The organism is Streptomyces sp. NPDC045021, assembly GCF_056432645.1.
On sequence record NZ_JBWKIQ010000011.1, the window covers coordinates 1 to 57671 of the forward strand.

The 57671-nt window shown below is 70.5% G+C and carries 51 protein-coding genes, 2 pseudogenes and 1 riboswitch (1 of these 54 running past the window's edge); of the genes and pseudogenes, 14 read left to right on the forward strand and 39 right to left on the reverse strand.

Annotation, left to right across the window (positions count from 1 at the left end; translation table 11 throughout):
- Positions 1-89: 89 nt before the first annotated feature.
- The 6 genes from AC07DC_RS28960 to AC07DC_RS28985 all read right to left on the reverse strand — a co-directional run bounded on the left by AC07DC_RS28960 (position 90) and on the right by AC07DC_RS28985 (position 7264).
- On the reverse strand, positions 90-1484 hold the full coding sequence (locus AC07DC_RS28960) for an NAD(P)/FAD-dependent oxidoreductase (RefSeq protein WP_478917447.1): 1395 nt from the start codon (positions 1482-1484) through the stop codon (positions 90-92).
- A gap of 63 nt (positions 1485-1547) precedes the next feature.
- A complete protein-coding gene (locus AC07DC_RS28965; RefSeq protein ID WP_478917448.1) occupies positions 1548-2336 on the reverse strand; it encodes an ABC transporter permease in 789 nt (262 codons plus the stop codon).
- Positions 2336-3277, reverse strand: a complete 942-nt coding sequence (locus AC07DC_RS28970; RefSeq protein ID WP_478917449.1) for an ABC transporter permease — start codon at positions 3275-3277, stop codon at positions 2336-2338. Before AC07DC_RS28970 ends, AC07DC_RS28965 begins: the two co-directional genes overlap by 1 nt.
- Positions 3274-4422 carry an ABC transporter ATP-binding protein gene (locus tag AC07DC_RS28975; protein WP_478917450.1) on the reverse strand — a complete coding sequence of 383 codons (1149 nt, stop codon included), beginning with the start codon at positions 4420-4422 and terminating at the stop codon, positions 3274-3276. Before AC07DC_RS28975 ends, AC07DC_RS28970 begins: the two co-directional genes overlap by 4 nt.
- A 38-nt stretch (positions 4423-4460) precedes the next feature.
- On the reverse strand, positions 4461-5702 hold the full coding sequence (locus AC07DC_RS28980) for a polyamine ABC transporter substrate-binding protein (protein ID WP_478917452.1): 1242 nt from the start codon (positions 5700-5702) through the stop codon (positions 4461-4463).
- Between the two features lie 47 nt (positions 5703-5749).
- On the reverse strand, positions 5750-7264 hold the full coding sequence (locus AC07DC_RS28985) for a gamma-aminobutyraldehyde dehydrogenase (RefSeq protein WP_478917453.1): 1515 nt from the start codon (positions 7262-7264) through the stop codon (positions 5750-5752).
- Positions 7265-7557: 293 nt separating this feature from the next.
- Here AC07DC_RS28985 and AC07DC_RS28990 point away from each other — a divergent pair, with 293 nt between their 5' ends.
- Positions 7558-9240 carry a PucR family transcriptional regulator gene (locus AC07DC_RS28990; RefSeq protein WP_478917455.1) on the forward strand — a complete coding sequence of 561 codons (1683 nt, stop codon included), beginning with the start codon at positions 7558-7560 and terminating at the stop codon, positions 9238-9240.
- Between the two features lie 12 nt (positions 9241-9252).
- On the opposite strand, the gene AC07DC_RS28995 is transcribed toward AC07DC_RS28990, so the two are convergent.
- Entirely contained in the window at positions 9253-10245 is a 993-nt protein-coding gene (locus AC07DC_RS28995; RefSeq protein WP_478917456.1) for a DUF4190 domain-containing protein, read from the reverse strand.
- A gap of 121 nt (positions 10246-10366) precedes the next feature.
- Between AC07DC_RS28995 and AC07DC_RS29000 the strand changes: the two genes are divergently transcribed.
- A complete protein-coding gene (locus AC07DC_RS29000) occupies positions 10367-11410 on the forward strand; it encodes an adenosine deaminase (RefSeq protein ID WP_478917457.1) in 1044 nt (347 codons plus the stop codon).
- Positions 11401-12129, forward strand: coding sequence for a glycerophosphodiester phosphodiesterase (locus tag AC07DC_RS29005; protein ID WP_478917458.1), 729 nt, complete (start codon positions 11401-11403; stop codon positions 12127-12129). Before AC07DC_RS29000 ends, AC07DC_RS29005 begins: the two co-directional genes overlap by 10 nt.
- On the opposite strand, the gene AC07DC_RS29010 is transcribed toward AC07DC_RS29005, so the two are convergent.
- Together AC07DC_RS29010 and AC07DC_RS29015 are read right to left on the reverse strand one after the other, a co-directional pair.
- The gene (locus AC07DC_RS29010; RefSeq protein WP_478917459.1) at positions 12071-13243 is read right to left on the reverse strand and encodes a polyamine ABC transporter substrate-binding protein; all 1173 of its coding nucleotides are present in this window, start codon (positions 13241-13243) and stop codon (positions 12071-12073) included. The two genes, AC07DC_RS29005 and AC07DC_RS29010, sit on opposite strands and share 59 nt — an antisense overlap.
- 188 nt (positions 13244-13431) lie before the next feature.
- Positions 13432-14868: a gamma-aminobutyraldehyde dehydrogenase gene (locus tag AC07DC_RS29015; protein ID WP_478917460.1), complete on the reverse strand. Its 1437-nt coding sequence runs from the start codon at positions 14866-14868 to the stop codon at positions 13432-13434.
- 189 nt (positions 14869-15057) lie between these two features.
- Here AC07DC_RS29015 and AC07DC_RS29020 point away from each other — a divergent pair, with 189 nt between their 5' ends.
- From AC07DC_RS29020 to AC07DC_RS29040, 5 genes are all read left to right on the forward strand, one after another.
- The gene (locus AC07DC_RS29020) at positions 15058-15546 is read left to right on the forward strand and encodes an Lrp/AsnC family transcriptional regulator (protein WP_478917462.1); all 489 of its coding nucleotides are present in this window, start codon (positions 15058-15060) and stop codon (positions 15544-15546) included.
- Between the two features lie 2 nt (positions 15547-15548).
- On the forward strand, positions 15549-16910 hold the full coding sequence (locus AC07DC_RS29025) for an aspartate aminotransferase family protein (RefSeq protein ID WP_478917463.1): 1362 nt from the start codon (positions 15549-15551) through the stop codon (positions 16908-16910).
- 253 nt (positions 16911-17163) lie between these two features.
- Entirely contained in the window at positions 17164-17892 is a 729-nt protein-coding gene (locus AC07DC_RS29030; protein ID WP_478917464.1) for an ABC transporter ATP-binding protein, read from the forward strand.
- Positions 17874-19034, forward strand: coding sequence for a hypothetical protein (locus tag AC07DC_RS29035; protein WP_478917465.1), 1161 nt, complete (start codon positions 17874-17876; stop codon positions 19032-19034). Before AC07DC_RS29030 ends, AC07DC_RS29035 begins: the two co-directional genes overlap by 19 nt.
- 194 nt (positions 19035-19228) lie before the next feature.
- Positions 19229-20359: an LOG family protein gene (locus AC07DC_RS29040; RefSeq protein WP_478917466.1), complete on the forward strand. Its 1131-nt coding sequence runs from the start codon at positions 19229-19231 to the stop codon at positions 20357-20359.
- Between the two features lie 9 nt (positions 20360-20368).
- On the opposite strand, the gene AC07DC_RS29045 is transcribed toward AC07DC_RS29040, so the two are convergent.
- From AC07DC_RS29045 to rlmN, 4 genes are all read right to left on the reverse strand, one after another.
- Positions 20369-21436, reverse strand: coding sequence for an ABC transporter ATP-binding protein (locus tag AC07DC_RS29045; protein WP_478917467.1), 1068 nt, complete (start codon positions 21434-21436; stop codon positions 20369-20371).
- Entirely contained in the window at positions 21437-23050 is a 1614-nt protein-coding gene (locus tag AC07DC_RS29050; protein ID WP_478917714.1) for an ABC transporter permease, read from the reverse strand.
- A gap of 95 nt (positions 23051-23145) precedes the next feature.
- Positions 23146-24240 carry a thiamine ABC transporter substrate-binding protein gene (locus tag AC07DC_RS29055; protein WP_478917468.1) on the reverse strand — a complete coding sequence of 365 codons (1095 nt, stop codon included), beginning with the start codon at positions 24238-24240 and terminating at the stop codon, positions 23146-23148.
- Positions 24235-24354, reverse strand: a riboswitch (TPP riboswitch). (Overlaps the previous gene by 6 nt.)
- 62 nt (positions 24355-24416) lie before the next feature.
- The gene (gene rlmN, locus AC07DC_RS29060; RefSeq protein ID WP_478917469.1) at positions 24417-25523 is read right to left on the reverse strand and encodes a dual-specificity RNA methyltransferase RlmN; all 1107 of its coding nucleotides are present in this window, start codon (positions 25521-25523) and stop codon (positions 24417-24419) included.
- A 290-nt stretch (positions 25524-25813) separates the two neighbouring features.
- Between rlmN and AC07DC_RS29065 the strand changes: the two genes are divergently transcribed.
- Positions 25814-26323 carry a hypothetical protein gene (locus AC07DC_RS29065; protein ID WP_478917470.1) on the forward strand — a complete coding sequence of 170 codons (510 nt, stop codon included), beginning with the start codon at positions 25814-25816 and terminating at the stop codon, positions 26321-26323.
- 552 nt (positions 26324-26875) lie between these two features.
- Here the strand turns inward: AC07DC_RS29065 and AC07DC_RS29070 are convergent.
- From AC07DC_RS29070 to rpsB, 5 genes are all read right to left on the reverse strand, one after another.
- Positions 26876-27862 carry a phosphatidate cytidylyltransferase gene (locus AC07DC_RS29070; RefSeq protein WP_478917471.1) on the reverse strand — a complete coding sequence of 329 codons (987 nt, stop codon included), beginning with the start codon at positions 27860-27862 and terminating at the stop codon, positions 26876-26878.
- Positions 27863-27980: 118 nt separating this feature from the next.
- Positions 27981-28538, reverse strand: coding sequence for a ribosome recycling factor (gene frr / locus AC07DC_RS29075; protein WP_478917715.1), 558 nt, complete (start codon positions 28536-28538; stop codon positions 27981-27983).
- A 102-nt stretch (positions 28539-28640) separates the two neighbouring features.
- Positions 28641-29438, reverse strand: a complete 798-nt coding sequence (gene pyrH / locus AC07DC_RS29080; protein ID WP_478917472.1) for a UMP kinase — start codon at positions 29436-29438, stop codon at positions 28641-28643.
- Between the two features lie 154 nt (positions 29439-29592).
- The gene (gene tsf, locus AC07DC_RS29085; RefSeq protein ID WP_358789572.1) at positions 29593-30429 is read right to left on the reverse strand and encodes a translation elongation factor Ts; all 837 of its coding nucleotides are present in this window, start codon (positions 30427-30429) and stop codon (positions 29593-29595) included.
- A gap of 98 nt (positions 30430-30527) precedes the next feature.
- The gene (gene rpsB / locus AC07DC_RS29090) at positions 30528-31457 is read right to left on the reverse strand and encodes a 30S ribosomal protein S2 (RefSeq protein WP_478917473.1); all 930 of its coding nucleotides are present in this window, start codon (positions 31455-31457) and stop codon (positions 30528-30530) included.
- A 274-nt stretch (positions 31458-31731) separates the two neighbouring features.
- Between rpsB and AC07DC_RS29095 the strand changes: the two are divergent.
- Positions 31732-32343: pseudogene (locus tag AC07DC_RS29095) on the forward strand (murein hydrolase activator EnvC family protein); the annotation flags it as partial.
- Between the two features lie 99 nt (positions 32344-32442).
- On the opposite strand, the pseudogene AC07DC_RS29100 reads toward AC07DC_RS29095, so the two are convergent.
- The 18 genes and pseudogenes from AC07DC_RS29100 to proS all read right to left on the reverse strand — a co-directional run.
- Positions 32443-32997: pseudogene (locus AC07DC_RS29100) on the reverse strand (TetR/AcrR family transcriptional regulator); the annotation flags it as partial.
- Between the two features lie 50 nt (positions 32998-33047).
- On the reverse strand, positions 33048-33884 hold the full coding sequence (gene whiG / locus AC07DC_RS29105) for an RNA polymerase sigma factor WhiG (protein WP_478917474.1): 837 nt from the start codon (positions 33882-33884) through the stop codon (positions 33048-33050).
- Positions 33885-34151: 267 nt separating this feature from the next.
- A complete protein-coding gene (dprA, locus tag AC07DC_RS29110) occupies positions 34152-35297 on the reverse strand; it encodes a DNA-processing protein DprA (protein ID WP_478917475.1) in 1146 nt (381 codons plus the stop codon).
- Positions 35297-36907 (reverse strand): YifB family Mg chelatase-like AAA ATPase, encoded by a 1611-nt coding sequence (locus AC07DC_RS29115; RefSeq protein ID WP_478917476.1) that lies wholly within the window; start codon positions 36905-36907, stop codon positions 35297-35299. Before AC07DC_RS29115 ends, dprA begins: the two co-directional genes overlap by 1 nt.
- Positions 36907-37266 (reverse strand): YraN family protein, encoded by a 360-nt coding sequence (locus tag AC07DC_RS29120; protein ID WP_478917477.1) that lies wholly within the window; start codon positions 37264-37266, stop codon positions 36907-36909. Before AC07DC_RS29120 ends, AC07DC_RS29115 begins: the two co-directional genes overlap by 1 nt.
- A 117-nt stretch (positions 37267-37383) precedes the next feature.
- On the reverse strand, positions 37384-37710 hold the full coding sequence (locus tag AC07DC_RS29125) for a DUF2469 domain-containing protein (protein ID WP_250977965.1): 327 nt from the start codon (positions 37708-37710) through the stop codon (positions 37384-37386).
- A 39-nt stretch (positions 37711-37749) separates the two neighbouring features.
- Positions 37750-38229: an NUDIX hydrolase gene (locus AC07DC_RS29130; protein ID WP_478917716.1), complete on the reverse strand. Its 480-nt coding sequence runs from the start codon at positions 38227-38229 to the stop codon at positions 37750-37752.
- Positions 38229-38960 carry a signal peptidase I gene (gene lepB / locus AC07DC_RS29135; protein WP_478917478.1) on the reverse strand — a complete coding sequence of 244 codons (732 nt, stop codon included), beginning with the start codon at positions 38958-38960 and terminating at the stop codon, positions 38229-38231. The genes AC07DC_RS29130 and lepB (AC07DC_RS29135) overlap by 1 nt, the downstream gene beginning before the upstream one ends.
- 144 nt (positions 38961-39104) lie before the next feature.
- Positions 39105-39839, reverse strand: coding sequence for a signal peptidase I (gene lepB / locus AC07DC_RS29140; RefSeq protein ID WP_478917717.1), 735 nt, complete (start codon positions 39837-39839; stop codon positions 39105-39107).
- Positions 39840-39909: 70 nt separating this feature from the next.
- Complete coding sequence (lepB, locus tag AC07DC_RS29145; RefSeq protein WP_478917718.1) at positions 39910-41004, reverse strand: signal peptidase I; 1095 nt, start codon at positions 41002-41004, stop codon at positions 39910-39912.
- A gap of 298 nt (positions 41005-41302) precedes the next feature.
- Positions 41303-42013 carry a signal peptidase I gene (gene lepB / locus AC07DC_RS29150; RefSeq protein ID WP_478917479.1) on the reverse strand — a complete coding sequence of 237 codons (711 nt, stop codon included), beginning with the start codon at positions 42011-42013 and terminating at the stop codon, positions 41303-41305.
- 33 nt (positions 42014-42046) lie between these two features.
- Positions 42047-42394, reverse strand: a complete 348-nt coding sequence (rplS, locus tag AC07DC_RS29155) for a 50S ribosomal protein L19 (RefSeq protein WP_138356441.1) — start codon at positions 42392-42394, stop codon at positions 42047-42049.
- A 134-nt stretch (positions 42395-42528) separates the two neighbouring features.
- Positions 42529-43458, reverse strand: coding sequence for a tRNA (guanosine(37)-N1)-methyltransferase TrmD (trmD, locus tag AC07DC_RS29160; RefSeq protein WP_478917480.1), 930 nt, complete (start codon positions 43456-43458; stop codon positions 42529-42531).
- Positions 43458-44030, reverse strand: coding sequence for a ribosome maturation factor RimM (gene rimM / locus AC07DC_RS29165; protein ID WP_478917481.1), 573 nt, complete (start codon positions 44028-44030; stop codon positions 43458-43460). The genes trmD and rimM overlap by 1 nt, the downstream gene beginning before the upstream one ends.
- A 90-nt stretch (positions 44031-44120) precedes the next feature.
- Positions 44121-44360 (reverse strand): RNA-binding protein, encoded by a 240-nt coding sequence (locus AC07DC_RS29170; protein ID WP_138356444.1) that lies wholly within the window; start codon positions 44358-44360, stop codon positions 44121-44123.
- Between the two features lie 2 nt (positions 44361-44362).
- Positions 44363-44821 (reverse strand): 30S ribosomal protein S16, encoded by a 459-nt coding sequence (gene rpsP, locus AC07DC_RS29175; protein ID WP_478917482.1) that lies wholly within the window; start codon positions 44819-44821, stop codon positions 44363-44365.
- A 195-nt stretch (positions 44822-45016) separates the two neighbouring features.
- On the reverse strand, positions 45017-45613 hold the full coding sequence (locus AC07DC_RS29180) for a hypothetical protein (protein ID WP_478917483.1): 597 nt from the start codon (positions 45611-45613) through the stop codon (positions 45017-45019).
- 267 nt (positions 45614-45880) lie between these two features.
- Positions 45881-47293, reverse strand: coding sequence for a proline--tRNA ligase (gene proS, locus AC07DC_RS29185; protein ID WP_478917484.1), 1413 nt, complete (start codon positions 47291-47293; stop codon positions 45881-45883).
- 152 nt (positions 47294-47445) lie between these two features.
- Between proS and AC07DC_RS29190 the strand changes: the two genes are divergently transcribed.
- From AC07DC_RS29190 to AC07DC_RS29205, 4 genes are all read left to right on the forward strand, one after another.
- The gene (locus AC07DC_RS29190) at positions 47446-48270 is read left to right on the forward strand and encodes a methyltransferase domain-containing protein (RefSeq protein WP_478917485.1); all 825 of its coding nucleotides are present in this window, start codon (positions 47446-47448) and stop codon (positions 48268-48270) included.
- A 287-nt stretch (positions 48271-48557) separates the two neighbouring features.
- Positions 48558-51035, forward strand: coding sequence for an excinuclease ABC subunit UvrA (locus AC07DC_RS29195; protein WP_478917486.1), 2478 nt, complete (start codon positions 48558-48560; stop codon positions 51033-51035).
- Between the two features lie 123 nt (positions 51036-51158).
- Positions 51159-53213, forward strand: a complete 2055-nt coding sequence (locus AC07DC_RS29200; RefSeq protein WP_478917487.1) for a family 20 glycosylhydrolase — start codon at positions 51159-51161, stop codon at positions 53211-53213.
- A 95-nt stretch (positions 53214-53308) separates the two neighbouring features.
- Entirely contained in the window at positions 53309-54160 is an 852-nt protein-coding gene (locus AC07DC_RS29205) for an NAD(P)H-binding protein (RefSeq protein WP_478917488.1), read from the forward strand.
- A gap of 67 nt (positions 54161-54227) precedes the next feature.
- On the opposite strand, the gene AC07DC_RS29210 is transcribed toward AC07DC_RS29205, so the two are convergent.
- The 3 genes from AC07DC_RS29210 to AC07DC_RS29220 form a co-directional block, all read right to left on the reverse strand.
- Entirely contained in the window at positions 54228-54743 is a 516-nt protein-coding gene (locus AC07DC_RS29210) for a GNAT family N-acetyltransferase (protein WP_478917489.1), read from the reverse strand.
- Between the two features lie 71 nt (positions 54744-54814).
- The gene (gene ffh, locus AC07DC_RS29215; RefSeq protein ID WP_478917490.1) at positions 54815-56356 is read right to left on the reverse strand and encodes a signal recognition particle protein; all 1542 of its coding nucleotides are present in this window, start codon (positions 56354-56356) and stop codon (positions 54815-54817) included.
- A gap of 121 nt (positions 56357-56477) precedes the next feature.
- Positions 56478-57671: the end of a [protein-PII] uridylyltransferase gene (locus AC07DC_RS29220; RefSeq protein ID WP_478917491.1), read on the reverse strand. Its footprint extends 1287 nt past the window's final position; the window shows 1194 of its 2481 coding nt (coding positions 1288-2481); its start codon lies beyond the right edge, outside the window — the gene reads right to left on this strand; the stop codon is at positions 56478-56480.

The window sequence follows — 57671 nt, forward strand, 5'->3', positions numbered from 1 at the left end:
GCGCCGACTCACGGACTCACGCAGCAGACCGCCAAGATCTGAAACGAAAGGCGACACACGAGGCGAGCCACCACCTCAAAACCACCTCACTAGCTGTCGAAGCCCAGTCCCGCCTTGTCCATCGCCTTCAGCCACAGGTTGCGCCGGCCGCCGTTGCGGTCGGCGCGGTCCAGTGACCACTTGGTGAGGCCGATCCCGACCGAGGTGAACGGCTCGGGCGGGAACGGCATCGGCTTGCTGCGGACCATCCCCAGCTCGGTGCGCTCGGTGCGCTCCCCGGACAGCAGGTCGAGCATGACGTCCGCGCCGAACCGGGTGGCACCGACGCCGAGGCCGGTGTATCCCGCCGCATAAGACACCCTTCCGCCGTGGGCGGTTCCGAAGAACGCCGAGAAACGGGAGCAGGTGTCGATCGCGCCGCCCCAGGTGTGGGTGAAGCGCACGCCCTCCAGCTGCGGGAAGCAGCGGAAGAAGTGCCCGGCGAGCTTGAGGTTGGTCTCCGGGCGCTGGTCGCGTTCGGCGGAGAGCCGGCCGCCGTAGGGGTAGATGGCGTCGTAGCCGCCCCACAGGATCCGGTTGTCGGCCGTGAGCCGGAAGTAGTGGAACTGGTTGGCGCTGTCGCCCAGTCCCTGGCGGTTCTTCCAGCCGATGGAGGCGAGCTGCTCCTCGCTGAGCGGCTCGGTCATCAGCGCGTAGTCGTACACCGGGACGATGTACGGCCGCACCCGCTTGACCAGCGACGGGAACACGTTCGTGCCGAGGGCGACCTGCCGGGCGAAGACCCGTCCGTACGGGGTGCGTACGGCCATGCCGGCGCCGTTCGCGGTCAGCGCGGTGGCACGGGTGTGCTCGTAGACCCGGACACCCAGCCCGAGGCAGACGCGCTTGAGGCCCCAGGCGAGCTTGGCCGGATGCACCATCGCGACGCCGGTGCGGTCCCACAGGCCGCCGAGGAACGTCGGTGAGTCGACCTCGGCGCGGACCTGGTCCTGGTCGAGCAGCTCCAGCGCGACGCCGTGCTCCATCGCCTGCTCGGCGGCCTCGTGCAACTCCTCGACCTGGTGCGGCTCGGTGGCCACGTCGAGCTCACCGGTGCGCTCGAACTCGCACTCCAGGGAGTAGCGGGCGACCGCCGCCTCGATCTCGTCGAGGTTGCGGTTCCCGAGCTCCTCCAGTCGCGCGAATTCGCCGGGCCAGCGGGTGATCCCGTTGGACAGGCCGTGGGTGAGGCTGGCGGCGCAGAAGCCGCCGTTCCGCCCGGAGGCGGCCCAGCCGATCTCGTTGCCCTCGATCAGCACCACATCGCGCGACGGGTCGCGCTCCTTGGCGAGCAGGGCGGTCCACAGCCCGGAGTAGCCGCCGCCGACCACCAGCAGGTCGCAGTGCTCGTCACCGGTGAGCGCGCCGAGCGGCTGCGGCTTGCCGGGATCCTCCAGCCAGAAGGGTGTCGGCCGCGCGTCTGCGAGCGAACGGGCTGGGTCCATCTGTTCTCACACCTTTTGGTGATCGGTTCGGTTCTGGTCGATCGGGTACGGACGTGCCGGTTCTTACGCGCGGGCCTTGCGCCGATTGCCGAGCAGCTGCCCGGCGACGACGACGAGGACCGCGATCACGAACATCGCGGTGCCGATCACATTGATCTGCACCGGGGTGCCGCGTTGCGCCGAGCCCCAGACGAACATCGGGAACGTCACCGTCGATCCGGCGTTGAAGTTCGTGATGATGAAGTCGTCGAAGGACAGGGCGAAGGAGAGCAGGGCGCCCGAGGCGATACCGGGTGCCACGAGCGGGAGGGTAACCCGCAGGAAGGTCTGGAGCGGGGAGGCGTACAGGTCCTGCGCGGCCTGCTCCAACCGCGGGTCCATGCTCATCACGCGGGCCTTGACCGCCGTGACGACGAAGCTCAGGCAGAACATGATGTGCGCGATGAGGATGGTCCAGAAGCCGAACGGGACGCGCATGTTGAGGAAGAGCGTCCCCAGCGAGGCGGCCATCACGACCTCGGGCATCGCCATCGGCAGGAAGATCAGCATGTTGGTCGTACCGCGCGCCTTGAAGCGGTAGCGGGCCAGCGCGAAGGCGATCATCGTGCCCAGCACGGTGGCGCCGATCGTGGCCCACAGCGCGATCTGCAGGCTGAGGCCGAGCGAACCGCACATGTCGGCGACGTCGCAGGGGTGCTCCCAGGCGTCGGTGGAGAAGCGTGTCCACTCGTAGTTGAAGCGCCCGTTCGGCTTGTTGAACGAGAACACCATGACGACGAGGTTGGGCAGGATCAGGTACGCGAGGCAGAGCACGCCCGCGAAGACCACCAGGTTCTTCCGTATCCAGCGCATCAGACCAGCTCCTCCGTTCCGGCCTTGCGGATGTAGAACATGACCATCGCGAGGATCACCGCCATCAGGATGAAGGACAGGGCGGCGGCCGTCGGGTAGTCGAGCACGCGCAGGAACTGGGACTGGATGACGTTGCCGATCATCTTCTGGTTGGTGGTGCCCAGCAGTTCGGCGTTGATGTAGTCGCCGGTCGCCGGGATGAAGGTGAGCAGGGTGCCCGCGACAACGCCCGGCATGGAGAGCGGGAACGTCACCTTGCGGAAGACGGTGAAGGGCTTGGCGTACAGGTCGCCGGCGGCTTCGTGCAGCTTGCCGTCGATGCGCTCCAGCGAGGTGTAGAGCGGCAGGATCATGAAGGGCAGGAAGTTGTACGTCAGACCGCAGATCACCGCGAGCGGTGTGGCCAGTACGCGGTCGCCCGAGGTGATGCCGAGCGACGACGTCAGATCCAGGATGTGCAGGCTGTTGAGGGTCTGCACCACGAATCCGCCGTCGGCCAGGATCGTCTCCCAGGCGAGGGTGCGGATCAGGAAGCTGGTGAAGAACGGCGCGATGACCAGGATGAGGATGACGTTGCGCCAGCGGCCGGCCCGGAAGGCGATGGTGTAGGCGAGCGGGTAGCCGATCGCCAGGCACAGCACGGTCGCAATGGCGGAGTACTCGAACGAGCGCAGGAACTGCGGGTAGTACTCGGTCAGCGCGTCCCAGTACGTCGCGAAGTGCCAGGTGACCTTGAAGCCCGCTTCCAACGAGCCGGTCTGCACGGACGTGGACGCCTGGTAGATCATCGGCGCCACGAAGAACACCAGCAGCCAGGCGATGCCCGGCAGCAGCAGCCAGTACGGCACCCGGCGCTTGCGTCCGGCGGCCCGGCTCATCGCGGCCGGGACCGGGGCCGGAGCCTCCGGCGCGGCGGGCGGCCGGTCGGTGACGGTGCTCATGCGGCTTCCACCTCCTGCACACCGGCGTCGATGTCCTGGGCGGCGTCGAGGCCGAAGGTGTGCGCGGGGTTCCAGTGCAGGACGACGGGGGCGCCGGGCACCAGCCGCGAGTCGCGGTCGACGTTCTGCACGAAGACCTCCAGCTCCTGGCAGACCGGGCTGTCGATCACGAACTGGGTGGAGACGCCGATGAAGCTGGAGTCGACGATGCGGCCGGGTATCCGGTTGCGGCCGTCGGCTATCGCGTCCTCGTCGTCGCGGTGCGCGACGGAGATCTTCTCGGGGCGCACCCCGGCCAGCACGCGGCCGCCGACGGCAGTCTTCGCCGAACAGCGCGCGGTGGGCAGCGCGAGCTTCTGGCCGCCCGCGACGAGCAGCAGGTCCTCGCCGGAGGCGCCGGTGACCTCGGCCTCGATGAGGTTGGAGGTGCCGAGGAAGTTCGCGACGAACGTCGATCCCGGGTTCTCGTACAGGTCGGCGGGGGCGCCGAGCTGCTCCACGCGCCCCCCGTTCATCACCGCGACGGTGTCGGCCATGGTCATGGCCTCCTCCTGGTCGTGGGTGACGTGCACGAAGGTGATGCCGACCTCGGTCTGGATGCGCTTGAGTTCCAGCTGCATCTGGCGGCGCAGCTTGAGGTCCAGGGCGCCGAGCGGCTCGTCGAGCAGCAGCACCTTGGGGTGGTTGATGAGCGCGCGGGCGACCGCGACGCGCTGCTGCTGGCCGCCGGAGAGCTGGTGCGGCTTACGGCGGGCCATGGTGCCCAGCTCGACGAGTTCCAGCATCTCGTCGACCTGCTTCTTCACCGACTTGATGCCGCGCCGGCGCAGGCCGAAGGCGACGTTCTCGTAGATGTCCAGATGCGGGAAGAGCGCGTAGTTCTGGAAGACGGTGTTGACCGGGCGCTTGTACGGCGGGAGGGCGGTGACGTCCTCGCCGGCCAGTGAGACGGTGCCGGAGGAGGGGTCCTCCAGGCCCGCGATCATGCGCAGGGTCGTGGTCTTGCCGCAGCCGGAGGCGCCGAGCAGGGCGAAGAAGGAGCCCTGCGGAATGGTGAGGTCGAGCGGGTGGACAGCGGTGAACGCGCCGTACCGCTTGCTGATCCCGGAGAGGATGACCTCGCCGCCGGAGGAGTCGTGTGTCATGGGGTCGCTTCCCGTAAGTCGTCAGTCGTCAGGTGCGGTCAGGCGCCGATGAGTTTGGAGAACTTCTGCTCGTACGCGGTCTCCTCGGCGGCTGACAGCAGGCGGAAGGAGTGCGTCTTGGCGGCCATCGCGGCGTCCGGGAGGATCAGTGTGTTCGCGGCCAGCGCCGGGTCGATCTTCGCCAGCTCTTCGCGTACGCCGGCCACCGGGCAGACGTAGTTGATGTAGGCGGCGAGCTGGGCCGCGACCGGCGGCTCGTAGTAGTAGTCGATGAGTCGCTCGGCGTTCTTCTTGTGCCGGGCCTTGTTGGGGACCACCAGGTTGTCGGTCGACGAGAGGTAGCCCGCGTCGGGGAAGACGTACTCGATGTCCGGGTTGTCGATCTTCAGCTGGACAAGGTCACCGGCCCACGCGAGACACGCGGCCATGTCGCCCTTGGAGAGGTCGGCGGTGTAGTCGTTGCCGGTGAAGCGGCGGATCTGCTTGGCGTCGACGGCCTTCTGCACCCGGGCTATCGCCGCGTCGAAGTCGTCGTTGGTGAAGGAGGCGGGATTCTTGCCCATGTCCATCAGCGTCATGCCGACGGTGTCCCGCATCTCGGTGAGCATCCCGACCCGGCCTTTGAGCTCGGGATCGTCGAGAAGCTGGGAGACGGAGGTGACCTTGCGGCCCTTGGTCGCCTTCTTGTTGTAGGCGATGACGGTGGCGATACCGGTCCACGGGTACGAGTACGCGCGGCCCGGGTCCCAGTCGGGGCTGCGGAACCGCTGCTCCAGGTTGGCGTACGCGTGCGGCAGGTTGGACGGGTCGAGCTTCTGCACCCAGCCGAGCCGGATCATCCGGCCGGCCAGCCAGTCGGTGAGCACCATCAGGTCGCGGCCGGTGTCCTGGCCGGCGGCGAGCTGCGGCTTCACCTTGCCGAAGAACTCGACGTTGTCGTTGATGTCCTCGGTGTACTTGACGCCGATGCCGGTGCGCTTGGTGAAGGCGTCCAGCGTCGGACGGTGCTTTCCGTCGTCGGTGACGTCGATGTACTCGGTCCAGTTGGAGAAGTTGACCATCTTCTCCGAGCCGGAGTGGTCCGTCGTGACGGCGGCGTCCTGCTGGCCGCCCGCGGCCGGGATTCCGCAGCCGGTGAGTCCGGTCAGCCCGGCGGTCGCCACGGCGCCCAGACCGGCGGCGCGCAGCAGCGACCGGCGGGCGAGGGCACCACGCCCGTTGGTCATGCTGCGCTGTATCGCCGCGAGCTGGGGCGGCGAGAGTGTCTCGTACTGCTCCATGCGCTGTGCCCTTCCGAGGGTGTTCAGCCGGGGGGGTCTGACCGGGGTTATCGGTCTCCGAAGATCGTGCGGTGCCAGTCCTTGCGGACGATCGCGGTGTTGTCGTACATCACGTGCTTGACCTGCGTGTACTCCTCGAAGGAGTACGCCGACATGTCCTTGCCGAAGCCGGACGCCTTGTAGCCGCCGTGCGGCATCTCGCTGAGGATCGGGATGTGGTCGTTGATCCAGACGCAGCCCGCCTTCATCTCGCGGGTGGCGCGGCTGGCGCGGAAGACGTCCCGGGTCCAGGCGGACGCGGCCAGGCCGTACGGGGTGTCGTTGGCCAGTGCCAGCCCTTCGTCGTCGCTGTCGAAGGGCAGGACGACGAGTACCGGACCGAAGATCTCGGACTGGACGATCTCGCTGTCCTGCGCGGCGCCCGTGATGAGGGTGGGGCGGTAGTACGCGCCCGCCGCGAGCTTGTCGCCGGGTGCCTCGCCGCCGGTGACGACGGTGGCGTAGGCCCGGGAGCGGTCGACGATCGCCGCGACGCGGTCCCGCTGGAGGTGCGAGATGAGCGGGCCGAGGTCGGTCGAGGGGTCGAAGGGGTCACCGAGCCTGATGCCGGCGAAGAGGTCGGCCACGCCGGCGACGAACACGTCGTAGAGCGGCCGCTGGACGTAGGCGCGGGTGGCGGCGGTGCAGTCCTGGCCGGTGTTGATCAGGGAGCCGGCGACGGCTCCGTGCACGGCGGCTTCGAGGTCGGCGTCGTCGAAGACCACGAAGGGCGCCTTGCCGCCGAGTTCGAGGTGCAGCCGCTTGACGGTGCGGATGGCGATCTCGGCGACGCGCTTGCCGACGCCGGTCGAGCCGGTGAAGGAGGTCATGGCGACGTCGGGGTGGCCGACGAGGTGCTCGCCGGCTTCCTTGCCCGCGCCGCTGACGATGTTGACCACGCCGTCCGGGATACCGGCCTCGGTGGCCGCACGGGCGAACATCAGCGAGGTCAGCGGGGTCAGCTCGGCGGGCTTGAGCACGATGGTGTTGCCCGCGGCGATGGCCGGCAGGACCTTCCAGGCCGCCATCTGCAGCGGGTAGTTCCAGGGCGCGATCGAGCCGACGACGCCGACCGGCTCACGGCGTACGTAGGAGGTGTGGTCGGCCGAGTACTCCCCGGCGGCCTTGCCCTCCAGGTGGCGGGCGGCGCCGGCGAAGAACGCGGTGTTGTCGACGGTGCCCGGTACGTCGAACCCGGCACTCAGCCGCAGCGGCTTGCCGCACTGCAGCGACTCCGCGAAGGCCAGCTCGTCCGCCTGCTCGGCCAGCACCTCGGAGAAGCGGTGCATCGCGGTGGAACGCTCTCCGGGGGTGGCACCGGACCAGCCGGGGAGGGCCGCCTTCGCGGCGGCGACGGCGGCATCCACGTCCGCGGCCCCGGCGAGCTCATACGTGTACACAGCGTCACCGGTGGCCGGGTCGACCACGGAGTGGGCCTGGCCCGAGGTACCCGGCCGCGACGCTCCGGCAATGTACTGGGCCCCGTCCGCGAACCGGTCCTTCACGTCGAAACGGTGGTCCATGGTGTCTCCTCGCATCCGCTTGGCACCGTGGCCGAAGACTGGATTGGTGGCTGATCCTGGCAGAGTAGCCTTGGGCCAACAAGGGATTCCGTTGTTGCCTTTTGGTTACGCGACGAAATCTGTCTTCCGTGATCTGCCACACAATGGCTTTCCCCGGCGTCCCGAGGCACGATGCCGGAGGGCTGCGCGCGGCGTAACCGTCACACCGCAACCGGTGGCGCGGAGAGCTTTACACTCTGCCCCCGGCATGGCTTCAGGCCACGCCGGACGCCGTCCCGACCGGAGGTCACACCGTGTTTCCCACCGTCGCCCAGGTCCTGGAACTCGACGCGCTGCGCCGCGGCGCGCCGCGGGTCGTCGCGGGCGCGGCCGGGCTGCACCGGCCGGTGCGCTGGGTGCACATCAGCGAGCTGGCCGACATCGCGGGGATGCTGCAGGGCGGCGAGCTGGTGCTGACGACCGGCGTCATGCTCCCCGAGGACAAGGAGTCGCTGGCCCAGTACATCGACGCTCTCGCGGACGTCGGCGCGGCGGGGCTGGTGGTGGAACTGGGCCGGCGGTACGCGGACGTGCTGCCGCGGCCCCTGGTCAGGGCCGCCGAGCGGCGCGGGCTGCCGCTGGTCGCGCTGCGCACCGAGGTGCGCTTCGTCAGCGTCACCCAGGCGGTGCACGCCCATGTGGTGGACGCGCAGCTGACCGAGTTGCGGGCCTCGGAGGCAGTCCACCAGACCTTCAACGAACTGTCCGTGGAGGGCGCCGAGGCCGACGAGGTCGTCCGGGAGGTGGCCCGCATGGCCGGCGCTCCGGTCGTTCTGGAGAACCTCTCGCACCAGGTGCTCGCCTTCGACCCGGCCGGCCACGACCCCGAGGCGCTGCTGGACGGCTGGGAACGGCGCTCGCGCGGTGTGTCCCCGGCCGGCAGGACCGGATACGACCGGCGGGCCGGCTGGCTCGTCACCTCGGTCGGCGCCCGCGGCCGCGACTGGGGCCGGCTCGTGCTGGTGGGCGAGCCCGGCCCGCCGCCGCGCACCTCGGGCGAGGGGCGCCCGGTCACGACGACCGGACCGCACCGGCACGCAGTCCTTCTCGAACGCGGCGCCGCCACCCTCGCCCTCAACCGGCTGCTGGAACGCGACCGCGAATCGCTCGAACGCCAGACCCACCGCACGCTGCTCTCCGGAATCCTCACCCACGCGCTGACCGTCTCCGACGTCGCGCTGCGCGCACGGGCGCTGGGCGTGCCGCTCGAAGGACGCCGGCTGGTCGGCGTCATGCTGCGGCTGCGCGGCGGTCCCGCGTCGGCGGCGCTGGAGGCGCAGTCCCGGCTGCGGGACTTCACCGAGAACGTGGCGCTCGCGGTGCGCGAGCGCGGGCTGACCGCGCTGACCGGGGCGCTCGACGACGGCGCGGTGGGCGTCCTGGTGTCGCTGGGCCCGCACGACGAGGAGCACCAGGCGCTGGAGGGGTTCGCCGCCGCTCTCGACCGGATCGTCGATCCGGCGTCCGAGGCGCCCGCGTTCGTGATGGCGGCCGGCTCCTCGGTCGGCTCGCTGCGCGACGCACGGCGCACCCTGCTGGAGGCGGCGCAGGTCGCCGACGCCGCGCTGCACGGCTCACCGGGCGGCGGGGAGCGGCGCCGGGCCGGGACGTACTACCGGCTGCCGGACGTGCGGCTGCGCGGACTGCTGCACCTGCTGCGCGACGACGCCCGGCTGCAGACCTACGTCGAGCGCGAGCTGGGCCCGCTGCTCGCCCATGACGCGGAACACGGCTCCGACCTGGTCCGCATCCTCACCGTCTATCTGGACAACGGCCGCAACAAGTCGGCGGCGGCCGATGCCGCGCACCTGTCCCGCCCCTCGTTCTACGACCGGCTGCACCGGGTCGAACGGATCCTGGGCGTCGACCTCGACCAGGTGGAGTCGTGCCTGTCCCTGCACGTCGCGCTCCTGGCCCTGGAGGCGGTACGCCGCTAGCGGCGGCCGGTCCTAGGAGGCGGGAACGGGAACGGGCACGTCCCAGTACGCGTAGTCGTAGGAGTCGCCCGGCGAGACATCGACCTCGACGGACTCGGTGTCGGCGTCGGGGATGACGACGATGAAGTCCAGCGACCGCTCGGCGCCGGGGGCGAGCTGGCCGCTGAAGCCGTCCTGCCCCGAGATGTCCTTGAGCGGGTTGTCCGCCTGGTCCGCGTACGCGGACACATCCGCGTAGTCCAGGTTCTGCGCGTCGCCGCCGGTGTTCTTCAGTGTGACGGTGAACTTCACCGCGCTGTCGCCGCCCTCGGCACTCTTGGCGGTCTGCGCCGGGCCCGGGTCCTGCACATCGGCGACCGTGACCTGGAGCCCGCCGTCGTACTTGGCGGTCTCCCCGACGGCCAGCGGTGATCCGTAGCTGCCCTGGTCGGGCTTGCGCATCCCGTCGCCCTCGTCCAGCCAGCCGTTCCCTATCGACACGCCTATGGTGATCAGCATTCCGGCGGAGAGCACGGTCGCGATGATGCCGAGGATCAGCCCGGCCAGCGCCTGGCCGGGGTTGGTCGACTCGCCGCGCTTGGCGATCCGCCGTCCGACGATCCCGAAGATGATCGCGGCGATGCCCAGCGGAGCGCCGATGACCGCGAAGAAGCACATGACCGACAGCACCGCGCCGACGATGCCCAGCACGAGCGCGGTGAGGCCGTAGCCGTTGCGCGGCGTGGGGGTCCAGCCGTACGGGCCCATCGGGTACCCGGGGTAGCCGGGATAGCCCGGGTACCCGCCGCCCGCGCCCGGGTACTGCTCGAACGGCGGGAAAGGACCCGGGTAGGCGCCCGTCTGGTCGTACGGAAGGCCTCCGGCGTACCGATCCGTTCCCGGAGCCAGCGGCGGGAGCGGCGGACCGTCGTCCGCCGGGCTCGGCCCCGGTCCGGCCTGCGGCGGGACGTCCGCGGGCGGCGCCCATGGGTTGCGGGGCGCGGGGCTGTCGGGCTGGTCGGACATTGCGGCCTTCCTCTGACTACGTCCGGCAATGCTATGGCCTGCGTACGGCGGGGGAAGGCCCTCGCACAACGACGGGTGCCGTCTACGATGGCTCCACCGCTGACTTGCCTGGAGGATCCGCATGACCGACACAGCACCCGGACGCGTACCCGGCCTCGACACCTTCATCGCCGGGCTGCCCAAGGCCGAGCTGCATGTCCACCATGTCGGATCCGCGTCGCCGAGGATCGTCGCAGAACTGGCCGCCCGCCACCGGGACTCCCGGGTTCCCAGCGATCCCGCCGCCCTGGCCGAGTACTTCACCTTCCGTGACTTCGCGCACTTCATCGACGTGTACCTGTCCGTCGTCGACCTGATCCGTGACGCCGAGGACGTGCGGCTGCTGACCTTCGAGGTCGCCCGCGACATGGCCCGGCAGAACATCCGCTACGCCGAGCTGACCGTCACCCCGTACTCCTCGACCAACCGCGGCATTCCCGACCGCGCCTTCGTCGAGGCGATCGAGGACGCCCGCAAGGCCGCCGAGTCCGAGCTCGGCGTCGTCCTGCGCTGGTGCTTCGACATTCCCGGCGAGGCGGGTCTCGCCTCCGCCGAGGAGACCGCGCGGATCGCGACCGAGCTGCAGCCCGAGGGGCTGGTCAGCTTCGGGCTCGGCGGCCCGGAGATCGGTGTGCCGCGCCCGCAGTTCAAGCCGTACTTCGACCGGGCCCGCGCGATCGGCCTGCACAGCGTCCCGCACGCCGGCGAGACCACCGGCCCGGAGACCGTCTGGGACGCGATCAACCTGCTCGGCGCCGAGCGGATCGGGCACGGCACCAGCTCGGTCCAGGACCCCCGGCTGCTGGAGCACCTGGCCGAGCACCGCATCGCGCTGGAGGTCTGCCCGACCTCCAACATCGCCACCCGCGCGGTCCGCACGCTCGACGAGCACCCGCTGCGGCAGATGGTCGAGGCCGGTGTCCTGGTCACCATCAACAGCGACGACCCGCCGATGTTCAGCACCGACCTGAACAACGAGTACGCGATCGCCGCCCGCCTGCTGGACCTGGACGCGGCCGGCGTCGCCGGTTTGGCGAAGAACGCGGTCGAGGCGTCGTTCCTCGACGCACCGGGCAAGGCGCGGCTCACCGCGGAGATCGACGCCTACACGGCGGCGTGGCGCTAGCCGTCGCCCATCGCGGCGACCCGTACCACCACCGCGAGAACACCCTCCCGTCGCTGCACTCCGCCCTGCGGGCGGGCGCCGACGCGGTGGAGATCGACGTACGCCTCACCCGCGACGGCGTCCCGGTGCTGCTGCACGACCCGACGCTGAAGCGGCTGTGGGGGCACCGGGACGCCGTCGCCGAGCTCACCGCCGAGCGGCTGCGGCAGCTCACCGCCGGCGGCGTACCCACGCTGCACGACGCGCTGACCACCGTCACGAAGCACGGGACCGGCCGGGCGCTGCTCGACCTGACCGCCGCTGACCAGGCCGGTCCTTCGGTGGCCGCCGTGCGGGACGCGGGAGCGGAGTCCCGCACGTACTTCTGCGGCGAGGCCGGCGCCATGCTCGCCGTGCGGCGGCACGACCCGGCCGCCGAGATCGCCCTGACCTGGAAGACCTCGGCGCTGCCCGCCCGGGCGCTGCTCGACGCCGTCCGGCCGCACTGGATCAACCTGCGGTTCGGGCTGATCGACCCTCCGCTGGTGCGCTGGGCGCACGAGCGGGACCTGCTGGTGGCGGCCTGGACCGCCGACCTGCGCCGCACCATGGCGCGGCTGCTCGGCCTCGGCGTCGACTCGATCACCACCAACCGACTGGACGTCCTGCGCGAGCTGCAGGTCACAGCCCGACGATCAGGTTCCAGCGGTTCTCGAACTCCGGGCGCTCCTCCGGCGTGATGTCGCGGGCCACCACGAGCCGCTTGCGCATCTCGTCGTCCGGGAAGATCAGCGGATCCTCGGCCAGGGCGGCGGTGTCCTCGTCCTTGGACGAGGCGAGCACGTCGCGGGCGGCCGGCACCGGGCAGACGTAGTTGACGTAGGCGGCGAGTTCGGCCGCGACCTCGGGGTCGTAGTAGTAGTCGACGAGCGCCTCGGCGTTGCTCTTGTGCTCGGCCAGGTTCGGGACCATCAGGCTCTCGGCCCACAGTTCGGCGCCCTCCTGGGGCACGACGAACTCGATGTCCGGGTTGTCGGACTGCAGTTGGACGACATCGCCGGAGTACGCCTGGCAGGCCAGCACATCGCCGGACGACAGGTCCTTGGTGTAGTCGTTCCCGGTGAAGCGCCGGATCTGCTTGCTGTGCACCAGGGAGGCGACCTGGTCCGTCATCCGGTGGAAGTCGTCCGCCGTCCACTTGCGCACGTCGACGCCCTGCCCCTGCATGAGCAGCGCGAACGCCTCGTCCATCCCGGACAGCAGCGTCACCTTGCCCTTGAGGTCCGGTGCCCACAGGTCCGACACGTGCTTGATCTCGCGGCCCAGTGCCTTCTTGTTGTAGGCGATGCCGGTGATCCCGGACTGCCACGGCACGGCGGACCGGCGGCCCCGGTCGAAGGCGGGGTCGCGCAGCAGCGGGTCCAGGTACTTGGTGACGTTGGGCTGCCGGGCGCGGTCCATCTCCTGCACCCAGCCGAGCCGTACGTACCGCGCGGCCATCCAGTCGCTGACGACGATCAGGTCGCGGCCGATGTCCTGGTGGTTCATCAGGGCGGGGCTGATCTTCCCGAAGAACTCGTCGTTGTCGTTGATCTCCTCGGTGTACTGGACCTTGATCCCGCTGTGTGCGGTGAAGGCGTCGAGCGTCGGCCGCTTCTGCGCGTTCTTCTCGTCGACGTCGATGTAGAGCGGCCAGTTGGCGAAGTTCAGCTTCTTGTCCTGCGCCGAGCGGTCGCGTGCCGCCCGGTCCGCCGCGTCTATGTGTGCCGGCGGTACGCCGCATGCCGAGGCGGCTGCCAGCAGTCCTGCCAGCCCGAATCCACGCAGCACCGAACGACGGGAGAGATCACTCATGCGGGCCACCCTCCCTTCCGCCGGATGCCCGGGGCAACCAGCGATCCGTCAGCCCTACACCCCAACTGCCTGACACTGTGTCTCGCGGGCCTGGACGTGCGACGGCCCCGGACGCGATGTGCGCGTCCGGGGCCGGGGTGCCGCTGCGGGCCGGGCCGGTGTGCCGCTTTCGCGGGCCGGGGGCCGGGTCAGCCGTCCAGGGACGTCATGACGTGCTTGATGCGGGTGTAGTCCTCGAAGCCGTACGCGGAGAGGTCCTTGCCGTAGCCGGACTTCTTGAAGCCGCCGTGCGGCATCTCGGCGACCAGCGGGATGTGGGTGTTGATCCACACGCAGCCGAAGTCGAGGCGCTTGGACATCCGCATCGCGCGGCCGTGGTCCTTGGTCCACACCGAGGAGGCGAGGGCGAACTCGACGCCGTTGGCGTACTCGACGGCCTGCTCCTCGTCGGTGAAGGGCTGGATGGTGATGACGGGTCCGAAGACCTCGTTCTGGATGATCTCGTCGTCCTGCTTGAGGCCGGAGACGACGGTCGGGGCGTAGAAGTAGCCCTTGTCGCCGACCTGGTGGCCGCCCGCCTCGACCTTGGCGTGCGCCGGCAGCCGCTCGATGAAGCCGCTGACCTGGGCGAGCTGGTTGGCGTTGTTCAGCGGGCCGTAGAGCACGTCCTCGTCGTCCGCGGCGCCGGTCTTGGTGTCGGCGGCGGCCTTGGCGAGCGCGGTGGTGAACTCGTCGTGGATCGACTCGTGGACGAGCACGCGGGTGGCGGCCGTACAGTCCTGGCCGGCGTTGAAGAAGCCCGCGACCGAGATGTCCTCGACGGCCTTGGCGATGTCGGCGTCGCCGAAGACCACGACGGGCGCCTTGCCGCCGAGCTCCAGGTGGACGCGCTTGACGTCCTTGGCGGCGCTCTCGGCGACCTGCATGCCGGCGCGGACGGAACCGGTGATGGAGGCCATCGCCGGAACGTTGTGCTCGACCATGGCGCGGCCGGTCTCGCGGTCGCCGCAGACGACGTTGAAGACGCCCTTGGGCAGCACCTCGCCGAGGATCTCGGCGAGCAGCACCGTCGAGGCGGGGGTGGTATCGGACGGCTTGAGGACGACGGTGTTGCCCGCGGCGATCGCCGGGGCGAACTTCCAGACGGCCATCATCATCGGGTAGTTCCACGGCGCGACCTGCGCGCAGACGCCGACCGGCTCGCGGCGGACGATGGAGGTCATGCCCTCCATGTACTCGCCGGCGGAGCGGCCTTCGAGCAGCCGGGCCGCGCCCGCGAAGAAGCGGATCTGGTCGACCATCGGCGGCACTTCCTCGCTGGCGGTGAGGCCGAGCGGCTTGCCGGTGTTCTCGCTCTCCACGGCGACCAGCTCCGCCGCCCGTGCCTCGATCGCGTCGGCGACCTTCAGCAGGGCCCGCTGGCGTACCGACGGTGTGGCGTCGCGCCAGGCCGGGAACGCTGCCTCGGCGGCGGCCATCGCGGCGTCGACGTCGGCGGCGGCGGACAGCGGCGCGGTGGCGTAGACCTCACCGGTGGCCGGATTGACCACATCCGTGGTCCGCCCGTCGGCGGCGTCGCGGAACTCTCCATTGATGTAGTTGCGCAGACGCTTGAGCTCGCTCACTGCACCTCTCCTGTCCTGTGTCCGATGGGTGAGACGCTTCCAGAGTAATCGAGCCTAGTCGCATCACTGCCGTGTTCGACATACCCAGATCGCCAGAACGATGGAATCAGTGAGATTCGAGCACAAGAACTACGAATTTCATCGTTCAGGGGTTGCGGGACCGTCGACCTCTCCTGCACAGTGGGGCTCGTGGCCACTCGTAGTACAGATCCGAAGAGCACCAACACCTCCGGAGTGCTCGACTCCGTCTCCAAGGCGATCATCGAGCAGCTCCAGGAGGACGGGCGCAGGCCCTACGCCGCGATCGGCAAGGCCGTGGGCCTGTCCGAGGCGGCCGTACGGCAGCGCGTCCAGAAGCTGCAGGACCAGGGCGTCATGCAGATCGTCGCCGTGACCGATCCGCTCACCGTCGGATTCCGTCGGCAGGCGATGGTCGGCATCAACGTCGAGGGTGACATAGAGCCGGTCGCCGACGCCCTCGCCGAGATGGGCGAGGTCGAGTACGTCGTCATCACGGCGGGTTCCTTCGATCTGCTGATCGAGATCGTCTGCGAGGACGACGACCACCTGCTGGAAATGATCAACAAGAGGATCCGCGCGCTGCCCGGCGTGCGGACCACCGAGAGCTTCGTTTACCTGAAGCTCCGGAAGCAGACCTACACCTGGGGAACCAGATAGCCATGAACGCGGACCTCTCGAAGACCGCGTACGACCACTTGTGGATGCACTTCACCCGCATGTCGTCGTACGAGAACGCCCCTGTGCCGACCATCGTGCGCGGCGAGGGCACGTACATCTACGACGACAAGGGCAAGAAGTACCTCGACGGCCTCTCCGGGCTGTTTGTGGTCAACGCCGGTCACGGCCGCCACGAGCTCGCCGAGACCGCGTACAAGCAGGCTCAGGAACTGGCCTTCTTCCCCATCTGGTCGTACGCCCACCCCAAGGCCGTGGAACTGGCCGAGCGGCTGGCGAACTACGCCCCCGGCGACCTGAACAAGGTCTTCTTCACCACCGGTGGCGGTGAGGCGGTCGAGACCGCCTGGAAGCTCGCCAAGCAGTACTTCAAGCTCACCGGTGAGCCGACCAAGTACAAGGTCATCTCCCGTGCGGTCGCCTACCACGGCACCCCGCAGGGCGCCCTGTCGATCACCGGTCTGCCGGCCCTCAAGGCCCCGTTCGAGCCGCTGGTCCCCGGTGCCCACAAGGTGGTCAACACCAACATCTACCGCGCCCCGATCTTCGGCGACGACCCGGAGGCCTTCGGCCGGTACTGCGCCGACCAGATCGAGCAGGAGATCCTGTTCGAGGGTCCGGAGACCGTCGCCTGTGTCTTCCTGGAGCCGGTACAGAACGCCGGCGGCTGCTTCCCGCCGCCGCCCGGGTACTTCCAGCGGGTCCGCGAGATCTGCGACAAGTACAACGTGCTGCTCGTCTCCGACGAGGTCATCTGCGCCTTCGGCCGCCTCGGCACCATGTTCGCGTGCGACAAGTTCGACTACGTCCCGGACATGATCACCTGCGCCAAGGGCATGACGTCGGGGTACTCCCCGATCGGCGCCTGCATCATCTCCGACAAGCTCGCCGAGCCTTTCTACAAGGGCGAGAACACCTTCCTGCACGGCTACACGTTCGGTGGCCACCCGGTCTCCGCGGCCGTCGGTCTCACCAACCTCGACATCTTCGAGCGCGAGGGCCTCAACCAGCACGTGCTCGACAACGAGGGCGCGTTCTTCAACACGCTGAAGAAGCTGCACGACCTGCCGATCGTCGGTGACGTCCGCGGCAACGGCTTCTTCTACGGCATCGAGCTCGTCAAGGACAAGGTCACCAAGGAGTCCTTCACGGACGAGGAGACCGAGCGCGTCCTGTACGGCTTCCTGTCGAAGGCGCTCTTCGAGAACGGTCTGTACTGCCGTGCCGACGACCGTGGCGACCCGGTCGTCCAGCTCGCGCCGCCACTGATCTCCACCCAGGAGACCTTCGACGAGATCGAGGGCATCCTGCGCGCCGTCCTCACCGAGGCGTGGACCAAGCTCTGACCGCTTCGCGGTGCTTCCCCCCGGCGCGCCGGGCGGCCCTTTCGCGGGTCCGCCCGGCGCGTTTCGGCGTTTCGGCGTTTCTTGGGCCTGGCGGCGTTCCCTGGGCCGGGCGGCGGATGCGGCCGTCCGGGCGACCCGTACGCCGTGGCTCACCCGATCGGGTCCGGGCAATCCTTAGCCTGCCAACGCAGTGACCGGTCTCCCCCGCATTCGTTGACCGACCAGGGGGAACGACTCGCGGAGGTAATCGGCAATGGTGGCCCCGCCCGACAACGACGTGCTCTGGGCCCGCGCCCTGCGTCACTCCTTCCAGGGTTCTCCCGCGCTGCTCGGCGTCTCGCTGGGTGTGCGCGAGGGCGAGATCCTCGGCCTGCTGGGACCGCGCGGCTCCGGCAAGACCACCCTGCTGCGGTGCCTGGCCGGGCAGTTGCTGCCCGACCAGGGCGAAGTGTGGTTCAACAGCGCACCCGTGCACACCCTCCCGCTCGCGGCGCGCGAGCGCCTGCGCCGCGACCGGTTCGGCTGGATCGGCAGCACCCCGCAACTGCTGCCGGAACTCACCGCCCGGGAGAACGCCGCCCTGCCGCTCCTGCTGTGCGGCATTGCGCACCGCACGGCCAAGACCACCGCCCAGGAGTGGCTGGACCGGCTCGACGTCGGCTCGGTCGCCCGCAAGCGGCCCGCGGAACTGCTCCAGGCGCAGCGCCAGCGGGTGGCCATCGCCCGCGCCCTGGTCACCCTCCCCGAAGTGGTCTTCGCCGACGAGCCCACCGCGCCGCTGCACCGCGCGGACCGCGGCCAGGCCCTGCGGATGCTGACCAGCGCCGCCCGTTCGCACGGCATCACCGTGGTGCTCGCCACCATCGATCCCGAGGTCGCCGCCGCGGCCGACCGGGTCATCACCCTGGTCGACGGGCGGCCGGCTGCCGCCATGCCCGCCCAGGACCGGGAGGGTGCCGCGTCGTGCTCAGCCTCCGTGTAGCGCGCGGATCCGCCCCGACGGTCCTGCTCCGCCGCCTGCTGGTCGCCGCCGCGTCCGCGGGCACCGGCTTTCTGCTGCTCGCCGCGCTCGGCTTCGCGTTGGGACACCCCGGCGACCCGTCGGCGTCCGGCGCCCGGCTCGCCTGGTGCGTGGTCCCGTTCGCCGCCGCCCTGCAGCTCTCGGTGGCGGTCTCCAGGAGCGAACCCAGCGGACGGCTGCACTCCGGGCTCGCCGCGGCCGGGCTCGGCCGCGGCGGGGTGCCACTGCTCGCCGCCGCGACCACCGCGCTGTCGTGCGCGCTGGGCAGCGCCGTCGCGCTGGTGGTCTTCCTGCTGGTGCGCGGCGGGACGGGCCCCGACGGGCTCGGCGCCGACCGACCGCTGCCCGTCGCGGGCTCGCTGACGCTGCTCGCCGCCGTACCGCTGCTCGCCGCGGCCGCCAGCGCCGCCAGCCTGTGGCCGCGCCGGACCGCCCCCGCGGCCCCGGCGACGGCCGACACCGACGACCCGGGCGCGCTCTCCGCGGTCACCGCCCCCGCCGGTCTGCCGTGGGGCGCCGCGCTCACCGCCATCGGCCTCGCCATCGAGGTGACCGCCGACAACCTGAGCCGCTCGACCGCGACCGACCTGCTGCCGCTGCCCGGCGGCCTCGGCAGCGCCGCCCCCACCGTGCTGGCCGGCTGGGTGCTGACCGCGGCCGGCATGGTCCTGGCCGGCCCCGGACTCGTCCACGCCTGCGGGCGCCTGCTGGCCCTCCACCGCCCCGGCGCGCTGCGGCTGCTCGCGGGCCGCGCCCTCCAGGAGGAGTCCCGCCGGATCGGCCGTCCGGTCGGTGCGCTGTGCGCCGCCACCTCCGGGGCGCTGGCCGCACTGGATCTCTACGGCACCGGCGACCGGCGGCTCGGCCCGCTCACCGGCTTCGCCGCCGCCCTGATCATCGTCTGCACCCTGGCAACCGCGCTCACCGCCGCCATCGAGGCCCGGCGCACCCGCGAGCACTCCACCGCCGCCCTCGTCCAACTCGGCGTCCCCGCGAGCCTGCTGCGCTCCGCCGCCGGACTGCGCTGCGCGACGGTGCTGGTGGCGGTCCTCCCGCTGACCGTCCTCATCGCCCAGCTCGCGGTGTCCCCGCTGGCGACGTAGGGCCGCGGTCCGGCTGCCGCTAGTGCTCTGGCCGGAAAGGTTTGCCTGGTTCGCGGCGGCCGGCGCGGTGCATCGCAAGGCGGAGGATCGTCCTCGTACCGGGCGTACTCGGACGACTCCGACAACGCAGCGAGGTGCCGTGCCGGGCGTCGCGAACCGGTGAACCTTTCCGGCCAGAGCACTAGGGTGCACCCGTGCCGACCAACTCCCCGCCGCCCGGCGGCCCCCAAGACCGTGAGATCGAAACCCTGGCGGAGTTCGACCGTGCGTCGGCGACCGGTTCGCTCGCCGGATACCGCCTGCAGGCCGTCGATCTGACGGACCGTACGGCCGCGCTGCTGGCCCTGGACCCGGCGGAGGCGGTGTTCCTGGGCTGCCCGATGGAGCCCGAGGCCCTGGAACACGTCCGGGCGCGCGGGGCGATGGTCTTCCCGCCGGTGCCGTATCTGCCGTTCGATCCGTACCGGGGCGCGCTGTACACCCCCGACTCGCTCTACGAAGGGCTGCCGGCGGGATACAAGACGACGCCGGACGCCCGCGCCTACGAGTGGTTCCAACGGACCAGGGCGGACGGCGACATACTCGCGTCGATGCTGCGGAGCATCCATGACGACGCCGTCTCGGACGCGCTCGACGAACTGCTCGCCGGCGAACGGGTGGTCGGCATCATGGGCGGCCATGCGATGGAGCGCGGCAAGGACGCGTACGCGGGCGCCGCCCGCCTCGGCCGTACGCTGGCCCGTTCGGGACTGACCGTCGCCACCGGAGGCGGACCCGGCGCCATGGAGGCGGCGAACCTGGGCGCCTACATGGCCCCGTTCGAGGACGAGGCGCTCGAAGAGGCGCTGCGACTGCTGGCGAAGGCGCCGTTGTTCACACCGTCGATCGGCGACTGGGCGTCGGCCGCCTTCGCCGTCCGGGAGCGCCGGCCGGACGGCGGCGCGTCCGTCGGCATCCCGACCTGGTTCTACGGCCACGAGCCGCCGAACGCGTTCGCCGAACACATCGCCAAGTACTTCGCCAACGCGGTGCGCGAGGACGGCCTGCTGGCCCGCTGCACCGCCGGCGTGATCTTCCTGCCGGGCGCCGCCGGCACCGTCCAGGAGATCTTCGACAACGCGACGCCGAACTACTACGAGTCCCGGGGCGGCCCGACCCCGATGGTGCTGGTGAACCGCGAGCACTGGACCCGCGACCTGCCCACCTGGCCGCTGCTCGAAGCGCTGGCGAAGGACCGTCCCATGGCGGCCCGTATCGCCCTGGTCGACTCGGTCGACGAGGCGCCGGACGCGCTCGCCCGGCTCACCGCGTCCGCCGGCCGTTGAGGAGCGCGATCAGACGCTGAGGACGACGACGTCCTGAGCGGTGAAGGTGATGCCCACCCCGTCGCCGGCCTCCGGCGCGTCCCGCAGCGAGCACGCCGCTTCCAGCGGCGGGCCGTGCTCGGGGCGCAGCAGCAGGGTGACCAGGTCGCCGCGGAAGGTCCTGGCCGTCACCGTGCAGGGCAGCCCGTCGCGGACGCCGGTCAGCCGCACCCCGGCGGGGCGGACCAGCAGCCGGCACGGCCCCTGGGGTGCGCCGGGCTGCACCGGCACCTTGCCCCACGGGGTGTCGGCGGCCTCGCCGTGTACGGTCGCCTCGACGACGTTGTCGAAGCCGAGGAAGCGCGCCACGAACTCGGAGGCGGGCCGCTGCCACACCTCCAGCGGGGTGCCGGTCTGGGCGATCCGGCCGTCGCGCATGACCACGACCCGGTCGGCGAGCGCGAACGCCTCGCCCTGGTCGTGGGTGACGGCCAGCACCGTCGTGCCGAGCCGGCCGAACAGCTGGCGCAGCTCGACGACGAGCCGCTCGCGCAGTCCGCGGTCGAGCTGGCCGAGCGGCTCGTCCAGCATCAGCAGTTTCGGCTCGGGGGCCAGCGCGCGGGCCAGCGCCACGCGTTGCTGCTCACCACCGGAGAGCGCGGCGATGGCCCGTCGCTGCGCACCGGGCAGGCCGACCATGTCGAGCAGTCCGGCGACCGTGCGGTCCGCCTCGTCCCGCCGGGTACCGCGCATCCGCAGTCCGAAGCCGACATTGCCGCCGACGTCCCGCTGCGGGAAGAGCTGGTGGTCCTGGAACATCAGGCCGAGCCCGCGCCGGTGGGTGGGAACGCCCACCTGGTCGCGGCCGTCGAGCAGCACCCGCCCGGCGTCCACGGACTGCAGCCCGGCCACCGCGCGCAGCAGGGTGGACTTGCCGCTGCCGCTCGGCCCGAGCACGCAGACCGTCTCGTGCTCGGCGACCTCCAGGTCCACGGCGTCGAGCGCCGCGCGCTTCCCGAAGCGGACCGTCACACCGTCGAGCCGCAGCAGCGGCTGTGGCTGCGACGGTGGCTGCGACTTGGCCAGGGGCTGAGACATCTAGAACTCTCCTGAACGGTCGGTGCGCAGCCGCTCCAGTGCCAGCAGCGCGCCCGCGCACACCAGCATCAGGATGGTGCTCAATGCCATCGCCTGCCCGTAGTTGAGCTCCCCGGCGCGCCCGAGGAGCCGGGCCACCGCGACCGGCAGGGTCGGGTTGTCGGGCCGCGCGATGAAGACCGTCGCGCCGAACTCGCCGAGCGAGACGGCGAACGCGAAGCCCGCCGCGATCAGCAGCGCCCGCCGTACCAGCGGCAGGTCCACCTCGCGCCAGGCGCGCCACGGCGAGGCGCCCAGCACCGCCGCCGCCTCGCGAAGCCGCTCGTCGACCGCCCGCAGCACGGGCAGCATCGTGCGGACCACGAACGGCACGCCCACCAGGGCCTGCGCCAGCGGCACCAGCAGCCACGTCGAGCGCAGGTCCAGCGGGGGCTCGTCGAGGGTGATGAGGAAGCCGAAGCCGACGGTCACCGCCGAGGTGCCCAGCGGCAGCATCAACAGCGCGTCGAACCCGCGCACCAGCCTGCCCGCGCGCCGCGTCAGCGCCGCGGCGGCCAGGCCGCCCACCAGCAGCGCGATGAGCGTGGCCACCGCCGCGTACTGCAGGGAGTTCCAGACCGCTTCGATGGGGGCGACGACGAAGGTCCCGCCGGTCTCCGGGACCGAGAGCAGCGCCCGGTAGAAGGCGAGGCCGTAGCCGTCGGGGCCGTCCAGCGAGCGCGCCACCAGCACGCCGAGCGGCACCAGGATCAGCAGGACGATGACGGCGAGCACCGCCCACAGCAGCGCCCACTGGGCCGCGCCGCGCGGGCGTCGCGAGGTGTGCGCGGCCTCGACGAGCTTCAGCGTGCTCTCCCGGCGGCGCACCGTCCACGCGTGCAGCGCGAGGATCGCGGCGACCGCCGCGAACTGCACGAGGGTGAGCACCGCGGCCGTCGGCAGGTCGAGGAACTGCGCGGTCTGCTGGTAGATCTCCACTTCCAGCGTGGAGTACTTCGGCCCGCCGAGGATCTGGATCACGCCGAAGGACGTGAAGGTGAAGAGGAAGACCATCAGCGCGGCGGCGGCCACGGCCGGCCCCAGCGCCGGCAGCGTCACCCGGCGCCACGCCTCGAAGCGGCCGGCGCCGAGCACCCGGGCGGCCTCCTCCTGGCGCGGGTCGAGCTGCGACCACAGGCCGCCGACGGACCGGACGACGACGCCGAAGTTGAAGAAGACATGCGCGAGCAGGATCGCCCAGACGGTGGTGTCCAGCCGGACGCCCCACAGGTCGTCGAGCATCCCGCCGCGTCCCAGCAGCGCCAGGAACGCCGAGCCGACCACGACCGTGGGCAGCACGAACGGCACGGCCACCACCGCCCGCAACAGCCGCTTGCCCGGGAAATCGAAGCGGGCGAAGACGTACGCCGCCGGGAGCGCGACCAGCAGCGTCAGCCCGGTCGAGACGACCGCCTGCCACGCGGTGAACCACAGCACCCGCAGGATCTCCGGGTCGGTCAGCACCTCGCCGATCCGGCCGAACCGCCACCGGCCGCCGACGCGCAGGCCCCGGGTGACGATGGCGGCCACCGGATAGGCGAAGAAGACCGCGAAGAACGCGGTGGGCACGGCCATCAGGCCGAGCCGCACCGCGGCCGCCCGCGGGACGCGCCGCCGGACCCGCACCGGAGTCCCGCGTCGCGGCTCCTCGGGAGTCCCTTCCGGAGTCCCTACTTCAGGACGAGCGAGGACCATGTCTTGACCCACTGGTCACGGTTCTTGGCGATCTCGTCGGGCGCCACGGTGAACGGGGTGTCGATCTTCACGCCGTACTTGGTGAACTCGGCGGGCAGCGCCGCGTCCTGGCGGGCCGGGTTCACGAACATCTGCAGCGGCATGTCCTGCTGGAACGTCTTGCTCAGCAGGAAGTCCAGCAGCGCCTTGCCGCCCGCGTCGTTCTTGCCGCCCTTGAGCAGCCCGGCGAACTCGATCTGCCGGAAACACGTACCGGTCGCGACACCGGTCGGCCCCTGCGCCGGCTGCGGCTTGACGCCGAGCACCTCGGCGGGCGGGCTGGAGGCGTACGAGACGACGAGAGGCTTGTCGCCCTTGCCCTTGCCGCCGGCCGAGCCGGAGAAGCGATCGTTGTACGCCTGCTCCCAGCCGTCGACGACCTCGACGCCGTTGGCCTTGAGCTTCTTCCAGTACTCCTGCCAGCCGGCGTCGCCGTACTTCGCGATCGTGCCGAGCTGGAAGGCCAGACCCGGCGACGACGTCGCGGAGTTCTCGGTGACCAGCAGGTTCTTGTACTCCGGCTTGATCAGATCGTCGAAGGTCGCCGGAACGGCCAGCTTGTGCGCGTCGAAGTACTTGCGGTCGTAGTTGACGCAGACATCGCCGGAGTCGATCGGCGTGACCCGGTGCTTGTCCTTGTCGAGCTGCAGCGCCGCCGGGACCTGGTCCAGGCCCTTCGCCTCGTACGGCGTGAACAGGTCGTTGTCGAGCGCCCTCGACAGGAGCGTGTTGTCGACGCCGAAGAAGACATCGCCCTGCGGGTGCCCCTTCGACAGGATCGCCTGGTTCACGGCCGCGCCCGCGTCACCGCCGGCCAGCACCTTGACCGTGTAGCCGGTCTCCTTGGTGAACTCCTTCAGCACGGCCGGGGAGGCCGCGAAGGAGTCGTGGCTGACGAGGGTGACGGTCTTCGACGTCGCCGTCGGCTTGGCGCCGGCCTTGTCGTCGGAGCCGCCGCACGCGGCCAGCGCGGTCACGCCGAGGGCGGTGGCCACGACCGCTGTCGCGGCGCGCCGAAGGTTGGTGTTCATGAGCTGTTGACTCCCTACGCCGGTATGACCCGGATCAGGTCCGAGGGTCTGCGGCCGCACCGGCTTCGCCGGTGGCCGCACTCTCAGCGCTGCTGCGCTCCCCTGTCGGAAATGTTCATTTGTACGAATCTACGAGCGCCACGATAGCAGCGCGCCCGCCGACACCCGCAGGCGTCTCAGCCTTCGGAGGCCGCGAGCTGCCCGCACGCTCCGTCGATCTCGCTGCCCCGCGTGTCACGGACGGTCACCGGCACCCCGTGCGACTCCAGCATCCGCACGAAGGCCCGCTCGTCCTCCGGCCGCGAAGCGGTCCACTTCGACCCCGGGGTGGGGTTGAGCGGGATGAGGTTCACATGCACCCGCTTGCCCTTGAGCAGCCGCCCGAGCAGGTCCGCCCGCCACGCCTGGTCGTTGATGTCCTTGATCAGCGCGTACTCGATGGAGATCCGGCGGCCGGACACCTCCGCGTAGTGCCACGCGGCGTCCAGCACCTCGCGCACCTTCCAGCGGGTGTTGACCGGCACCAGGGTGTCGCGCAGCTCGTCGTCCGGGGCGTGCAGCGACACCGCGAGCCGGCACTTGAAGCCCTCGTCGGCGAAGCGCATCATCGCCGGAACCAGCCCGACCGTCGACACGGTGATCCCGCGCTGCGACAGCCCCAGCCCGTCGGGCTCCGGGTCCGTCAGCCGGCGGATCGAGCCGATGACGCGGTTGTAGTTGGCCAGCGGCTCGCCCATGCCCATGAAGACGATGTTGCTCAGCCGCGCCGGCCCACCGGGGATCTCGCCGTCGCGCAGCGACTTCATTCCGGCCACGATCTGGTGCACGATCTCGGCCGTCGAAAGATTCCGGTCGAGCCCCGCCTGCCCCGTCGCACAGAACGGACAGTTCATCCCGCAGCCGGCCTGCGAACTGATGCACATGGTGACCCGGTCCGGGTACCGCATCAGCACCGACTCGACGAGCGTCCCGTCGAAGAGCCGCCACAGCGTCTTGCGCGTCGTGTCGTCGTCACAGCTGATGTGCCGCACGACCGACATCATCTCGGGCAGCAGCCCGTCCGCGAGCTTGTCGCGCGAGGCCGCCGGAATATCCGTCCAGGCGGCCCGGTCGTCGTCGTACCGCGCGAAGTAGTGCTGCGACAGCTGCTTGGCACGGAACGGCTTCTCGCCCAGCTCGACAACCGCCTCCCGTCGCTCGGCAGGGGTCAGGTCGGCGAGGTGCCGCGGGGGCTTCTTGGCCCCGCGCGGCACGGCAAAGGTGAGTTCTCCGGGTACAGGCATGGTGCTACCAGTGTCGCAGACACAGCAGGCAGCTCCGGGTGACAGCGGTCACGGGGGGTGCTCATCCGTCGTCGTCGGTCACCCTCGGACGGCCCACAGACGGCCCAGGAATCCGGGTGTTCCCGGAGGTCAGAGCGGTGGATTTGGCCTTTCCCTCGTCGTAGGAACCGGTAGTGAGCACGGAATAGACGACCCGGGATCCGAATGCAGACCCAAGATCGTCCAGGCAGAGGCCCCATACCTGGCGCTCTGCAGAGGTTGCCGACACGCCCCAGGGGCAGTCATCTGGCGTGGACTGGATAGCACCGCTCAGCACACTTGCCGGCGCGGTCGTGGGCGTCAGCTCAGCCCTGCTCGCCGACCGCATCCGGTGGCGCCGTGATGGCGCTCACCACTGGACGCAGACGCGTCGAGCGGTCTACGTGGACTTCCTCACGGCGCTGAGCCGCAGCCACACAGACATGCGCGCGGTCACCTTTCGCGAGAACCTGACCACCGCCGTGCGATACGGCGAGTTCCACCAGGCGCTTGAGGGCTCCAAGGTGTGGCAACTGCGCCAGAGCCTGTCACTGACCGCCCCGAGCGAGGTGATCGACTTGGCCATCATTGTCTGCAAGACGCTTGAGGTCATGCGCGACGTCCTCATAGCCGAGCCGGACGTCAACAGTGACGCCTACCTTCGGGCGCGCGCGGATCTGTGGAAGACCAACGCGGAAGTACGCGAGGCGATGCGGAAGGACCTCGGCCTGGAAGGCCCACCGGATCCAGAGGTGGGCATGTACCGCTACCCGGCGCCATAGACGTCAGACTACGAGGTGCCGTTGTCGGCCAGCCCTGGGCGGGCTTGAAAACACGGTGCGGCACCTTCGACGCGCGACGAATCACACGATGGGCCTCGGCCGCTGTGCAGGGACACGGCGGCTCGAAACCCAACAGCTCCGGCCGACGACAACCGGACAGCGCATCAACGCACTTGCTCGACAACATCCAACACTCGGTCGAGCGTCCACGTCGATCCGCGGTTCCATCGGACAGCCCCCCGCGTAAGACAGTCGGTCACACCTGACGGCGTGACCTTCCGCCCCGGAGAGTGAAGTCGCCGCTCCCGGGCGGGTCGGCAGAGCGGGAGGCTATGAAGATCGCGAACTGACCGGCGGGTACCGGCGCCGGCGAGACGAAGGGTTCAGAGGGGGCAGGCTCGAGGCTGCGGGGTCCGCGTGGCGGCTGACGGCCCAGGCGGCATGGGCATGCGCCCCACCGGGGCGGGAAACCGCTGGTGGGGCGCATGATCGCCAGTCCGGGAGATCTCCGGGTACAGGCTTGCTCCTACCAGTGTCGCAATCGCGCCGAGGTCAGCCGGTGCCGACGAAGATGACGAGGAGCAGCCACACCACGGGGGCCGTGGGGAGGAGGGAGTCGAGGCGGTCCATGATGCCGCCGTGGCCGGGGAGGAGGGTGCCCATGTCCTTGATGCCGAGGTCGCGCTTGATCATGGACTCGCCGAGGTCGCCGAGGGTCGCGCTGACTGCGGCGACCAGGCCCAGGATCAGGCCCTGCCACCATTGGCCGTCGTCGATCAGGTACTGCATCGACAGGGCGCCGGCCGTCATCGCGAAGGCGATGGCACCGAAGAGGCCGGCGCGGGTCTTGCCGGGGCTGATGCGCGGGGCGAGGAGCCGGCGGCCGAAGCGCCAGCCGACGGCGTAGGCGCCGGTGTCGCTGATCACGGTGAGCAGCAGGAAGACCAGGACCCGCCAGGGGCCGTCGTCCGCGGCGAGCATCATCGACACGAAAGTGGCGAGGAAGGGCACGTAGAAGGCGGCGAAGATGCCCGCGGTGACGTCCCGCAGGTAGTTCTCCGGCGGCTCGGTCATCCTCCACACGAGGATGGCGAGGGAGGTGAGCGCCATGGCGACCCACGCGCCCTCGGCGCCGCGCGCGTAGCCCGCGACGACCATGGCGACCCCGCCGACCGCGAGCGGTACGAGCGGGATGCGGATCGACTTCTTCTCCGCGAGCCGGGAGGTGAGCTCCCACAGGCCGACGACGACGGCGAGCACCACCACGCCGACGAAGGCGGCCTTGACGATGAACAGCGAGGCGACGATGACCGCGCCCATGCCGACGCCGACCCCTATCGCGGCCCGCAGGTTGCGACCTGCGGACTTCTTCACGGGCGGGACGGGTTCCGGTTCCGGAGACGGCTCAGGCGGCATACGACGAGTTTGCGCTGCGTCGAGCGCATCCTGCGCCAAACCCGCCGAGCCGTCGCCCGGTCCCCCCGCCGGCGCTTCCCAGTGGCCGGAGCGCGGCGTGGCACCCCAGGAGGAGTCGTTCACTGAGTTTCGCCTCGCGTTGTTGTTCCGGACCAGGCGTCCGGCCTGGTGTTCTGGCGGGGGGTGCGGGGGTCACCCCCCGGGAGAACGTCGGGTCGGACCGCCGTGTCGCAGCGGTACGTCAGACCTCGAGCAGCTCGGCTTCCTTGTGCTTGAGCAGCTCGTCGATCTGGGCGGCGTACTTGCTGGTCGTGTCGTCGAGCTCCTTCTCGGCGCGACGCACGTCGTCCTCACCCGACTCGCCGTCCTTGACGAGCTTGTCGAGGGTCTCCTTCGCCTTGCGGCGGATCGCGCGGATCGAGATCTTCGCGTCCTCGGCCTTGCTCCGGGCGACCTTGATGTAGTCCCTGCGGCGCTCCTCGGTCAGCTGCGGGAACACCACCCGGATGATGCGTCCGTCGTTGCTCGGGTTGACGCCGAGGTCCGAATTGCGGATCGCCTCTTCGATGTTGCGCAGCGCGCTGACGTCGAACGGGGAGACCACGGCCATCCGGGGCTCGGGCACCGAGAAGGAGGCGAGCTGGTTGATCGGCGTGATGGCGCCGTAGTACTCGGCCACGATCTTGTTGAACATCGCGGGGTGCGCACGGCCGGTGCGGATCGCGGCGAAGTCGTCCTTCGCGACGATGACGGCCTTCTCCATCTTCTCCTCGGCCTCGAGGAGGGTCTCTTCAATCACCATGTGCTCCTGGTTTTCAGAAGGCAGAGCCTGGCCCCTGCGCGCGTCTTTCCTGCACGGTGTCCGACCGGCAGCCTGTTGTCCATCCCCGGGTACGGGCGGTTAGGCCCGTGTGCCCTGGTCGTTGACGAGCGTGCCGATCTTCTCACCCTTTACGGCTCGCGAGATGTTTCCCTCGGCGAGCAGCTCGAAGACGAGGATCGGCAGCTTGTTGTCACGGCACAGGGTGATCGCGGTGGCGTCGGCGACCTTGAGGTCGCGAGAGATGACCTCGCTGTACTCCAAGGCGTCGTACTTGACCGCGTCCGGGTTGTGCTTGGGGTCGGAGTCGTAGACCCCGTCGACCCCGTTCTTGCCCATGAGCAGCGCCTGGGCGTCGATCTCCAGGGCGCGCTGGGCGGCGGTGGTGTCGGTGGAGAAGTACGGCATGCCCATGCCGGCGCCGAAGATGACGACGCGGCCCTTCTCCAGGTGCCGCACGGCGCGCAGCGGGATGTACGGCTCGGCGACCTGACCCATCGTGATGGCGGTCTGCACGCGGGTCTCGATGCCTTCCTTCTCCAGGAAGTCCTGGAGGGCGAGGCAGTTCATGACGGTGCCGAGCATGCCCATGTAGTCCGAGCGGGCCCGGTCCATGCCGCGCTGCTGGAGCTCCGCGCCACGGAAGAAGTTGCCGCCGCCGATGACGATGGCGATCTCGTAGCCCTCTTGGACGACGGCTGCGATCTCGCGGGCGATCGCGTGGACGACGTCCGGGTCGACGCCCAGTCCGCCGCCTCCGGCGAAGGCCTCGCCGGACAGCTTCAGCAGGTACCGGCTCCGCGGAACGCCGGCACCCGGCGCGGTGCCGGTCCGGGAGTCGCTGGCCTTGTCGGCGGCCTTGTCGGGGCCCTCATCCATGGAGATCTCCTCATGCGCGTACGAAGAAGGCCATTGCCGTGGGTCCACGTGGGTTCCCTCTACGGCAATGGCCTCCTCGTCACTACTGCGGTCGGCCGGCGGGCGGCCGACCGCGTCCGACCCTAGCGGGGTCGTCGGTCATTCGCTGGCTGGCTCAGACACCGACGCGGAAGCGCGCGAAGCGCTTCAGCGTGACGCCGGCCTCGTCCAGGACCTTCTGAACGGTCTTCTTGCTGTCCTTCGCGAAGGACTGCTCGAGAACGGAGTTCTCCTTGACGTAGCCCGTCACACGGCCCTCGACGATGCGGGCGAGCGCGGCCTCCGGCTTGCCCTCCTCGCGCGCGGTGGCCTCGGCCACGCGGCGCTCGTTCTCGAGCACCTCGGCGGGGATGTCCTCGCGGGACAGGAAGAGCGGCGAGAACGCGGCGATGTGCTGCGCGACGTCCTTCGCGACCTCGGCGTTCTCCTTGTCCAGCTCGACCAGCACGCCGACCTGCGGGGGCAGGTCCGGGCTGGTGCGGTGCAGGTAGGAGGCGACGTAGCCGTCGGTGAACTGCGCGAAGCGGCTCAGCACGATCTTCTCGCCGAGGGTGGCGTTGGCCTCGTCGACGAACGCCTGGACGGTCTGGCCGTCCTTGATCTCGGAAGCGAGCAGCGTCTCGAGGTCGGCGGGCTTGGTGGCGGCGACGTGCGCGGCCAGCGCGTCGGCGACGGTGACGAACTTGTCACCCTTCGCGACGAAGTCGGTCTCGCAGTTGAGCTCGAGGAGCACGCCCTCGGAAGCGCCCTCGGCGATCAGGGAGACGACGGCACCGTTGGAGGCCGAACGGCCTTCACGCTTGGTGACGCCCTTCTGGCCCTTGACGCGGAGGATCTCGACGGCCTTGTCCAGGTCGCCTTCGGCCTCTACGAGAGCGTTCTTGCAGTCCATCATGCCGGCGGCGGTCAGCTCGCGGAGCTTTTTGACGTCAGCGGCGGTGTAGTTCGCCATGGTCGTTGAGTCTCTTCCCGATGAGAGTCGGTTGATCTACGGGTGAACGGCGGGGGCCGGAGCCCCCGCCGTCGTCACACGTACTGGAAGGCGGAGCCTCAGGCCTTGTCGGCCTCAGCGTCGGCGGCCGGGGCCTCGACGGTCTCGGCAGCCGGGGCCTCGGCGTCGGCGACGGCCTCGACGACGGTCTCGGCAGCGGCGTCGGCGACGGCCTCGGTCTCAGCACCGGTCTCGACCGGAGCCTCGTCCTTGGCCTTCTCGCCCTCAAGAAGCTCGCGCTCCCACTCGGCGAGCGGCTCAGCGGCGCCTTCGGCCTTCTTGTCACCGGTGGCGGCACCGGAGCGGGCGATGAGGCCCTCGGCGACGGCGTCGGCGATCACACGGGTGAGCAGGGTGACGGAGCGGATCGCGTCGTCGTTGCCCGGGATCTTGTAGTCGACCTCGTCGGGGTCGCAGTTGGTGTCGAGGATCGCGACGACCGGGATGCGCAGCTTGCGCGCCTCACCGACGGCGATGTGCTCCTTCTTGGTGTCCACGATCCAGACGGCGCTGGGCACCTTCTGCATCTCGCGGATACCGCCGAGGGTCTTCTCGAGCTTGTCCTTCTCGCGGGAGAGGACCAGGAGCTCCTTCTTGGTGAGGCCGGAGGCGGCCACATCCGTGAAGTCGATCTCCTCGAGCTCCTTCAGGCGCTGCAGGCGCTTGTAGACGGTCGAGAAGTTCGTGAGCATGCCGCCCAGCCACCGCTGGTTGACGTAGGGCATGCCGACGCGCGAGGCCTGCTCGGCGATGGCTTCCTGCGCCTGCTTCTTGGTGCCGATGAACATGATGGAGCCGCCGTGGGCGACGGTCTCGCGGACGAACTCGTAGGCGCGGTCGATGTACGACAGCGACTGGAGAAGGTCGATGATGTAGATGCCGTTGCGCTCCGTGAAGATGAAACGCTTCATCTTCGGGTTCCAACGACGGGTCTGGTGACCGAAGTGGACGCCGCTTTCCAGCAGCTCCCGCATCGTGACGACGGCCATGGCCGCGCTCCTTGAGGTACTCGGTTATCGCGGCGGCCGGACGGCCGTCGCGCCTGACGCCCCGACGCGCCGTGCCACGAGGGACCGAGGGGCGCGGCCACCCTTCACGAGGAAGTCGGTGGCGGGGCGTGCGAAGTCGACCCGGTGACCCGGATCGCCAGAGAAAGTGTACGTGACCGGCGGAGTGCGGAACGACAGCATCTTCGGCCACCGACTTATCCACAGGCCGCGTTCATGATCGTCTTTTACGGTCGGAATACGGGATCGTCGGAGCATGATCTCCTCCCCGGTTCTTCCCCTGGTTCTGCCTCTGTGGCTCTCGCTCCTCACCGCGCTGGCCTTCGCCGTGCCGCTGCCGGTCGCGGACGCGGGCGGGGCTGACGCCGGGCCTGGCAGAGGGCCTGGCGGGGTTTCTTCGCCCGGCGCCCGGAGCTGGCCCGTCCGTGGTGGAGGGGTTGGGTCCACGGGCGGGCGGCCATTGGTGGAGCGCGGTTTTGAGCCACCCGCGTCTCCGTGGGGCAGCGGGCACCGGGGGGTCGATCTCCGGGCGGGACCAGGTGCCCAGGTGCGGTCGGCCGCGCCGGGCAGGGTGTCGTTCGCGGGGACGGTGGCCGGTGTCGATGTGGTCTCGATCCTGCTGCCTGACGGGCTGCGCACGACGTACGAACCGGTGCGGGCCTTGGTCGCGGTGGGTGACGAGGTGGCCGCGGGTCAGGTGGTGGGGGTGCTGGAGCGCGGGCCGTGGCACTGCCCCGGGGGCTGTCTGCACTGGGGGCTGTTGCGGGGGGACGTCTATCTCGACCCGCTGAGTCTGCTGCCCGACTGGATGAAGCGCGGTGGCCGGTCCCGGCTGCTGCCGGTGTTCGGCGTTCCCGAGCCGGCGGCCGGAACTACGGAATTACGGCTGCTCCACGACGGGGGCGGGGACCGGGGTTGGGACCGGGGTCGAGGCGGGGGCGGGGGTCGAGGCAGGCGTGGTGGCCGGGCCTCGTACTCCGCGCAGGGCCATCGCCACCGCGGCCTCGACGATACGCTCCGGGACCTCGGCGGCGCCCAGTTCGATCCGGCGCACCGCGGCGTCCACGACGCCCTGCAGCAGCATGGCCGTCAGCCGCGGCTCCTCGTGTCCGAGGTCGCCCAGCGCCTCGACCACCATCGCGATCAGGCCGCCGTGCGCCGCGCGGATCTTCTCGCGGGCCCCGGCGTCCAGCTCGCCCGCCGAGATGGCCACCACGGCCCGGTGCCGCCGGTCGCCCACCAACGTGAGCTGGCTGCGCACATACGCCTCGATCTTGGCTTCGGCGGTGTCGGCCGCCTCCATCGCCGCCTCGACCTCCGCGGCCCAGACCGGGAAGTCGACGGAGCACAGCTCCTCGACGACGGCCGCCCGGGACCGGAAGTACTCATAGACCGACGACCGCGCGAGGCCGGTGCGCTCGGCCAGCGCGGGAAAGGTCAGCGCTTCCGTGCCGCCCTCGGTCAGGAGGGATCGGGCGGCGTCCAGCAGGGCGTCGCGCTGCATCGTCCGGTGCTCGGCCACCGAGGCCGCTCGAATCCTGGGCACCCGTCCACTGTAGGCGGTGACCGGCGTCAGCGGCCGACGTCCGCCAGCTTCGCCCGCAACTGCAGAACCGATTTGGTGTGGATCTGGCTGACCCGGCTCTCGGTGACGCCGAGCACCTGCCCGATCTCCGCGAGCGTGAGCCCCTCGTAGTAGTAGAGCGTCACGACGGTCTTCTCGCGCTCCGGGAGCGTGTTCACCGCGCGGGCCAGCAGCCGGCGCAGCTCGCGGTCCTCCGCGACCTCCACCGGGTTGTCGGCGCCGGTGTCCTCCAGGGTGTCGACGAGGCTGAGCCGGTCGCCGCTGTCGCCTCCGACATGCAGCAACTCCTCCAGCGCCACCACGTTCGCCAGCGACAGGGCGCTGAACACTCCGTGCAGCTCCTCCAGGCCGACGCCCATCTCGGCGGCGACCTCGGATTCGCTGGGCGAGCGCCGCAGCGAGGCCTCAAGGGTGGCGTAGGCCCGCTCCACCGCCCGCGCCTTCTGCCGAACGGAGCGCGGAATCCAGTCCAGCGCCCGCAGTTCGTCGATCATGGCGCCGCGGATCCGGGTGATCGCGTACGTCTCGAATTTGATCGCCCGTTCCGGGTCGAACTTCTCGATGGCGTCGATGAGCCCGAAGACCCCCGAGGAGACGAAGTCCGCCTGCTCGACGTTGGCCGGCAGGCCGACGCTGACCCGCCCCGCGACGTACTTCACCAGCGGCGAATAGTGCAGGATGAGCTGCTCCCGGAGCTTCGCGTCCGCCGTGGACTTGTAGGTCCGCCACAGCGCGTCGAGCGAGGTGGGGGCGGCGGGACGGGGGGCACTGCGCGCGGCGGTGGCCGACGTGGCCCGGTCCGGCCCGGGGATGTGCTGGGGCATGCGTCGTCTTGTGCCGTTCTGCCGTGACATGGGCGGAAAATGGGGTCAATAGGAGCGTAGCGTGACCATAGTGTCGCTTATTGCTACGACTTCCGTGTGCAGCATGCGCAGATACGTTCCGCTGAGGGGTCCGCGGCTTCGAGTCCGCCGCGAGTCTCCCGCGAGGGAATGTTGAGCAATCATGCAGTCCCCACGCCGACTCCAAACCTCTTCACCCGATTGCCCCAGGTCAACCACCTTCCCTCGAAGTGCTCCGTGTTGACCGGGTCACTCTGCCCGGGGAACCGTCCGGTCCTGGGTGAATCGGGTCAACTTCCATCGTTCTCCTTCCCGTTCCACGAAGCCGAGCGCCTGCAATTCGTAGAGGCGTCCGAGCGTGTCGTCCTTACCGGTGCCTGACGCACGGGCGATCTGCTCGACGCCGGCGCCGCCTTGGGCGGGCAGCGCCTCCAGGACCCGCATGGCGTCGGTCGCCAGCAGATCCCTGGCCAGCACAGGACCGCGCCGCTCGGGCGCGAGGTCCCCGCCGATCCTGCCGACCATCTCGACGACCTCCGCCGCGTCGGTGACCAGCGCCGCCTCATGACGCAGCAGTTCATGCACGCCGGCTGAGAGACCCGAGGTGCATGGGCCCGGCACGCCCATCGTCAGCCGCCCCAGCTCCCGGGCGACCCGCGCTGTGATCAGCGAGCCGCTGCGGTGCTGCGCCTCGACCACCACCGTGCCACGGGTGAGAGCGGCGATGACGCGGTTGCGGAGCACGAACCTGCTGCGGGTGGGGTGGGATCCCGGTGGCAACTCACCGATGACCAGCCCCTGTTCCGCGATACGGGTGATCAATTCGGCGTGCCCCGGCGGATAGGGCACGTCCGCTCCGCAGGCCAGCACCGCGATGGTCGCCCCGGCCGCCGACAGCGCGCCGCGATGGGCCGCGCCGTCCACACCGTAGGCCGCGCCCGAGACCACCACCCAGCCGGCTTCGGCGAGCCCGACACCCAGCCGGGCCGCCATGTGCGCGCCGTAATCGGTACAGGCCCTGGCGCCGACCACGGCTACCGACCGCAGCGCCCACATCCGCAGCTTCGGCCGCCCCCGCACCCACAGTCCGTAGGGACGCCCAGCGCCGAGATCGTCCAGCTGCGCCGGCCAGTCGGAGTCGCCCGGACACACGAAGCGCCCGCCCAGCGCCTCCACCGCGGCCAGATCCGCGGCAGGGTCCAGCGCTCCCGCCCGTATCCGATACCCGGCCATCCGCCGCTCGCTCGCCCCCGGCAGCGGCACACCGGCCAGGATCTCCCGCACCACTTCCCGCGCATCCCGGTCCCGCAGCCATTCGCCGACGGTCTCGTCACCGGGATCGGCGATCCTGGTCAGCGCGGCGCGCGCGAGCCGCTCCTCCTCACCAACGGCCATCAGCCACCGCCCACCACGGCCGGTACCCCGCGGGCGACACCAGTGCGCAGTTGCAGGGCCTCCGCCATCTCCTGCGGGCCGGGCCGCTCGACGCCCGCGAGATCCGCGATCGTCCAGGCCACCCTCAGCACGCGGTCCAGACCACGAGCGGTGAGCAGCCCGCGTTCCATATCCCTTTCGGCTTCCCGCAGCCCGGCCGGACCCACCTGCCAGCGGGTGCGCAGCTCGTGGCCGGGCACCTCGCTGTTGGTACGCCACGGGGTCTCCGCGTACCGGACCGCCGACCGCTCCCTCGCCAGCCGCACCCGGTCCGCGACCCGCGCGGTCGGCTCGGCGCCCGACGCGCCCTCGATCAGTTCCGTCCGGGTCACCGCCTCGACCTGGACGCGGAGGTCCACCCGGTCCAGGAGCGGCCCGGACAGTCGCGCCTGGTACCGGCGGACCGCGGCCGGTGAGCAGTCGCACCCCAGCCCCAGCAGCGAATGCCGCCCGCACGGACAGGGGTTCGCGGCGAGGACGAGCAGGAAGCGCGCGGGCAGCCGCATCACTCCCGCGGAGCGGGCCACCACCACATGCCCGGACTCCAGTGGCTGACGCATCGCGTCGAGCACCCGGCCGCTGAACTCCGGTGCCTCGTCAAGAAAGAGCACACCCCGGTGAGCCAGGGAGACCGCTCCCGGCCGGGGCAGACCACTGCCGCCGCCGATGATGGACGGCATGGTCGCCGAGTGGTGCGGGGCGCAGTACGGCGGGGTGTCGATCAGGGGCTTGCCGGGCGGCAGAATCCCGGCGACCGAGTGCACCGCGGTGACCTCCAGGGACTCCTGCGCGGTGAGCCGCGGCAGGAGGCCGGCCAGCCGCTCGGCCAGCATCGTCTTCCCGGCGCCCGGTGGCCCCTTCAAGTACAGGTGATGGCCGCCGGCCGCGGAGATCTCCAGGGCGCGCCGGGCGGTCTGCTGACCCGCGACGTCCGCCAGGTCGGTGAGCGACTCCCGGTCGGAGACTCCGGTGCCCATTCCGGCCCCGGGCACCGCCAGCCCGGCGAGCAGGGGGTCGGGGCGGCCCTCGTCCCGCGCCTCGTCCTCATCCGGGACCGTCTCGTCGTTGAGGATCGCCACGAGCTGGCGCAGGGTGCGGATCCCGAGCACCGAGACTCCGGGGACGAGGGAGGCCTCGGCCGCGGTGCGTTCCGGGACGACGACGTGCCGGTAGCCGGCGTCGGCCGCGGCGAGGACGGCGGGCAGCACACCACGGACCGGCCGTACCCGGCCGTCGAGGCCCAGCTCGCCGATCATCATCAGGTCGGCGATGGCCCGGGGCGCGATCCGTTCGTTGGCGGCGAGCACCGCGCACGCGACCCCGAGATCGAACCCGCTGCCGCTCTTGGGGACCGAGGCGGGGCTGAGGCCCACGGTGAGTTTCTTCTGCGGCCAGGTCTCCCCGCTGTTCACGATGGCGGCCCGGACCCGGTCGCGGCTCTCGCTCAGGCTCTTGTCGGGCAGACCGACGAGGGTGAACGCGGCGAGCCCCGGTTCGAGGTCGGCCTGGACCTCGACGACCACGCCCTCCACGCCGACCAGGGCAACGGAGCACGTGCGGGCGAAGCCCATCAGGCCACCCCCCGCACATGCTCGACCCGCGCCGCGCCGCGGCCGGGCAGGACCACCCCGACCAGGTCGATCCGCACCCCACCGGAGGGCGGTCCGCCGTGCTCGCTGAGCCAGTAATCGGCGAGCAGCCGCAGCCGCTCCGCCTTGCGCGGGGTGACGGCCGCCATGGGGTGCTCGTAGGCACCGCCGGTGCGGGTCTTCACCTCGCACATCACCAGCGCGTCGCCCTCGGACGCGACGATGTCCACCTCACCGGCGCGGCACCGCCAGTTCCGCTCCAGAACCCTCAGGCCGGCCGAGACGAGCCGGCGGGCCGCCAGATCCTCGCCATACCTGCCACGGGCTGCTCGTGCGTTCACGCACACCACCTCCGCCACTCACTGTGACGGAGGTGGCGCCTTTGAGATGATCTTGAATTTACCTGTGGACAACCCGGGTCACGATGCGGTTCTGCGGGCCGTCGTCCACACCCTGGGTCAGCTGTTGAAGCCCGCTTCGTCGGACGCGAGATCGAGATCGGCCTTGTTCAGCTCTTCGATGTTCACGTCCTTGAATGTGAGGACCCTGACCTGCTTCACGAAGCGGGCCGGCCGGTACATGTCCCACACCCAGGCGTCAGCCATGGACACCTCGAAGAAAACCTCACCCTGAACCGAGTGCACCTGCATCTCGTAATCGTTGGTCAGGTAGAAACGCCGCTCGGTCTCGATCACATATTTGAACAACCCGACGACATCGCGGTACTCCCGGTAGAGCTTCAGCTCCATCTCGGTCTCGTACTTCTCGAGGTCCTCGGCGCTCATCGCATGTTCCCCTTCAGCCGTACGTCCCCCCATTGTGCGTCAGTCACGCTCCGTCCCCAGAGGGATCGGGAATTGTGGGGGTCCTTCGTCGAGCAGCGTACGCAGCAGCCCGGCGAGCCTGATCGGGTACACCGTCTCACGAGAGGACAGAAGTTCCTCGCAGGTCCACCATCGAAGCCCCGTGACGCTGCGCCGCTCCAGGTCGGTGTGCCCGTGGGTGTCGAACTCCGTGGTCCTGGTGCGTGCCAGGTAGTACCACTCGTCCTGCTCCCACTCCCGCCCGTCGAACGCGAACGAGCAGGTCCGCTCCCACAGCACGGGCCCCAGCTCCACCGAGGTCATCCCGGTCTCCTCGGCCAGCTCCCGGCGGGCCGCCGCCTCCAGGCTCTCGCCCTCCTCGACGCCGCCGCCCGGGGTGAACCACCAGGTCACCGACGGGTCGGCCGGTTCGAAGCCGTGCAGCAGCAGGATGCGGTCGGCGGGATCCAGCAGGACGACCCGGGCCGCGCGACGCCTGATCACCGGTGGCGGCGCAGTCTGCGGGCGATCGGACCGTACGCCGCGCCCCCGAGGATCAGCGCCGCTCCGGCGAGCACCGCGGCCGTGATCCAGGGCAGCGGCCCCGGCTGGGACGTCCCGCCGGGCAGCGCTGCGAAGTTCTTGACGCGATCCACCATGCCGAGCCGCCCGAGCGGCCACGCCGTGGCGTCCACCCGGGCCCGGACCGCACCGCGCGGCACCGTACCGGTCGCGCCATCGGTCATGTGCACCCGGGAGTCCAGCGACTCGGCCCGGTTGTCGCCGAGGAGGAAGAGCTGCCCCTTGGGCACCGTGGTCTGGAAGGGGGTGTTCGAGGCCGGCCCGCCGTTGAGCAGGTAGCTCTCCTCGATCGGTTTGCCGTTGACGAGCATCCGGCCCTGCTTGTCGCAGCAGGTGATGACGTCGCCGTCCACCCCGACGACGCGCTTGACCAGCGTCGCGGTGCCCCACAGCTGGTCCTGGAAGACCACGATGTCGCCGCGCCGGACGTCCGAACCGTCGACGCGCTGCGCCAGGATCCGGTCCCCCGGCTGCACGGTCGGTTGCATGGAGTCGCTCGGAACGGTGTAGGGCCGGTAGGTCACCGCTCCCCAGGCGAAGCCGCCCAGGAACAGCACACACCCCATGGCTACGGCCAGCCCGGACAGTACGTGTCCGAGCCGGCCGTCATCCCTACGTATCGCACGACTGCTCGTGGAAGTGCTGCTCATGGATCCGCACCCTACCCGGCGGTACCTGCCGAGGTCAGCAGTCCCCGGCAGGCATTTGCGGCCGGGCCGGCGCTCCTCGACCCCGGCCGCCCCGCACCGGCCGCCCTGCTCCGACCACCCTGGCGGCCAGCCCGGTCAGCCCGGTCAGCTCGCGGAGCCCTCGGCGGCCCGCGCGGCCTCGGCGCCCTTGCGGGTCAGCCGGCGCCGGCGCATCAGCACCAGCGGAAGCGCGGCCACCAGCCCGCCGGTGGCCGGCAGCGCGGCACCCGCCGCGTTGATCCCCGGCTGCTCGAAGGTGTCGGGGATGGGCAGCATGCCCCAGCGGTTGATGGGCCAGGCCTTCACGAAGGCACGGCCGACCACGTCATCGACGGGGACATAGCCCCCGCCCGGCTGATCCATGTGGTACCGGGAGTCCAACGAGTTCTGGCGGTGGTCGCCCATCACCCAGATGTGGTCCTTGGGCACCGTGACCTTGAATGGCTTGTCCATCGTGCACGGAGTGTTGTCCGGGTAGACGTACGGCTCGACGAGCGCCTTGCCGTTCACCTTCAGCGGACCGGTGCCGTTGCATTCGACGGTGTCCCCGCCCACGCCGATGACCCGCTTGATCAGGTCCTTCTCCTGCGCGGAGGGCATCAGACCGATGAAGCTGAGAGCCGACTGCAGCCCTCGCGACACCGCGTTGCCGCTGGGCGGCGGGTTCTCGGGCAGCCAGCCGCCCGGGTCGTGGAAGACGACGACCTCGCCGCGGTCGGGCCCGGAGCCGAACCACGGGGTCAGCTTGTCCACCAGGACCCGGTCGCCCTCCTGCAGGGTGTTCTGCATCGAGTCCGACGGGATGGAGAACGCCTGCACCAGGAACGTCTTGATCAGCAACGCCAGGACCAGCGCGATGCCGATGAGCAGGGGCAGCTCCTTCCAGAACGACCGCTGCTTGCGCTCCGGCCTACGGCGGCGCCGGCCCGCCTCTCCGCCGTCCTCGCCACCGGCTGCCCCGCCGGGTTCTGGTTCGGGTCCGGACTCGTTCTCGTGCCCCGCATCGGGGGCCGAGCCGCCGCCCGCCGTCTTCTGGACAGAGCCCATCGGGATGTTCCCGTCTTCGGGCTCGCCGGATCCGGATCGTGCGCCGACCGCCAGGTCCCCCACGTTCACTCCTCATTCCACGCTGCCGCCTGCGCCATGACTGACGTAGGCCCACCACTCCCATAACGAGCGGGAGTTCCGCAGGAGTCGGGAGGTGGTTCGTTCCTTGCCCATTGTTGGCCGTGCCCACCATAGTCGGCGGTTCCAGTGCACTTGTGCCGGTCGCCCGCGCGTCGGGCACCGAGGCATACGTCCCCGGCTCCTCCAGTTTGCGCCAATGGCCCAGCGGCCACGCGATGACGAAGGCCCGGCCCACCACCAGATCCAGCGGCACCGTGCCCTGACCAGGCTGGTCCATGTGGAAGCGGGAGTCGGCCGAGTCGGAGCGGTGGTCCCCCATCACCCACACCCGCCCCACGGGCACCTTCACGCTGAACTGCGACAGCGAGGGCGGATTCCCCGGATTGAGGTACGGCTCGGTCAACGGTGTGCCGTTGACGGTGACCCGGCCGTCCTTGTCGCAGCACTTCACGGTGTCGCCGCCGACCGCGATCACCCGCTTGATCAAGTCCTGTTCGCCCGAGGCCGGCAACAGTCCGATGAAGGTGAAGAACTCCTTCACCTGCTTGACCACCACCGGATCCGGCTTCGGCTTGGGCTCGTTCGCCAACCAGCCGCCCGGATCCTTGAACACGACGACATCGCCGCGCTGCGGCGTACTGCCGAACCACGGCGTCAACTTGTCGACCAGCACCCGGTCGCCGATCTTGATGGTCTGCTCCATCGAGCCGGACGGGATGACGAAGGCCTGCAGCAGGAACGTCTTGAGCACCAGAGCGATCAACAGCGCCACCACGAGCAGCAGCGGCACCTCCTGCGCCCGCGACCGGCGCCGCTTGCGCTTGACCTTGCGGGCCAGCTTGCGCCGCTCCGCCCGGGTGGGGCCGCCGCGCGGCACGGAGACACTGCCCGGACCACTGCCGGAACCGGAACCGGAACCGGAACCGGTGCCGTTGTCGTATCCGGTGCCGTTGTCGTATCCGGTGCCGTTGTCGTCGCCGTAGCCGCTGTCGTAGCCGTTGTCGTAACCGTCGCCGTAGCCGCTGCCGCTGTCGTAGCTGCTGGCGTTGTCGTAGCCGTTGCCGGCATCGCGCCCAGGGCCCGTACCCGTACCCGCGCCCGCGCCCGGACGCGTGCCCACGCGGGGGGCCGGGGCCGGGCGCGGCCGGTGGTGCCCGTACCGCGGCCTGCCGCGGTTACCCATGGCCGCGGTCCGGTCCTGGTATGGCGGCGAAGGCGGCCGGACGCTTCAGGGACCGCCAGCGGCCGATCGGCCAGCCGATCCAGTCGGCCCGTCCGATCACCTCGTCCAGCGGGACCGTGCCGCCGCCGGGCTCGCCGAGATGGTCCCGGGAATCCCGGGAGTCGTCGCGGTGGTCACCCATCACCCACAGCCTCCCTGACGGCACTTGGATGTCGAACGGTACCTGGGACGGTGTATTGCCCGGATACAGATACTCCTCGTCCAACGGATGGCCGTTCACCATGAGCCTGCCCCGCGGATCGCAACAGGTGACCCGGTCCCCGCCGACACCGATCACCCGCTTCACATAGTCGGTCCCGCCGGTACGGAGGAACGATCCGTCACCGTCGAAGACCACGATGTCGCCCCGCTGGGGCACCCGGCCGAAACGGTACGCCAGCTTGTTCACCAGCACCCGGTCCCCGACGTGCAGCGTCCCCTCCATCGATCCGCTGGGGACGAGGAACGGCTGCACCATGAAGGCGTTCACCACGAACAGGGCGGCCACGCACGCGACGGCCGGTAGGGCCGTACGCCACCAGCGGGCCACGGACCACCACGGGGGCACGGCGGACGGGGACACAGCGAAGCGCGACCGCTGCTCCCCCTGCTGGTCAGCAGTGGAAGAGCGATCGCGCTCCGAGAGTCCTGCGTCCGTGTCCATCGAGCGGAGAGCCTATACGGCCCCGCGATGGGCTCAGTTGTCGCGCTTCTCCTTGATCTTCGCGGCCTTGCCGCGCAGCTCACGGAGGTAGTACAGCTTGGCGCGACGGACGTCGCCGCGGGTCACGATCTCGATCTTCTCGAAGATCGGGCTGTGCACCGGGAAGGTACGCTCGACGCCGACGCTGAAGCTGACCTTGCGGACCGTGAAGGTCTCGCGGACGCCGGCGCCCTGGCGGCGGACGACTACGCCCTTGAACTGCTGCACACGCGAGCGGGTGCCTTCGATGACGCGCACGTGGACGTTGATCGTGTCACCGGGGCGGAACGCCGGGACGTCGTCACGCTTCGACGCGTTGTCGACGGAGTCGAGAATATGCATGAAGATCTTCTGCTTCCTTCGCCCATGCCACAGGTCATCGGCGGAACTGTCGTGATGATGATTCGGAATGCCGCTCCGTCGGGCGAACGTCGGTCCCCCTGTGGCAGGGGCGCCGCCGGACGTACAGCAGGCGGCTATTCTTCCACGGCGGAGGCCGCGCGCCCAAATCGGCCGTCGGGCAGCTCTTCCCAGCCCAGCTCCGCCAGGAGTTTGCGGTCGAGCTTGTCGAGCGCGGCGGGGTCGCAGCGCTCGATCAGGTCGGGCCGGTTGGCGGTGGTACGGCGGAACGCCTCGTCGCGGCGGAAGCGGGCGACCTTGCCGTGGTGGCCGCTGAGCAGCACCTCGGGCACCTCGCGCCCCCGCCAGACCGGCGGCTTCGTGTAGACCGGCCCCTCCAGCAGGTCGGCCATCGCGCCGGGCGCGAAGGAGTCGTCACGGTGCGACTCGGCGTTGCCCAGCACGCCGGGCAGCAACCGGGCCACCGCCTCGACGATCACCAGGACCGGGGCTTCGCCGCCGGCCAGCACGTAGTCGCCGATGGAGACCTCGCGGACGTCGAAACGGTCCGCGTACTCCTCGATGACCCGGCGGTCGATGCCCTCGTAGCGGGCGGGTGTGAAGACCAGCCAAGGTCGCTCGGACAGCTCCACCGCCAGCTCCTGGGTGAACGGCAGACCGCTGGGCGTCGGAACGACCAGCACGGGCCGCTGCTCCACCGCATCCGAAGCCACCGCATCCGTAGCCACCAGCTCAGAAGCCGCCACGTCCGGAGCCAAAGCGTCCGGTGCCACAGCGTCCTGAGCCACCGCATCCGGAGCCGACGGCTCCCCGGCTCCCGACGCGCAGACCGCGTCCAGTGCCTCGCCCCACGGTTCTGGCTTCATCACCATGCCGGGGCCGCCGCCGAACGGGCTGTCGTCCACGGTGTTGTGCCGGTCGTGGGTCCAGTCGCGCAGGTTGTGGATCCGCACATCGAGCTGCCCGCGGGCCCGCGCCTTGCCGACCAGCGACACGTTCAGCGGTTCGAGGTACTCGGGGAAGATCGTGATGACATCGATACGCATCAGGCAGTGCCGTCGGCTGCCGCGTCGTCGTCGGCGTCGCGGGTGCTCGCGATCTCGGCCTCGGCCTCGTTGAGCAGGCCGGGCGGCGGGTCGATCACGGCGCGCTGGTTCTCCAGGTCGATCTCCGGGACGATCTCGCTGACGAACGGGATCATCACCTCGGTACCGTCCGGGCGCTCGACGATCAGCAGGTCCTGTCCCGGCAGGTGCGAGATCTCCAGGATGCGGCCGACCTCGGTGCCGTCCACGGTGACCACGTCGAGGTCGACCAGCTGGTGGTCGTAGAACTCCTCGGGGTCCTCGGGCAGCTCCGCCGGGTCCACCTCGGCGATCAGCAGGACGTTGCGCAGCACCTCGGCCGCGTTGCGGTCCCGCACGCCTTCGAAGCGCAGCAGCAGACGGCCGCTGTGCACCTTCCCGGACTCGATGGTCAGCGGACCGGCCGTGGCCGGGTCCGTGGCCAGTACCGCGCCCGGTCCGAGCCGTACTTCCGGCTCGTCGGTGCGCACCTCGACGGTGACCTCGCCCTTGATGCCGTGGGCACGCCCGATCCGGCCGACTACCAGCTGCACTCTGCTTGCCCTTCGTTCAGTCTCTGGAACACGACAACAGGCCGGGGGCGGCGATTGCCGGCCCCGGCCCGTGCCGGTACTGCATTGGTCTCAGCGGACCTGATCCACGTCGACGAGGTCGACGCGGATGCCACGGCCACCGAGGGCGCCCACGACAGTACGCAAAGCGCGTGCGGTGCGGCCGTTGCGGCCGATCACCTTGCCGAGGTCGTCCGGGTGCACCCGGACCTCGAGGACACTCCCGCGGCGCAGGGTCTTCGCGGACACCTGCACATCATCGGGATTGTCGACGATGCCCCTCACGAGGTGCTCGAGAGCCTCCTCGAGCATGCTCAGGCCTCGGTGGACTCGGCCGGGGCTTCAACAGCGGCCTCGACAGCGTCATCGGCCTTCTTCTCGGCCTTCTCCGCCTTCTTGGCCTTCGGGGTGATTGCCTCACCCTTGGGCTCGTTGCCTGCGTCCTTGGCAGCGGCCTCGAAGAGGGCGCGCTTGTCGACCTTCGGCTCGGCGACGAGCATCGGAGCCGGGGCCGGCAGGCCCTTGAACTTCTGCCAGTCGCCGGTGACCTTGAGGATGGCCATCACGGGCTCGGTCGGCTGTGCGCCGACACCCAGCCAGTACTGGACACGCTCGGTGTCGACCTCGATACGCGACGGGTTCTGCACCGGGTGGTACAGGCCGATCTCCTCGATGGCCCGGCCGTCACGGCGGGTACGGGAGTCGGCGATGACGATGCGGTAGTGAGGCGAACGGATCTTGCCCAGACGCTTCAGCTTGATCTTGACTGCCACGGGAGTGGGTTCTCCTGGAATTGACGAGGTTGGGCACAGCGGACACCCACGTGGGGTTGTGGGATTCGTGCGCCCGACGGACGCGTCAGCCGAAGGAGAGAGGGTTCCTGCACGGCTGTCGAGTTCTCAGCTGGCTATTCTGCCACACGGTGACACGCCCGGCTAATCCGAGCGGCCCAGCGGCTTCGGCTCACCTCACCCGACGCCGGCGCCGACGACCTCCGGGATGCGGAACGCCTGTCCGCAGGCCCCGCACATGATCGGTGCCTGGGCGAGGACCGACGGGACGACGCGGACGTTGCGCCCGCAGTCGCAGACGGCCTTGACGCGCACTCCGCCACCGGACGAGCCGTGCCGCGCGGCCGGACCGCGGAAACTGCGTGCGGTGTCCGCGGTGGTCGCGACGGTGTGCGCCTTCAGGGCCCGGTGCAGCCGGTCCATGGTGGCTCGATAACGCTTCTTGGTGTCCGGGCGCAGACCGACCAGGGAGAAGCCACTGCTGGGATGCGGCTCCTCGGCGTGGTCGAGCCCCAATTCATCGGCGATCGCCAGAAAACGGCGGTTGTGGTAGCGGCCGGCTCGCGACGTGTCACGGACGCCGCGTGCTGCGGCGACTCCGTGCACGGCCTCGTGGAGCAGCCTTTCGAAGGAGAGCTCGGTCCCGCAGGCGGACGAGGACTCTCCGATAAGGGACTCTGGCGCGGCCAGATCCGGCAGTTCGGGGTGGTGCCGTTGAATATCGGCCCACGCGACTGCCAGCTCGGCGGCGAGAACTGGTGGTGTCGTGCTCACGCCGTGACAACGAGCCGGGGTGGCCCAGTGTTCCGATTCCGGGCCACCCCAAATAATTTGCACTCATCGGTCAGTTCCGGAGGATGCGTCCGGCGAGGGGCGGGTGCGGAGGATAGTGGAGAATCCGAACACCCACCCAGAAGTCGGGGCGTATCGCCGAAAACTTACGATTGTTTCCGGCCAGCTACCTTCGGCTACCGACGGAGGACCGTCAGCGACCAGCGGTAATGGCGGCGGTACCGGCTCAGTACGCGGGACGGTACCGGCTCAGTACGCGCGAGCGACGACCGCGATGGTGCCCGGGGCGTCGTCGGCGTCCGGCACGGAGCCGTCCTCGGCGATCAGGCAGCGCACCGAGACGCTCTGCTCGGCCAGCTTGGCTTCGCCCTCCGGGCCGAGGTCCGCCCACGGGATGCGGGCCCAGCCGGTGGCGGCGGCCTCGGCCGCCTCCCCGATGGTCGCCACGTCCACGGTGCGCGACTCGCGGCGCTCCAGGCTCTCCCGCAGCAGCTGCGCCTGGTCCTCTTCGAGGATCCGGGGGATCAGGGCCTCCAGCGCGTCGAGCGCCACCGGCTCCTTGCCGCCGGGGATCCGGCGGGCCAGCATCGCGGTGCCGTTCTCCAGGTCGCGCGGGCCGACCTCGACCCGCACCGGAACGCCCTTGAGTTCCCAGTCCACGGCCCGGCGGCCGAACGGCGTGTCGGTGCGGGCGTCCACCTGGACGCGGATCCCGGCCGCCTTGAGGCGGGCACCGATCTCGTGCACCTTGGCGATGACCGTGTCGTCACCCTTGATGGCCAGCACGACCACCTGGACAGCGGCGAGCCGCGGCGGGACGCGCAGGCCGTTGTCGTCGCCGTGCGACATGATCAGGCCGCCGACCATGCGGGTCGAGACGCCCCACGAGGTCTGCCAGACGAGCTCCTGCTTGCCCTCGCCCGACAGGTACGAGGTGTTGAAGGCCTTCGCGAAGTTCTGGCCCAGCTCGTGGCTGGTGCCCATCTGCAGGGCCTTGCCGTCGCCCATCATGCCCTCGAGGGTGAGGGTGTTGATCGCGCCGGCGAAGCGCTCCTTGGCGGTCTTGCGGCCGAGGACCACATCGATGCCGAGGACGTTCACCATGAAGTCGGCGTACACGTCCTCGTGGATCCGCGCGGCGTAGGCACGCGCGTCCTCGTAGGTGGCGTGCGCGGTGTGGCCCTCCTGCCAGAGGAACTCGGTGGTGCGCAGGAAGACGCGCGGACGCATCTCCCAGCGGACGACGTTCGCCCACTGGTTGATCAGCAGGGGCAGGTCGCGGTAGCTCTGCACCCACTTGGAGAAGTACTCGTTGATGATCGTCTCGGAGGTCGGGCGGACGACGATCGGCTCGTCCAGCTCCTTGCCGCCGCCGTGCGTGACGACCGCCAGCTCGGGGGCGAAGCCCTCCACGTGCTCGGCTTCACGCGTCAGGTACGACTGCGGGATGAAGAGCGGGAAGTAGGCGTTCTGCGCACCGGCGTCCTTGATGCGCGCGTCCATCTCCTGCTGCATCCGCTCCCAGAGGGCGTATCCGTACGGACGGATCACCATCGTGCCGCGCACCGGGCCGTTGTCGGCCAGTTCGGCCTTGTTGACCAGGTCCTGGTACCAGCGGGGGAAGTCGACCGCCTGAGGCGTGAGAACGGGGGGCTTTGCCATGCCGCCGATGTTACGGGGCGATGACCGTCGGACGTGAATCGGGCCGCCCTCTGGACGGGAACGCAAAACCGGAGTTGTCTGGCTTTCGGGGGCATGTACGAAGCAACCGGGGGGTACACGAGGACGGCGACTCGGCTGATTGGGGCGGCTCGATGACACCCACGCTCGTTCGCGGATCCAGGACACGCGCCGATACGAGGGCACGGGACTGGGCCGAGATCCAGGAGCGGATGCTGGTTCCGCTCTATGAGGCCGTGTACGACCGACTCGAGGTCGGACCCGGCACCCGCCTGCTCGGGCTCGGCTGCGGCTCCGGCCTCGCGCTGCTGATGGCGTCGGCCCGCGGCGCGGCCGTCACCGGCTGCGATCCCGACGAACGCCGGCTCGCGCTGGCCCGCGAGCGGCTGCTCCCCGAACCGCAGTGGGGTGCGCCGGCCCGGCGCAGGGCCCGCGCGGAGTTACGGTTCGGCGTTCCCGAGCGCCCGGCGGACCGGGCGGGCGCGGCGTTCACGATGGTGACGGCGCTGGATCCGGCGTCGCCCTGCGACGAACTGCGGCCCGGCCTGAGGGAAGCGGCCCGGCTCACGGAGCGCGGCAGTCCCGTGGTGCTGGCCGGCTGGGGTCCCTCCGAGCGGTGTGCCACCTTCCGCGTGCTGTGTGTCGCGGCGCGGCTGGCGGAACCGCACGGACACCTGGTCAGACGCCGGCTCAGCGGGCGTGACGACCTGGAGGAGTTGGCCCGCGACGCGGGGCTGCGGCCGGACGGCTCCGGCCGGGTGGCCTGCCCGTTCGGCTATCCCGACATGGACAGCGCGGTCCGCGGGCTGCTCTCCACCGGTCTGTTCGATCCGGCCGCGGAGGCCACCGACCAGGCACAGGTGGAGAAGGAGCTGGCGGAGGCGCTGCACCCGTACCGGGGGGCCGACGGAACGGTCCGGATGGAGAACGTCTTCCGGTACGTCGTCGCCCGCGTCTGACCTCGCGGTACGCCCGCGGCAGCCGTCCCCGCGCGGGGCGGCCCCGCAGGCGTCGGCACGCCCTGACCACTCCCCCGACAGCGCTCGGCCCGCCCCCCTTGTCGCCGCTGACCGGCCCCGGACCACAGGGCTTCTGACGGAGCGGCACCGAAAACCCCACCTCGGCCACAGCGCGCGGGGCACTCCGATGCCACGGCCGCTCGCGCCCTTTCCGGATCAAATCGTACGATCAGGTCAAAACCGGCACCCGCCTGCGGCCGCACCCCGATGGGACGGAGAGGAGCCCGATGACCGATCCGTACCTCCGGGTGCGCGGCGCGCGGGAGCACAATCTGCGCGGGGTCGATGTGGACCTGCCGCGGGACGCGCTGGTCGCCTTCACCGGAGTCTCCGGCTCCGGCAAGTCCTCGCTCGCCTTCGGCACCATCTACGCCGAGGCGCAGCGCCGCTACTTCGAGTCCGTGGCCCCGTACGCGCGGCGGCTGATTCACCAGATCGGCGCACCCAAGGTCGACGAGATCACCGGTCTGCCGCCGGCCATCGCCCTGGAGCAGCGGCGGTCCGCGCCGGGTTCGCGCTCCTCGGTGGGCACCGTCACCACGCTGTCGAACTCGTTGCGCATGCTGTACTCGCGCGCCGGAAGCTATCCGCCGGGGGTCACCGAGCGGCTGGATTCCGATGCCTTCTCCCCCAACACCGCGGCGGGCGCCTGCCCGGAGTGCCACGGGCTGGGCACGGTGCACCGGGTCAGCGAGGGCTCGCTCGTCCCCGATCCGTCGCTGAGCATCCGCGAGGGTGCGGTGGCCGCCTGGCCGGGGGCCTGGCAGGGCAAGAACCTCCGCGACATCCTCGCCGCGCTCGGCCACGACATCGACGCGCCCTGGCACAAGCTGCCTCGGGAGGCACGCGACTGGATCCTGTTCACACCGGAGCAGCCGGTCGTCACCGTCCACCCCGTACGGGAGGCCGACCGCATCCAACGCCCCTACCAGGGCACGTACATGAGCGCCGAGCGCTACGTGCTGCACACCTTCGCCGACTCCCGGAGCGAGCCACTGCGCAAACGGGTACGGCGGTTCATGACGAGCGCGCCCTGCCCGGTGTGCGGCGGGCGGCGGCTGTGCCCCGAGGCGCTGGCGGTCACCTTCGTCGGCCGGGACATCGCCGCCCTGGCCGGCCTGCCGCTCACCGAACTGGCCCGGCTGCTGCGGGACACACCGCACGAGACCGGCTCCGTGGCCGGCACCATCGCCGGGGACCTCGTCTCCCGGATCGAGGCCCTCACCGAGCTGGGCCTGGGCTATCTGAGCATGGACCGGCCGACGCCGACGCTCTCCGCGGGCGAACTGCAGCGGCTGCGGCTCGCCACCCAGCTCCGCTCGGGTCTCTTCGGCGTCGTCTACGTCCTCGACGAACCGTCGGCCGGGCTGCACCCCGCCGACACCGAGGCGCTGCTGACGGTGCTCGACCGGCTCAGGGCGGCCGGGAACTCGCTCTTCGTGGTCGAGCACGACATGGCGGTGGTGGCGCGTGCCGACTGGGTCGTCGATGTCGGGCCCCTCGCGGGCGAGCACGGCGGGCAGGTGCTGCACAGCGGTCCGGTGGCGGGACTGGCGACGGTCGCCGCATCGGCCACCCGCAGGTTCCTGTTCCCCGAAGGCCCCCCGGCGGCCGCCCGCGTACCGCGCGAACCGTCCGGCCGGCTGCGGCTGCACGGCATCACCCGGCACAACCTGCGCGGGCTCGACGCGGTGGTGCCGCTCGGTGTCTTCACGGTGGTGACCGGCGTCTCGGGGTCGGGGAAGTCGACGCTGGTCAGCCAAGTGCTGGCCGATGTCCTGACGGAACACCTGGGGACGGCCGTGGAGGAGGACCCGGAGGAGGCCGGGGCGGACGATGTCCCGGCCGAGGGAGGAAGCGCCGCCTCGTACGCCGCCACCGTCACCGGGCTCGAAGCCGTCGGCCGGCTGGTGCGGGTCGACCAACGGCCCATCGGCCGCACGCCCCGGTCCAACCTGGCGACGTACACCGGTCTCTTCGACGCCGTACGCAAGCTCTTCGCCGCCACCGACGAGGCCCGGGAACGCGGCTACAACGCCGGACGCTTCTCGTTCAACGTCGCCACCGGCCGCTGCGAGACCTGCCAGGGCGAGGGCTTCATCGCCGTCGAACTCCTCTTCCTGCCCGGCAGTTACGCGCCCTGCCCGACCTGCCACGGCGCCCGCTACAAGCCGGAGACCCTGGAGATCACCTACCGGGGTGCCAGCGTCGCCGACGTCCTGGCGATGACGGTCGACGCGGCGCACGACTTCCTGGCCGACGTCCCCGCCGCCGGCCGGCCGCTGAAGACCCTGAAACAGGTCGGCCTCGGCTATCTGCGGCTCGGCCAGCCGGCCACCGAACTGTCCGGCGGGGAGGCCCAGCGGATCAAGCTGGCGGCCGAACTGCAGCGCGCGGGCCGCGGGCCGCGCTCGCACACCGTCTACCTGCTGGACGAGCCGACCACCGGGCTGCACCCGGCCGACACCGAGCTGCTGATGCGCCAGTTGCACGGGCTTGTCGACGCGGGGAACTCGGTCGTCGTGGTCGAGCACGACATGGATGTGGCGGCCGGCGCCGACTGGATCATCGACATGGGTCCGGGCGGCGGCGACCGGGGCGGGCGGATCGTCGCGGAAGGCGTCCCCGCACTCGTCGCCCGGTCGCGGCAGAGCATCACCGCCCACTACCTGGGGCCGAAGATCCCCGGCAATCCGCCGATCTGACCGTCAACGGCCCACGCGCCCGGAGCCGCTGACACGCGTCGGCGGGTATCGCCGCACCCGGTGACGCACCGAGTTGTCCCGACCGCTCGCGCATCGTCCCTTTCCAGGCAGGAGTCCTCGACCATGCGGTTCTCCCCCCACGCTCGCGCCTCCCTCGGGCCCGGCGCCCGTCTCGGCGTACTGCTCGGCCTGCTTCTCGCCCTCGTCATGCCGCTCGCCCAGGAGCCGGCGCACGCCGCCACCGCCGCACCGCGCACCATCCCCGCCCTCCAGCAGTGGACCGCCGGCAGCGGTTCGTACACCTTCGGGCCCGCCGGCCGGGTCGTGACCGACAGCGCCTACGAGGCCGCGCTCGGCACCACTGGGCAGGTCTTCGCCGACGATCTGACGCAGCTCGCCGGAAGGCCCGTCAGCCACGTCGGCGGTGCGGCCTCCACCGTGCGGCCCGGTGACCTGTTCCTCACCCTCGGCTCGACGGACAGCGCGCTCGGCACCGAGGGGTACACCCTCACCGTGGCGTCGACCGTCACCATCCGGGCCCAGTCCTGCGCCGGGGCCTTCTACGGCACCCGCTCGGTGCTCCAGCTCCTCAAGCAGTCCCCCACCATCGCCGCCGGGACGGCGCGCGACTGGGCCGCCAAGCCCGAGCGCGGGCTGATGGTCGACGTCGGGCGCAAGTACTTCACCGTGCCCTGGCTGCAGGGCCAGATCAGGGACCTCGCCTACCTGAAGATGAACTACTTCCACCTGCACCTGTCCGACACCTACGGCTTCCGGCTGGAGAGCACCAGCCACCCCGAGATCACCTCCGCCGCGCACTACTCGAAGCAGGAGATCACCGATCTCATCGCGCTCGGCGCCCGGTACCACGTCACCGTCGTGCCCGAGATCGACATGCCGGGCCATATGAACACGACGCTGGCCGCCCACCCCGAACTGCGGCTCACCAACAGCGCGGGCACCCCGAGCCACCAGTACATCGACCTGTCCAACCCGGCGGCCTACACCCTCATCCAGGACCTGATCACCGAGTTCCTGCCGCTGTTCCCCGCCAAGTACTGGCACCTGGGCGCGGACGAGTACGTCACCAACTACGGCAGCTACCCGCAGCTGCTCAGCTACGCACGCGCCCACTACGGTCCCGATGCCACCGCCAAGGACGTCTTCTACGGCTTCGTGAACTGGGCCGACTCCCTCGTCCGGGCCGGCGGCAGGACGATGCGGATGTGGAACGACGGCATCAAGCCGGGCGACGGCACGATCGTCCCGAACGCGGACATCACCGTCGACTACTGGAACACCTATGGGCTCACCCCGCAGCAGCTCGTCGCCGCGGGCCACACCGTCAACAACTCCAGCTGGAACCCGACCTACTACGTGTTCGGCGGCGGCAGGCCCAACACCCCGTACATGTACGAGAGCTGGAACCCCGACATCTTCCAGGCCGGCGCCACCATCACCGACCCGTCCCGCAACCGGGGTTCGGTGCTGCACGTCTGGTGCGACCACCCCGACGCCGAGACCGAGCAGCAGACGGCATCCGGCATCATGACCCCGCTGCGGGCCCTGTCTCAGCGCACCTGGGGCTCCCCCCAACTGGTCGCGAAACTCATGGAGTTCCAGCCGATCGTCACCGCCGTCGGCCGCCCGCCCGGCTGGCCCACCGACACCACCGCCGGTGATCTGGCCCTCGGCCGCCCGGTGACGGTATCCAGCACCGAGACGCCGGCGTTCCCCGCGGAGAGCACCGTGGACGGCACCTACGGCAGCCGCTGGTCCAGCACCTTCGCGGATCCGCAGTGGCTGCGGATCGACCTGGGCAGCAGCCAGGCCGTCAACCGCGTCAAGCTCACCTGGGAGGCGGCGTACGCCAGGGCGTTCCAGATCCAGCTGTCCGACGACGGCGTGACCTGGAGCACCGTCTACTCCACCAACGGCGGCGCCGGCGGCACCCAGGACCTGACCGGGCTCAGCGGCTCCGGGCGGTATCTGCGGATCCACCTCATCCAGCGCGGCACCGTCTACGGCTACTCGCTGTGGGAGGTCGAGGCGTACCACGACACCGCTCCCGCGGTGGAGGGTCCCGCCACGGATGCTCCCGCAGCGGTGAGTCCCCCGACCGTGGCTCCCACAACCGCCGTCCCCACGGCCGTGGCTCCCGTGGCCGGCACCGTATAGACCGCCGGGACGGCGCTTGACCTCAACCATGGTTCAACTCGCAGGCTGGACACCACACACCGAGCAGCACGTGAGAACCCATCGAGGAGAGCGTCATGATCCTGGTCACCGGAGCGACCGGCAAAGTCGGCGGGCAGGTCGTGTCCCAACTGCTGGGCCGGAGCGCGGCCTTCCGCGCCCTGGCCCGTAACCCCGGCACGGCCCGGGTGCCCGAAGGCGTCGAGGTCGTGGCCGGGGACCTGTCGGATCCCGGGAGCCTGCACGCGGCGCTCGACGGCGTCGACACCGTCTTCCTGGTCTGGCCGTTCCTCACCACCGAGGCGGCGCCCGCCGTCCTGGAAGCGATCGGGAAGCACGCGCGCCACATCGTCTACCTCTCGATGCTGGGCGCGCAGCCGAAGAGCGACGGGCCGAAGGACCCGATCACCTCGTTCCACAGCGAGATGGAGCGGTTGATCGAGAAGTCCGGGCTCGACTGGACCTTCCTGCACCCCGTCGGCTTCGCCTCCAACACCCTCGGCTGGGCGCAGCAGATCCGCGACGAGGGCACCGTCCGCGATCTGAACGGCGCGCTGGCCCGGCCGCTGATCCACGAGCGGGACATCGCGGCGGTCGCCGTACGGGTACTGACCGACGGCCCGGACGGCGGGCACGCGGGCGCCACGTACGTTCTCACCGGGCCCGCCCTGATCACCCAGGCCGAGCAGGCGCACGCCATCGGCGAGGCGATCGGCCGCCCGGTGCGGTTCGAGGAGATGACGGTCGCAGAGAAGCGGCAGCAGATGCTGGCCTGGCTGCCGCCGTCGGGGGTGGACACCGTCCTGCAGGCCTGGGCCGGCATGGCCGGCTCCCCGGAGCCGATCACCTCCACCGTCGAGGAGCTCACCGGCACCGCCCCGCGCACCTTCCGCGAATGGGCCGCAGACCACGCCGCCGACTTCCGCTGATGTCCGCCGACGCCCGCTGACGTCCGGTGACGCGTGACGCGCGGCACCCGTACGGCGGCGGGAGGGGTCAGGCGCCGGGCCACTCCTCGGCGGTGAGCGCGAAGCGCTCGTGGTCGCGCCACTCGTCGTTCAGGTAGAGCATGCGCGGCGAGAAGCCCTCGTGGCGGAAGCCGAGACGCTTGGCCATGGCGAGGGAGCGGTCGTTGTCCGGCTGCACGTTGATCTCCAGCCGGTGCAGTCCGAGACCGTCGGGATAGCTGGTGAAGCAGCGGTCGACGACCTGCCGCAGACCCTCGCTCATCCGGCCGGTGCCCGCGTACGGCAGATAGCTGTCGTAGCCGAGCACGCCGTTGCGGAACCGGGCCCGGACGATGTTCGCGACATTGACCTTGCCGACGATGCCGCCGTCCTCGTCGTTGATGATCAGAAACGTGCGCAACGACGGGCCCTGGCGGCGCAGCAGCTCGTGGAAACCGTCCGGATCGACCGGGTTCCACGGGCTCAGATGGTCGGCGGAACGCAGGACGGCCGTGGCGTACGCGTCGGCGTCGCCCGGACGTGGTTCTCGGATGGATACGCGCATGGCGCCATCATGCCCCGGACGCGAAGAGCGCCCCCTGCTGGGGGCGCTCTTCTGCTGCGGTACGGGAGGGCTCAGCCCATGAACTTCTTGAACTCGTCGGGGAGTTCGAAGTTCTGCGCCTCCGGAACGGCTGCCGCGCCGAAGGGGCTGTCGGCCTGCTCGGCACGGCGGGCGGCCTCCGCCGCCTCGTCCGCCTTGCGCTTCATCGGGTTACCGCTGCGCTGCTTGCCCTTGGCCTGCTTGACCTGCTTCTTCTTCTTGTTGCCGCCACCCATGCCGGGCATTCCCGGCATACCGGGCATCCCGCCGCCCTGGGCCATCCGCGACATCATCTTGCGGGCCTCGAAGAACCGCTCGACCAGGCTCTTGACCGCGCTGACCTCGGTGCCGGAACCCTTGGCGACGCGGACCCGGCGCGACCCGTTGAGGATCGTCGGGTCCTGGCGCTCGGCCGGGGTCATGGACTTGATGATCGCCGCGGTGCGGTCCACATCGCGCTCGTCCAGGTTGGCGATCTGGTCCTTAATCTGCCCCATGCCCGGCAGCATGCCGAGCAGCTTGGAGATGGAGCCCATCTTGCGGACCTGCTCCATCTGGGACAGGAAGTCGTCGAGCGTGAACTCCTTCGGACCCTTGGCCAGCTTCTCGGCCATCTTCTGGGCCTCGGCCTGCGAGAAGGTCTGTTCGGCCTTCTCGATCAGGCTGAGCATGTCGCCCATACCGAGGATGCGGGACGCCATCCGGTCCGGGTGGAAGGTGTCGAACTCGTCGAGCTTCTCGCCGTTGGAGGCGAACATGATCTGCTTGCCGGTGACGTGCGCGATGGAGAGCGCGGCACCACCGCGGGCGTCACCGTCGAGCTTGGAGAGCACCACGCCGTCGAAGCCGACGCCGTCGCGGAACGCCTCGGCGGTGTTGACCGCGTCCTGGCCGATCATCGCGTCGACGACGAAGAGGATCTCGTCCGGGCTGACGGCGTCACGGATGTCGGCGGCCTGCCGCATCAGCTCCTCGTCGACGCCGAGCCGGCCGGCGGTGTCGACGACGACCACGTCGTACTGCTTGGACTTCGCGAACTCGATGGAGTCCTTGGCGACCTGGACCGGGTCACCGACGCCGTTGCCCGCCTCGGGCGCGAAGACCGCGACACCCGCGCGCTCCGCGACGACGGAGAGCTGGGTCACGGCGTTCGGACGCTGGAGGTCACAGGCGACGAGCAGCGGGGCGTGGCCCTGGCTCTTGAGCCAGTGGCCGAGCTTTCCGGCCAGGGTGGTCTTACCGGCACCCTGCAGACCCGCGAGCATGATCACGGTCGGCGGCTGCTTGGAGAACCGCAGCCGGCGGGTCTCGCCGCCGAGGATGCCGACGAGCTCCTCGTTGACGATCTTGATGACCTGCTGCGCCGGGTTCAGCGCCTGCGAGACCTCAAGACCGGAGGCCCGCTCCTTGACCTGCTTGATGAACGCACGGACCACCGGGAGCGCGACATCCGCTTCCAGCAGGGCGATACGGATCTCGCGCGCGGTGGCGTCGATGTCCGCCTCGGAGAGGCGGCCCTTGCCCCGGAGGTTCTTGAACGTCGCTGCAAGGCGATCGGAGAGGGTATCGAACACGGTGGTTGCGGGTCCTCGCGTCAGGGGTTGGCGGTGGTCGTCCCCCAGGGTATCCGCTGGTGTGGCCTCCATCGCCGGGCAGGCGGGATTGAGCCTGCCCGGCGACGGACGACCGTACGGCTCAGCGCAACGCCTGCTCCACCTCGCGGGCGACCTCCGCCGCCCGCACCTCGCCCAGCGGAGCGCCGTCCGCGCCGACGACGTAGAACGCGTCGACCGCGTTGGCGCCCAGCGTGCTGATGCGGGCGGAGCGCACGTTCACCCCGGTCGCGGCCAGGGCGTAGCCGATCCGGTGCAGCAGGCCGGGGGCGTCCTGGGCGCGGACCTCGATCACCGTGGCGACCCGGGAGCTGCCGGTGGCGACCGTCACCCGAGGCGGTGGCGCGGCGAGCGCGCGCCGGCGCGGATAGGCCGCCTCGCGTTCGGCGAGACGTGCCTCGATGTCGAGCGAACCGTCGAAGGCCCTGCCCAGATCGGCGCGCAGCCGGGTGGCCTCCGGCAGCGCCCCGTACTCGGCGGCGACCCGCCAGCTCAGCAGCGTCACCGGGCCCTCCCCGATCGGGTCGACGGATCGCAGGTCGGCGGCGCGCACCGTGAGCCGGTGCAGGGCGAGCACACCGGCGGCCTGGGCGAGCAGCCCCGGCCGGTCCGGGACGGCGAGCAGCAGCTCGACGCCCAGCCCTTCGGGGGTGTTCTCGTCGCCGCCCTCCGGGTCGGGCTCGGCGTGGGCGTGCAGGGCCAGCACCGGGCCGCCGGTGCGGGCGGCCTCGACCGCGAGGCGTTCCTCCTCGGCCGTCGGCTCCGCGGCGGCGGGCTCCGGCACCTCGCCGCCCGCGAGCAGCTCGGCGACGCGCTTGACGAGGTCGGCCAGGAGCGAGGCGCGCCAGTTGCTCCACGCGGCGGGGCCGGTGGCGAGCGCGTCGGCCTCGGTCAGCGCGTGCAGCAGCTCCAGCGTGCCGCTGTCGCGCACCACGTCGGCGACGCCCTTCACGGTCACCGGGTCGTCGAGGTCGCGGCGGGTCGCGGTCTCGATCAGCAGCAGATGGTGGCGGACGAGCAGCGCCAGCGTCTCCACGTCGGCGGGGCCGAACCCGATCCGGGTGGCGACATCGCGGGCGATGACCTCGCCCGCCTCGCTGTGGTCGCCGGGCCAGCCCTTGCCGATGTCGTGCAGCAGGGCCGCCATCAGCAGCAGGTCGGGGCGCCCGACGCGGCGGGTCAGGTCGGCGGCGCGGACCGCCGTCTCGACGAGGTGCCGGTCGACGGTCCAGCGGTGGACGGCGTTGCGCTGCGGGCGACAGCGGACCCGTTCCCA

Coding starts and splice junctions, on each gene's coding strand:
- AC07DC_RS28960 (WP_478917447.1), bottom strand. CDS start 1,484: ATGGACCCAGCCCGTTCGCTCGCAGACGCGCGGCCGACACCCTTCTGG.
- AC07DC_RS28965 (WP_478917448.1), bottom strand. CDS start 2,336: ATGCGCTGGATACGGAAGAACCTGGTGGTCTTCGCGGGCGTGCTCTGC.
- AC07DC_RS28970 (WP_478917449.1), bottom strand. CDS start 3,277: ATGAGCACCGTCACCGACCGGCCGCCCGCCGCGCCGGAGGCTCCGGCC.
- AC07DC_RS28975 (WP_478917450.1), bottom strand. CDS start 4,422: ATGACACACGACTCCTCCGGCGGCGAGGTCATCCTCTCCGGGATCAGC.
- AC07DC_RS28980 (WP_478917452.1), bottom strand. CDS start 5,702: ATGGAGCAGTACGAGACACTCTCGCCGCCCCAGCTCGCGGCGATACAG.
- AC07DC_RS28985 (WP_478917453.1), bottom strand. CDS start 7,264: ATGGACCACCGTTTCGACGTGAAGGACCGGTTCGCGGACGGGGCCCAG.
- AC07DC_RS28995 (WP_478917456.1), bottom strand. CDS start 10,245: ATGTCCGACCAGCCCGACAGCCCCGCGCCCCGCAACCCATGGGCGCCG.
- AC07DC_RS29000 (WP_478917457.1), top strand. CDS start 10,367: ATGACCGACACAGCACCCGGACGCGTACCCGGCCTCGACACCTTCATC.
- AC07DC_RS29010 (WP_478917459.1), bottom strand. CDS start 13,243: ATGAGTGATCTCTCCCGTCGTTCGGTGCTGCGTGGATTCGGGCTGGCA.
- AC07DC_RS29025 (WP_478917463.1), top strand. CDS start 15,549: ATGAACGCGGACCTCTCGAAGACCGCGTACGACCACTTGTGGATGCAC.
- AC07DC_RS29030 (WP_478917464.1), top strand. CDS start 17,164: ATGGTGGCCCCGCCCGACAACGACGTGCTCTGGGCCCGCGCCCTGCGT.
- AC07DC_RS29045 (WP_478917467.1), bottom strand. CDS start 21,436: ATGTCTCAGCCCCTGGCCAAGTCGCAGCCACCGTCGCAGCCACAGCCG.
- AC07DC_RS29050 (WP_478917714.1), bottom strand. CDS start 23,050: ATGGCCGTGCCCACCGCGTTCTTCGCGGTCTTCTTCGCCTATCCGGTG.
- AC07DC_RS29055 (WP_478917468.1), bottom strand. CDS start 24,240: ATGAACACCAACCTTCGGCGCGCCGCGACAGCGGTCGTGGCCACCGCC.
- rlmN (WP_478917469.1), bottom strand. CDS start 25,523: ATGCCTGTACCCGGAGAACTCACCTTTGCCGTGCCGCGCGGGGCCAAG.
- pyrH (WP_478917472.1), bottom strand. CDS start 29,438: ATGGATGAGGGCCCCGACAAGGCCGCCGACAAGGCCAGCGACTCCCGG.
- tsf (WP_358789572.1), bottom strand. CDS start 30,429: ATGGCGAACTACACCGCCGCTGACGTCAAAAAGCTCCGCGAGCTGACC.
- rpsB (WP_478917473.1), bottom strand. CDS start 31,457: ATGGCCGTCGTCACGATGCGGGAGCTGCTGGAAAGCGGCGTCCACTTC.
- whiG (WP_478917474.1), bottom strand. CDS start 33,884: ATGCCCCAGCACATCCCCGGGCCGGACCGGGCCACGTCGGCCACCGCC.
- dprA (WP_478917475.1), bottom strand. CDS start 35,297: ATGGCCGTTGGTGAGGAGGAGCGGCTCGCGCGCGCCGCGCTGACCAGG.
- AC07DC_RS29115 (WP_478917476.1), bottom strand. CDS start 36,907: ATGGGCTTCGCCCGCACGTGCTCCGTTGCCCTGGTCGGCGTGGAGGGC.
- AC07DC_RS29125 (WP_250977965.1), bottom strand. CDS start 37,710: ATGAGCGCCGAGGACCTCGAGAAGTACGAGACCGAGATGGAGCTGAAG.
- lepB (WP_478917478.1), bottom strand. CDS start 38,960: ATGAGCAGCACTTCCACGAGCAGTCGTGCGATACGTAGGGATGACGGC.
- lepB (WP_478917479.1), bottom strand. CDS start 42,013: ATGGACACGGACGCAGGACTCTCGGAGCGCGATCGCTCTTCCACTGCT.
- rplS (WP_138356441.1), bottom strand. CDS start 42,394: ATGCATATTCTCGACTCCGTCGACAACGCGTCGAAGCGTGACGACGTC.
- trmD (WP_478917480.1), bottom strand. CDS start 43,458: ATGCGTATCGATGTCATCACGATCTTCCCCGAGTACCTCGAACCGCTG.
- AC07DC_RS29170 (WP_138356444.1), bottom strand. CDS start 44,360: ATGCTCGAGGAGGCTCTCGAGCACCTCGTGAGGGGCATCGTCGACAAT.
- proS (WP_478917484.1), bottom strand. CDS start 47,293: ATGGCAAAGCCCCCCGTTCTCACGCCTCAGGCGGTCGACTTCCCCCGC.
- AC07DC_RS29190 (WP_478917485.1), top strand. CDS start 47,446: ATGACACCCACGCTCGTTCGCGGATCCAGGACACGCGCCGATACGAGG.
- AC07DC_RS29195 (WP_478917486.1), top strand. CDS start 48,558: ATGACCGATCCGTACCTCCGGGTGCGCGGCGCGCGGGAGCACAATCTG.
- AC07DC_RS29200 (WP_478917487.1), top strand. CDS start 51,159: ATGCGGTTCTCCCCCCACGCTCGCGCCTCCCTCGGGCCCGGCGCCCGT.
- AC07DC_RS29205 (WP_478917488.1), top strand. CDS start 53,309: ATGATCCTGGTCACCGGAGCGACCGGCAAAGTCGGCGGGCAGGTCGTG.
- AC07DC_RS29210 (WP_478917489.1), bottom strand. CDS start 54,743: ATGCGCGTATCCATCCGAGAACCACGTCCGGGCGACGCCGACGCGTAC.